The sequence below is a fragment of the Streptomyces sp. NPDC003691 genome (genome assembly GCF_053981115.1).
Genome location: NZ_JBSFNQ010000013.1, coordinates 57,246 through 114,916, shown reverse-complemented (window position 1 = coordinate 114,916; position 57,671 = coordinate 57,246). Strand labels below are relative to the sequence as shown.

Annotated in this window: 44 protein-coding genes and 1 tRNA gene (2 of these 45 cut by a window edge); 26 read left to right on the top strand and 19 right to left on the bottom strand. The window is 72.8% G+C overall.

What is annotated here, in order from left to right:
- A protein-coding gene (locus ACWDR0_RS09390; protein WP_456351039.1) for a helix-turn-helix domain-containing protein crosses the window boundary here: on the bottom strand, positions 1 to 381 show its start. The gene continues 426 nt to the left of window position 1, outside the view; the window shows 381 of its 807 coding nt (coding positions 1–381); it begins with the start codon at positions 379 to 381; its stop codon lies off the left edge, out of view.
- Positions 382 to 476: 95 nt separating this feature from the next.
- Positions 477 to 1,079: a hypothetical protein gene (locus tag ACWDR0_RS09385; RefSeq protein WP_456351038.1), complete on the bottom strand. Its 603-nt coding sequence runs from the start codon at positions 1,077 to 1,079 to the stop codon at positions 477 to 479.
- A 495-nt stretch (positions 1,080 to 1,574) separates the two neighbouring features.
- On the opposite strand from ACWDR0_RS09385, the gene ACWDR0_RS09380 reads away from it, so the two are divergent.
- On the top strand, positions 1,575 to 3,137 hold the full coding sequence (locus tag ACWDR0_RS09380) for an ATP-dependent DNA ligase (RefSeq protein ID WP_456351037.1): 1,563 nt from the start codon (positions 1,575 to 1,577) through the stop codon (positions 3,135 to 3,137).
- A gap of 13 nt (positions 3,138 to 3,150) precedes the next feature.
- Here ACWDR0_RS09380 and ACWDR0_RS09375 read toward each other — a convergent pair whose 3' ends face one another.
- Positions 3,151 to 4,080 carry an NmrA family NAD(P)-binding protein gene (locus ACWDR0_RS09375; protein WP_456351036.1) on the bottom strand — a complete coding sequence of 310 codons (930 nt, stop codon included), beginning with the start codon at positions 4,078 to 4,080 and terminating at the stop codon, positions 3,151 to 3,153.
- Positions 4,081 to 4,171: 91 nt separating this feature from the next.
- On the opposite strand from ACWDR0_RS09375, the gene ACWDR0_RS09370 reads away from it, so the two are divergent.
- Both ACWDR0_RS09370 and ACWDR0_RS09365 read left to right on the top strand, forming a co-directional pair.
- Positions 4,172 to 5,197, top strand: a complete 1,026-nt coding sequence (locus ACWDR0_RS09370) for an AraC family transcriptional regulator (protein ID WP_456351035.1) — start codon at positions 4,172 to 4,174, stop codon at positions 5,195 to 5,197.
- A gap of 26 nt (positions 5,198 to 5,223) precedes the next feature.
- Entirely contained in the window at positions 5,224 to 6,147 is a 924-nt protein-coding gene (locus ACWDR0_RS09365) for a class I SAM-dependent methyltransferase (RefSeq protein WP_456351034.1), read from the top strand.
- Between the two features lie 165 nt (positions 6,148 to 6,312).
- Here the strand turns inward: ACWDR0_RS09365 and ACWDR0_RS09360 are convergent, their stop codons facing one another.
- The 5 genes from ACWDR0_RS09360 to fdhD all read right to left on the bottom strand — a co-directional run bounded on the left by ACWDR0_RS09360 (position 6,313) and on the right by fdhD (position 12,055).
- Positions 6,313 to 6,768 carry an RICIN domain-containing protein gene (locus tag ACWDR0_RS09360; RefSeq protein WP_456351033.1) on the bottom strand — a complete coding sequence of 152 codons (456 nt, stop codon included), beginning with the start codon at positions 6,766 to 6,768 and terminating at the stop codon, positions 6,313 to 6,315.
- 92 nt (positions 6,769 to 6,860) lie between these two features.
- Entirely contained in the window at positions 6,861 to 7,688 is an 828-nt protein-coding gene (locus ACWDR0_RS09355; protein ID WP_456351032.1) for an aldo/keto reductase, read from the bottom strand.
- A 255-nt stretch (positions 7,689 to 7,943) separates the two neighbouring features.
- The gene (locus ACWDR0_RS09350; RefSeq protein ID WP_456351031.1) at positions 7,944 to 8,993 is read right to left on the bottom strand and encodes an LLM class flavin-dependent oxidoreductase; all 1,050 of its coding nucleotides are present in this window, start codon (positions 8,991 to 8,993) and stop codon (positions 7,944 to 7,946) included.
- 84 nt (positions 8,994 to 9,077) lie between these two features.
- Positions 9,078 to 10,901, bottom strand: a complete 1,824-nt coding sequence (locus tag ACWDR0_RS09345; RefSeq protein ID WP_456351030.1) for an AMP-dependent synthetase/ligase — start codon at positions 10,899 to 10,901, stop codon at positions 9,078 to 9,080.
- Between the two features lie 317 nt (positions 10,902 to 11,218).
- Complete coding sequence (gene fdhD, locus ACWDR0_RS09340; protein ID WP_456351029.1) at positions 11,219 to 12,055, bottom strand: formate dehydrogenase accessory sulfurtransferase FdhD; 837 nt, start codon at positions 12,053 to 12,055, stop codon at positions 11,219 to 11,221.
- A gap of 262 nt (positions 12,056 to 12,317) precedes the next feature.
- Here fdhD and ACWDR0_RS09335 point away from each other — a divergent pair, with 262 nt between their 5' ends.
- Entirely contained in the window at positions 12,318 to 13,274 is a 957-nt protein-coding gene (locus ACWDR0_RS09335) for a beta-ketoacyl-ACP synthase III (RefSeq protein ID WP_456351028.1), read from the top strand.
- Positions 13,275 to 13,286: 12 nt separating this feature from the next.
- Here the strand turns inward: ACWDR0_RS09335 and ACWDR0_RS09330 are convergent, their stop codons facing one another.
- Positions 13,287 to 13,676, bottom strand: a complete 390-nt coding sequence (locus ACWDR0_RS09330; protein ID WP_456351027.1) for a hypothetical protein — start codon at positions 13,674 to 13,676, stop codon at positions 13,287 to 13,289.
- A 157-nt stretch (positions 13,677 to 13,833) separates the two neighbouring features.
- Here ACWDR0_RS09330 and ACWDR0_RS09325 point away from each other — a divergent pair, with 157 nt between their 5' ends.
- Entirely contained in the window at positions 13,834 to 14,319 is a 486-nt protein-coding gene (locus ACWDR0_RS09325) for an NUDIX domain-containing protein (RefSeq protein ID WP_456351026.1), read from the top strand.
- A gap of 83 nt (positions 14,320 to 14,402) precedes the next feature.
- Here ACWDR0_RS09325 and ACWDR0_RS09320 read toward each other — a convergent pair whose 3' ends face one another.
- On the bottom strand, positions 14,403 to 17,204 hold the full coding sequence (locus tag ACWDR0_RS09320) for a hypothetical protein (RefSeq protein WP_456351025.1): 2,802 nt from the start codon (positions 17,202 to 17,204) through the stop codon (positions 14,403 to 14,405).
- Between the two features lie 373 nt (positions 17,205 to 17,577).
- Here ACWDR0_RS09320 and ACWDR0_RS09315 point away from each other — a divergent pair, with 373 nt between their 5' ends.
- From ACWDR0_RS09315 to ACWDR0_RS09245, 15 genes are all read left to right on the top strand, one after another.
- Positions 17,578 to 18,759, top strand: coding sequence for an ROK family protein (locus tag ACWDR0_RS09315; RefSeq protein WP_456351024.1), 1,182 nt, complete (start codon positions 17,578 to 17,580; stop codon positions 18,757 to 18,759).
- 474 nt (positions 18,760 to 19,233) lie between these two features.
- Positions 19,234 to 20,757 (top strand): sugar ABC transporter ATP-binding protein, encoded by a 1,524-nt coding sequence (locus ACWDR0_RS09310; RefSeq protein WP_456351023.1) that lies wholly within the window; start codon positions 19,234 to 19,236, stop codon positions 20,755 to 20,757.
- Positions 20,754 to 21,800 carry an ABC transporter permease gene (locus ACWDR0_RS09305; RefSeq protein ID WP_456351022.1) on the top strand — a complete coding sequence of 349 codons (1,047 nt, stop codon included), beginning with the start codon at positions 20,754 to 20,756 and terminating at the stop codon, positions 21,798 to 21,800. Before ACWDR0_RS09310 ends, ACWDR0_RS09305 begins: the two co-directional genes overlap by 4 nt.
- Before the next feature lie 103 nt (positions 21,801 to 21,903).
- Complete coding sequence (locus ACWDR0_RS09300; protein WP_456351021.1) at positions 21,904 to 22,953, top strand: substrate-binding domain-containing protein; 1,050 nt, start codon at positions 21,904 to 21,906, stop codon at positions 22,951 to 22,953.
- A 46-nt stretch (positions 22,954 to 22,999) separates the two neighbouring features.
- Entirely contained in the window at positions 23,000 to 24,205 is a 1,206-nt protein-coding gene (locus ACWDR0_RS09295) for a Gfo/Idh/MocA family protein (RefSeq protein ID WP_456351020.1), read from the top strand.
- Between the two features lie 122 nt (positions 24,206 to 24,327).
- On the top strand, positions 24,328 to 25,332 hold the full coding sequence (locus ACWDR0_RS09290; RefSeq protein WP_456351019.1) for a sugar phosphate isomerase/epimerase family protein: 1,005 nt from the start codon (positions 24,328 to 24,330) through the stop codon (positions 25,330 to 25,332).
- Between the two features lie 269 nt (positions 25,333 to 25,601).
- Positions 25,602 to 29,333, top strand: a complete 3,732-nt coding sequence (locus ACWDR0_RS09285) for a ThuA domain-containing protein (protein WP_456351018.1) — start codon at positions 25,602 to 25,604, stop codon at positions 29,331 to 29,333.
- 272 nt (positions 29,334 to 29,605) lie between these two features.
- On the top strand, positions 29,606 to 30,856 hold the full coding sequence (locus ACWDR0_RS09280) for an inositol-3-phosphate synthase (protein ID WP_456351017.1): 1,251 nt from the start codon (positions 29,606 to 29,608) through the stop codon (positions 30,854 to 30,856).
- Between the two features lie 416 nt (positions 30,857 to 31,272).
- Complete coding sequence (locus ACWDR0_RS09275) at positions 31,273 to 32,127, top strand: SCO3242 family prenyltransferase (RefSeq protein ID WP_456351049.1); 855 nt, start codon at positions 31,273 to 31,275, stop codon at positions 32,125 to 32,127.
- Positions 32,128 to 32,206: 79 nt separating this feature from the next.
- Positions 32,207 to 33,082, top strand: coding sequence for a sugar phosphate isomerase/epimerase family protein (locus ACWDR0_RS09270; RefSeq protein ID WP_456351016.1), 876 nt, complete (start codon positions 32,207 to 32,209; stop codon positions 33,080 to 33,082).
- Entirely contained in the window at positions 33,076 to 33,819 is a 744-nt protein-coding gene (locus ACWDR0_RS09265; RefSeq protein ID WP_456351015.1) for an EboA domain-containing protein, read from the top strand. Before ACWDR0_RS09270 ends, ACWDR0_RS09265 begins: the two co-directional genes overlap by 7 nt.
- Before the next feature lie 4 nt (positions 33,820 to 33,823).
- Positions 33,824 to 34,672 (top strand): TatD family hydrolase, encoded by an 849-nt coding sequence (locus tag ACWDR0_RS09260; RefSeq protein WP_456351014.1) that lies wholly within the window; start codon positions 33,824 to 33,826, stop codon positions 34,670 to 34,672.
- Between the two features lie 16 nt (positions 34,673 to 34,688).
- The gene (eboE, locus tag ACWDR0_RS09255) at positions 34,689 to 35,861 is read left to right on the top strand and encodes a metabolite traffic protein EboE (protein WP_456351013.1); all 1,173 of its coding nucleotides are present in this window, start codon (positions 34,689 to 34,691) and stop codon (positions 35,859 to 35,861) included.
- The gene (locus ACWDR0_RS09250; protein WP_456351012.1) at positions 35,858 to 37,273 is read left to right on the top strand and encodes an alkaline phosphatase family protein; all 1,416 of its coding nucleotides are present in this window, start codon (positions 35,858 to 35,860) and stop codon (positions 37,271 to 37,273) included. The genes eboE and ACWDR0_RS09250 overlap by 4 nt, the downstream gene beginning before the upstream one ends.
- A 2-nt stretch (positions 37,274 to 37,275) precedes the next feature.
- Complete coding sequence (locus ACWDR0_RS09245) at positions 37,276 to 38,442, top strand: sugar phosphate isomerase/epimerase family protein (protein WP_456351011.1); 1,167 nt, start codon at positions 37,276 to 37,278, stop codon at positions 38,440 to 38,442.
- A gap of 124 nt (positions 38,443 to 38,566) precedes the next feature.
- On the opposite strand, the gene ACWDR0_RS09240 is transcribed toward ACWDR0_RS09245, so the two are convergent.
- Positions 38,567 to 39,640, bottom strand: coding sequence for a winged helix DNA-binding domain-containing protein (locus ACWDR0_RS09240; RefSeq protein WP_456351010.1), 1,074 nt, complete (start codon positions 39,638 to 39,640; stop codon positions 38,567 to 38,569).
- A gap of 26 nt (positions 39,641 to 39,666) precedes the next feature.
- On the bottom strand, positions 39,667 to 40,401 hold the full coding sequence (locus ACWDR0_RS09235) for an alpha/beta fold hydrolase (RefSeq protein WP_456351009.1): 735 nt from the start codon (positions 40,399 to 40,401) through the stop codon (positions 39,667 to 39,669).
- Positions 40,402 to 40,480: 79 nt separating this feature from the next.
- On the opposite strand from ACWDR0_RS09235, the gene ACWDR0_RS09230 reads away from it, so the two are divergent.
- Positions 40,481 to 41,455 carry a helix-turn-helix transcriptional regulator gene (locus ACWDR0_RS09230; RefSeq protein ID WP_456351008.1) on the top strand — a complete coding sequence of 325 codons (975 nt, stop codon included), beginning with the start codon at positions 40,481 to 40,483 and terminating at the stop codon, positions 41,453 to 41,455.
- 188 nt (positions 41,456 to 41,643) lie between these two features.
- Positions 41,644 to 41,731, top strand: a tRNA-Leu gene (locus tag ACWDR0_RS09225).
- A 127-nt stretch (positions 41,732 to 41,858) separates the two neighbouring features.
- Here ACWDR0_RS09225 and ACWDR0_RS09220 read toward each other — a convergent pair.
- Positions 41,859 to 43,250 carry an erythromycin esterase family protein gene (locus ACWDR0_RS09220; protein WP_456351048.1) on the bottom strand — a complete coding sequence of 464 codons (1,392 nt, stop codon included), beginning with the start codon at positions 43,248 to 43,250 and terminating at the stop codon, positions 41,859 to 41,861.
- Positions 43,247 to 43,798, bottom strand: coding sequence for a S1 family peptidase (locus ACWDR0_RS09215; RefSeq protein ID WP_456351047.1), 552 nt, complete (start codon positions 43,796 to 43,798; stop codon positions 43,247 to 43,249). The genes ACWDR0_RS09220 and ACWDR0_RS09215 overlap by 4 nt, the downstream gene beginning before the upstream one ends.
- Positions 43,799 to 44,205: 407 nt before the next feature.
- Here ACWDR0_RS09215 and ACWDR0_RS09210 point away from each other — a divergent pair, with 407 nt between their 5' ends.
- The gene (locus tag ACWDR0_RS09210; RefSeq protein WP_456351007.1) at positions 44,206 to 45,210 is read left to right on the top strand and encodes a GlxA family transcriptional regulator; all 1,005 of its coding nucleotides are present in this window, start codon (positions 44,206 to 44,208) and stop codon (positions 45,208 to 45,210) included.
- A gap of 27 nt (positions 45,211 to 45,237) precedes the next feature.
- On the opposite strand, the gene ACWDR0_RS09205 is transcribed toward ACWDR0_RS09210, so the two are convergent.
- Positions 45,238 to 49,455, bottom strand: coding sequence for an amino acid adenylation domain-containing protein (locus ACWDR0_RS09205; RefSeq protein WP_456351006.1), 4,218 nt, complete (start codon positions 49,453 to 49,455; stop codon positions 45,238 to 45,240).
- A gap of 236 nt (positions 49,456 to 49,691) precedes the next feature.
- On the opposite strand from ACWDR0_RS09205, the gene ACWDR0_RS09200 reads away from it, so the two are divergent.
- Positions 49,692 to 50,396 (top strand): hypothetical protein, encoded by a 705-nt coding sequence (locus ACWDR0_RS09200; RefSeq protein WP_456351005.1) that lies wholly within the window; start codon positions 49,692 to 49,694, stop codon positions 50,394 to 50,396.
- A gap of 78 nt (positions 50,397 to 50,474) precedes the next feature.
- On the opposite strand, the gene ACWDR0_RS09195 is transcribed toward ACWDR0_RS09200, so the two are convergent.
- The gene (locus ACWDR0_RS09195) at positions 50,475 to 51,845 is read right to left on the bottom strand and encodes a cytochrome P450 (RefSeq protein ID WP_456351004.1); all 1,371 of its coding nucleotides are present in this window, start codon (positions 51,843 to 51,845) and stop codon (positions 50,475 to 50,477) included.
- Between the two features lie 499 nt (positions 51,846 to 52,344).
- Here ACWDR0_RS09195 and ACWDR0_RS09190 point away from each other — a divergent pair, with 499 nt between their 5' ends.
- Positions 52,345 to 55,122, top strand: a complete 2,778-nt coding sequence (locus tag ACWDR0_RS09190) for a hypothetical protein (RefSeq protein WP_456351003.1) — start codon at positions 52,345 to 52,347, stop codon at positions 55,120 to 55,122.
- Between the two features lie 129 nt (positions 55,123 to 55,251).
- On the opposite strand, the gene ACWDR0_RS09185 is transcribed toward ACWDR0_RS09190, so the two are convergent.
- A complete protein-coding gene (locus tag ACWDR0_RS09185) occupies positions 55,252 to 55,743 on the bottom strand; it encodes an SRPBCC family protein (RefSeq protein ID WP_456351002.1) in 492 nt (163 codons plus the stop codon).
- Entirely contained in the window at positions 55,740 to 56,132 is a 393-nt protein-coding gene (locus tag ACWDR0_RS09180; protein WP_456351001.1) for a metalloregulator ArsR/SmtB family transcription factor, read from the bottom strand. Before ACWDR0_RS09180 ends, ACWDR0_RS09185 begins: the two co-directional genes overlap by 4 nt.
- Positions 56,133 to 56,380: 248 nt before the next feature.
- Here ACWDR0_RS09180 and ACWDR0_RS09175 point away from each other — a divergent pair, with 248 nt between their 5' ends.
- Positions 56,381 to 56,779, top strand: a complete 399-nt coding sequence (locus ACWDR0_RS09175) for an Imm32 family immunity protein (protein ID WP_456351000.1) — start codon at positions 56,381 to 56,383, stop codon at positions 56,777 to 56,779.
- A gap of 90 nt (positions 56,780 to 56,869) precedes the next feature.
- Here the strand turns inward: ACWDR0_RS09175 and ACWDR0_RS09170 are convergent, their stop codons facing one another.
- Positions 56,870 to 57,671, bottom strand: partial view of a hypothetical protein gene (locus ACWDR0_RS09170; RefSeq protein WP_456350999.1) — the 3' portion only. 47 nt of this gene lie beyond the right edge of the window; 802 of the gene's 849 nt are visible here — the last part of the coding sequence; its start codon lies beyond the right edge, outside the window; it ends in the stop codon at positions 56,870 to 56,872.

Genomic DNA, 57,671 nt, shown 5'->3' with positions numbered 1-57,671 from the left:
GGTCATCCCGAGGTTCGCCGCGACCACGTTGTACAGCCCGTCGACCACGACCGCCGGATAGGGGTCGTAGCCGTGCAGCAACTGCTGCATGCCCTCCATCAGTGCCCCCATCGAGGGGTCGTCGAGGGATGTCTCCGGGAAGCGGGGCGCATAGCCGCCCGCCAGCAGCAGCGCGTTCTGTTCGCGTACGGGGACGTCGAGCTGCTCGGCGAGCCGCAGGATCATCTCCTCGCTGGGACGGGAGCGCCCGGTCTCGATGAAACTGATGTGACGGGCCGAGGAGTCGGCGCGCAGGGCCAGGTCGAGCTGGCTCACCCCGCGGCGCTCACGCCACGCCCGCAGCAGCGGACCGACACCCGGGGCAGTCACAAGAGTTGTCATAACCAAGAAGGTAATACGCCGGACACCCCGGATGCCTTTCACGCCGGGGCGAAAGCGCGGGCACGGCGCTCCGGGAGGGGCCGAGGCCGTCCCGGTCAGCGCGGACGGTGCTGTCCCAGCGAGGTCTGGATTCGCTGGGCAAGCCCGCTCCGCGGGGCCGGACGTACTGCTCCATCCAGCCAAACGCGCAGGTGGGAGCCGAGTTCCAGTCCGAAGGTCTCGGCTTCCGCCTCCTCCCGCTGACGGAAGTCGGTCCGGGCGGCCAGGCTCTGCACCGCGGAGTCGGCGACTCCCGCGGCGGCCGGTACACCGGTTGCCGGGGAAAGGCGGGCGGGTGCGGTGATAACCCCGGCCGACGTCCCCCGCGACCTGCCCGGATCCGGATCCCGGCGCGGTCCGGACTCCGCTGCCGCCGGGATCCGGCTGCCGTGCCCGGCTACCATGTGCCACGCTTCGTGGCCGAATATCACGAGTTGATGGAGCGGGTGGGTGTTCGTCTGGACGCAGATGACGTCCTGGTCGGCCAGATCGAGATAGAGCCCGCTCGCGGTTCCGGGCGGAAAGTCCACCAGCCGCAGCACCACCGGGCGGCCCCGGCGCTCGCCGAGCCGCGCACAGAGAGCGGCGAACACCTCCTGGGTCCCGTCGGGCCGGGCCCGCTCGACGGCGCGGGCGAGATCGTCACGGAGCTCACGCATCGCACTCCGGGTGCTCTTGCTGCCCACTGGGCTCCCCCCGCTCGACGGCCGTGGCGGTCCACGGCGGTCGTCGGCGCGGTCCGCCGCGTCCGCCGGGGTTCCGGGAGCACACGGTACCCAGGGTTTCGCACACACGTATCGGATCGTGGGCGGGTTGCAGATTTTTTGGACAAGGTTCTTGCACAATCTGCCAGGTCAGCACCGTCCGCGGCCCAGCGGCAGGGTGCCCGGGCAGCCCCGGCGGACCGCCCGCCCGCGATACCCGCCCGCCGCGAGGCCCCGGCCGGACACGTCCGCTCCCGCCGGACCACCGGCTCCCCGGCATGTCCTCAGCCCCCTCCCGAGCCCCTCCCGCCGTACCGTACGACCGCCTCCCGGGCGCCCCGGTGCTCCCACCGGCGGCTCCGGCCGCCCCGCCGGACCACCGTCCCCGGCCGCCAGGGCCCCGCGACCGCCCCGGGTGCGCCCCCGGCCGCCCCGGGGCACGATGACCGCATGCTGCTCGCACGGCTCGCCGAAGCGTCCCGCGCGGTGGCGGATGCCGCCGCGCGGTCCCGGAAGACCGGCCTGCTCGCCGAGGTGTTCGCGGAGGCCGGGCCCGACGAGGTGCCCCTGGTCGTCGCCTATCTCTCCGGACGCCTTCCCCAGGGCCGGATCGGTATCGGCTGGAGCGCTCTCCGGGATCCGCCGCCGCCCGCCGCGGTGCCGTCGCTGACCGTCACGGCCACCGATACCGCACTGGGCGGTCTCGCCGCGATCGCCGGTCCGGGGTCGCGGGCCGCCAGGGCCCGGGCGCTCGACGCCCTGCTGGGCGCCGCCACCGCCGCCGAGCAGGCGTTCCTCACCGGGCTGCTGCTCGGCGAGGTGCGGCAGGGCGCGCTGGACGCGATCGCCCTGGAGGCGGTCGCCAGGACCGCCGGGGCCGAACCCGGAGCCGTCCGCCGGGCCGTGATGCTCGACGGTTCGCTGCCCCGGGTCGCCGCCGCGCTGCTGGCCGGCGGCCCCGGCGCGCTGGCCGGTTTCGGACTGCGGGTCGGCCGTCCGGTGCTGCCCATGCTGGCGCACACCGCGCCCTCCGTCTCCGCGGCCGTCGAGACGCTCGGAACCGCCTGCGCCGTCGAGGAGAAGCTCGACGGCATCAGGGTCCAGGTGCACCGCGACGGCGGCACCGTACGGGTCTTCACCCGCTCGCTGGACGACATCACGGACCGGCTGCCGGAAGTGGCCGAGGCGGCGCGGGCGGTGCCCGGTGACCGGTTCGTCCTCGACGGCGAGGTGGTCGCCCTGGACGCGGACGGGCGCCCGACCCCCTTTCAGCGGATTGCCGCCCGGGCCGGCTCCCGTACGGATGTGGCGGCCGCCCGGGCCGCCCTGCCGGTGACCCCCGTCTTCTTCGACGTCCTCGCCGCGGACGGCGAGGGGACCCTCGACCTGCCCGGATCCGAGCGCCACTCCGTTCTCGCCGCTCTGGTGCCGGAAGCGCTGCGGGTCCGCCGTACCGTCGTCGCCGACCCGGCCGACCCCGCCGGGCGGGCCGCCGCCGAACGGTTCCTCGCCGACACCCTGGCCCGCGGCCACGAAGGAGTGCTGGTGAAGGCGCTCGACGCGCCGTACGCCGCCGGGCGGCGCGGCCGCTCCTGGCTCAAGGTGAAACCCGTCCACACCCTGGACCTGGTGGTCCTGGCGGCCGAGCGGGGGCACGGCCGCCGCACCGGACTGCTCTCCAACCTCCACCTCGGCGCCCGCGCCGACGACGGCTCCTTCGTGATGCTCGGCAAGACCTTCAAGGGCCTCACCGACGAGATGCTCCGCCGGCAGACCCGGAGCCTCGGCGAACTGGCCGTGTCCGACGACGGTTTCACCGTACGGGTCCGGCCCGAGCTGGTCGTGGAGATCGCGTACGACGGCGTCCAGCGCTCGCCCCGCTATCCGGCGGGGGTGACGCTGCGGTTCGCCCGCGTCCTCCGCTACCGGCCCGACAAGTCCGCGGCCGAGGCGGACACCGTCGCCCGGGTACTGGACGAACTCCGCGCCCGGGACCCAGGCGGCACCCCCTGACCGCCCGCCCCGTTCAGCTGCCGCCACCCCACACCTGCCGGGCGAACTCGGCGAAGTCGCGCGGCTCCCGGCCCAGAACCTCCCGGACGTCGTCCGTCGTACTCGCGTTGTGCCCGTCCAGCAGCATCTGGAACAGCTCCGTCAGCCAGGCCGCCTCCGCGGGCGGGAAGCCCGACTCCTCCAGCGCCGCCCGGTACTCCTCGCCGGTCACCGGCACATAGCGGACCTCCCGGCCGGCCGCCCGCGAGATCTCCGCGGCCGCCTCCGCGAAGGTGATCGTCCGCGGCCCGGTGACGTTGTACGTACGGCCCGCGTGCCGCTCGTCGGTGAGCGCCGCGACCAGCACGTCCGCCAGGTCCTCCACATCGATGAACGGCTCCGCCGTGTCCCCGGCCGGGAAGGCGATCTCGCCCTGCTCCAGCCCTTCCCCGAGCCAGCCCTCGCTGAAGTTCTGCGCGAAGAAGGCCCCGCGGACCACCGTCACCGGTACGCCGCCCTCCAGCAGCGCCCCCTCCGAGTAGACCGCCTCCTGCTCGCCCCGGCCGGAGAGGAGGACCAGCCTGCGGACCCCGGCCGCGGCGGCCTCCTTGCCGAAGACCCGCATCGCCTCGATGGCGCCGGGCGCCGCCAGGTCCGGGTAGTAGTTCACATAGACCAGGTCGGCGCCCTTCAGCGCGGGCGCCCAGGTGTCGGGGGCCGCCCAGTCGAAGACGGTCTCCCCGGTGCGGGAGCCCGCCCGGACCGTCAGGCCCGCCGCGGTCAGCCGCTCCGCGACCCGCCGTCCCGTCTTCCCGGTCGCCGCCGTCACCAGCACGGTCACCGGGCCGCTCCCCGCCTCCCCGGCCGGGCCGCCGGTGCCCGCCGTACCCGTGCCGTCCGCCGTACCCGGGGTGCTCGTCGTGTCCGCCGCCGTGGGCGCGTCCGTCGTGTTCTGCTCCGTCATACGTCCCAGGTTCCCGGCCCGGCGCCGGCCGCTCCATGCTCCACAGACTCAACCCCATACGCGATCGTCCAGATCGTCTACGCTGCACGGCATGGACGTACTCGGCGGTCTGCTCGACGGCCCCCGCGCCCGGGGTGCTTTCCTGCTGCGCATGGTGATGGAACCGCCGTGGTCGATCCGGGTCGAGGACCGGGCGCCCCTGTCGCTGATGTGCATGACCGAGGGCGAGGCGTGGTTCGTGCCCGACACGGGGGAGCCGGTGCTGCTGCTCCCCGGCGATATCGCCATCGCCACCGGGACCGCCCCGTACACCATCGCCGACAGTCCCGGGACCCCGCCGCAGACCCTGGTGGTCCAGGGCGGGGAATGCCGCACCCTGCACGGCGAACCGCTCGGGAACGCGCTGCTCCACGGCGTGCGGACCTGGGGCAACGACCCCCACGGCTCCGCCGTGATGCAGGTCGGCACCTATCTCATGGAGGGCGAGGTCAGCGGACGCCTGCTGGACGCCCTGCCGCCGCTGGTGCACCTCCGGGCCGGTGAGTGGGCCTGCCCCCTGCTGCCGGTGCTGGAGGAGGAGATCGCCCGCGACGAGCCCGGCCAGAGCGTGATGCTCGACCGCATCCTGGACCTGGTGCTGGTGGTGGCGCTCCGCACCTGGTTCTCCCGCCCGGAGTCCAGCGCCCCGGCCTGGTACCGGGCCATGGGCGACCCGGTCACCGGCCCCGTGCTCCGGCTGATGCAGGACGAACCCGCCCGCCCCTGGACCGTGGCGTCCCTCGCCGCCGAGTCCGGGGTCTCCCGGGCCGCGCTGGCCCGGCGCTTCCACGAACTGGTGGGGGAGCCCCCGATGGCGTATCTGACCCGCTGGCGCCTGGACCTCGCGGCCGATCTGCTGCGGGAGACGGACGCGACGGTCGAGTCGATCGCCCACCGGGTCGGCTACAGCGGCGGATTCGCGCTGAGCGCCGCCTTCAAACGGGTCCGGGGCATCAGCCCGCAGGAGCACCGCACCCGGCGCGGCACCGACACCGCGGAGCTCTACCGCCGCGGCGCGCCCGTCCGGGCGGCCGTCGGGAGACCGGTCTTGCCGGAGCCGCAAGAAATCTCGCGCTGAGGGCCCCGGCGGGTCACCCTGTCGCCATGACCCGTCACCATGATCACACCGACTCCCCGGCCCACTCCCGTACTCACGGCCATGCCCATGCCCATTCCCACGGCGGTCCGGACATGGACTGGGAGCAGATGGCGCCGATGCTGGAACGCGGCGCCGAACTCAACCGCTCGCTCTACGAGGACGCGGCCCGCTGGCTCGCCGGGCAGATCCCGGCCGCCGGGGTCCGCCGGATCCTGGACGTCGGCAGCGGACCGGGCGTGCTCACCGTGCTGCTGGCGGAGGTCTTCCCGTACGCCGAGGTGGTCGCCGTCGACGGTTCCCCCGAACTGCTCGACCGGGCCGCGGAGCGGGCCGCGCGGGCCAGTCTCGGCGACCGCTTCCGGGCCGTGCGCGCCGAGCTCCCCGACGACCTCGCCGCCCTGGGCACCGCCGATCTGATCTGGGCGGGCGACTCCGTCCACCACATCGGCGACCAGCGCGCGATGCTGGCCGGACTGGCCGGACTGCTGCGGCCCGGCGGGCTGCTGGCGCTCGTCGAGGGCGGGCTCCCGGTCCGCCATCTGCCCCGGGACATCGGGATCGGGCGCGCCGGGCTCGAAGCCCGGATCGACGCCCTCCAGGGCGAATGGTTCACCGAGATGCGGGCCGGACTGCCCGGCGCCAAGGAGGAGACCGAGGACTGGCGGGCGCTGCTCACGGCCGCCGGTCTGACGGACAGCCGGGCCCGGTCCTTCCTGCTGGACCTGCCCGCGCCCCTGCCGGAGGCCGCCCGCGAGCATGTGGCGGCGGTCTTCGCCCGCCGCCGGGAGTTCCTCGAAGAGCGGCTCCCGGCCGACGACGCCGCGGCCCTCGGCGTACTGCTGGACCCGGACGACCCGCGGTCGCTGGCCCGCCGTCCGGACGTCCATCTGCTGACCGCGCGGACCGTCCACACCGGGCGCCGCGCCTGAACCGTCCGTACCCTTTGGGCCGGGCGCCGCGCCCGGGCCGTCCCGGCCGGTCACCCGCGCCTGAACCGTCCGGACCCCCGGGACCGGCCGCGGGCGCCCGAGTCATGACGGCCGCCGTCGGCCGGCCCGGATCCACCGGGCCGGCCGCGGCAGCCCGTCGGTCCGTCAGCCGCAGGGCTCCAGCCGCCACTGCTGATGGGCGCCGTCCGTGTCCTCCCACTGCTGGACCCGGGCCCCCGGCTCCCCGCTGCCGTCGGCGACCTCCAGCAGCAGCCCGCTGACAAAGCTGACCACGGCATAGGTGCCGGGCGTGTCCACCAGCGATTCGATGACCCACTCCTGCGCGCCGAAGTTGTTCGCCCGCCACTGCTGGATCCGTGCGCCGTTCTCGGTGGAGGCGTCGGCGACGTCCAGCCGTTTGCCGCTGGCGACGTTCACGAAGTGGTACAGCCCGTTGCCGTTGGGCACCGGGTCGATCCGCCACTGCTGGACGGCCTCGCCGGTCTCCCGCGCCTGCTGGACGACCGCTCCGCTGCCCTTGACCCCGCCGTACACCTCCAGGACCAGGCCGCTGGCGGCATTGCGCACCAGATAGCGGCCCGGTTCGAAAGCCCCGCTCACCGTTCCCTGTTCCCCGTTCTCCTCGTCCGCGATGTGATGAACGATCGTACGAGAAGCCGGGCCCGGCGGCCCGCCCGCGCCCCGGGACTCCTTCAGCCGAAGACCGCCGGGTCCGGGCCCAGCCGACGGCCCTCGTCCAGCGCCGCGAAGGCCGCCAGGTCGTCGGCGTCCAGCTCGAAGCCGAAGACGTCGATGTTCTCCCGGATCCGGGAGGGCGTCACCGACTTCGGGATGACGACGTTCCCGGTCTGGAGATGCCAGCGCAGCACCACCTGGGCGGGCGTCCGGTCGTGCTTGCGGGCCACCGCCGCCACCGCGGGCACCGCCAGCAGCCCCCGGCCCTGCCCCAGCGGGGACCAGGCCTCGGTGACGACACCGTGCCGCTCGTGCGCCGCCTTCGACTCGGTCTGCTGCAACTGCGGGTGGAGTTCGATCTGGTTGACCGCGGGTACGACGGAGCTCTCCGCCACCAGCCGGTCCAGATGCTCCGGCAGGAAGTTCGACACACCGATCGCGCGGGCCCGCCCGTCGGCGAGGATCTTCTCGAAGGCGCGCCAGGTGTCGGTGTACGCGTCCTTCTGCGGCACCGGCCAGTGGATCAGGTACAGGTCCACGTAGTCGGTGCCGAGCCGGTCGAGGGAGGCGTCGAAGGCCCGCAGGGTCCGGTCGTAGCCCTGGTCGCTGTTCCACAGCTTGGTGGTGAGGAACAGCTCCGGGCGGGGGATGCCCGACTCGCGGACGGCCCGGCCGGTGCCGGTCTCGTTCTCGTAGACGGCGGCGGTGTCGATGCTGCGGTATCCGGCCTCCAGCGCCGTCGACACCGCCCGCACCGCCTCGTCGTCGGACACCTGCCAGACGCCGAAGCCGAGCTGCGGCATGGTGACGCCGTTGTTCAGGGTGAGGGAGGGAACCTTGCTCACGTGGGACGTGTCCTTCGCTGTTCGATGACGGGTCGGCGGAACCGGGCCGGACGCACGGTTCCGGTTCCGGTTCCGGTTCCGGTTCTATGGAAAGGGATACGCCCCGGGCCGGCATTCCCGGGGCGCCCCACAGCCCTCCCACGACCCTCTCACGGAGCCCGGCCACCGGCCCGGCGCGGCAACGCGGCGCGCCCCGCCCCGGGCTCCGTGCCGACCCCGGCCGCCGCCCCTCACCAGCCGCGGCCGGGGCGCCGGTCAGGTGAAGGCGGGCATGATCCGGTCGTGGATCAGCCGCAGCTGCTCCCGTACCCCCGGCACCTCCGGCAGATCGCGTTCCGCGAACGCCTTCACCAGCGTCCGGTCCGCCACTCCGCAGATCAGATGGTTGACCCCGGCCGCCGCGATCTCGTCCCGGATCTTCTCGGCGCACTCCTCGGGCGTCCCCGACACCGACAGGCGCTCCGTCAGCTCCGGTGTCGTCAGTTCGATCCCCCGGGCGAGGTCCCCCGCCCGGACCGCGTCCGCGACGGGCTTCAGCTCCGCGGGGTTCACCCCGTTGCGCCGCACCTGCTCGTCGGACATCGCCGAGGCGTAGATCCCGACCATGCTGCGGGCCGCCTCACGGGCGACCGCCGAGTCCTCGGCCGTGGCGAAGACCACCCAGGCCCCGATGTCCAGCGACGCCACGTCCTTGCCCGCCCGTTCGGCCCCGGCGCGCAGCCGGTCGACCATGTAGGAGTGTGCCTCCCGGGTGTAGCTCAGGGCGTGGTGGCAGCCGTCCGAGAGTTCACCGGCCGCTTCGAAGGTGCGTGGTCCGCGCATCCCGCCGAGCTTCAGCGGTACCCGCTCCTGCACCGGCCGGGCGAAGGTGAACAGCCCGTCGTACGAGTAGAACTCGCCGTCGAAGGTGATGGTCCCCTCGTCGAGGAGGGTCCGCACCACATGGAGGGCCTCCTTGGTGCGCGACAGCGGCTTGGTGCGCGAGGCGTCGATGCCGTACTGCTCCAGCAGACCGGTGTTCCCGCTCGACAGCACCGCCTCCGCCCGTCCGCCCGACAGTTCGTCCAGCGTCGCCACCGCCTGGGCCACATGGGTGGGGTCCCGCAGCAGCATCGGCGAGACGCTCGGGCCCAGCCGGATCGTCCGGGTCCGGGTCGCGGCCGCGGCGAGCAGCACCCAGATGTCCTTGTGCCAGGTCTCGTCCGCCGGATAGCAGCCGTAGAAGCCGAGTTCGTCGGCGAGTTCGATGGTCGGGAGTAAGTCGGCGAGAGGGTAGTCCGGGAGACACCCGTAGCTGAATTTCATGCGGGCATTGTGGTGACTTGGGCCGCCTTGCGTCAGGCGCCACGGCGGACTCGGCCGAAATCCGCCGCGGCGCGGCTCCGCCGGTCAGCGGTAGAGCGCCTCGACCTCCGCCGCGTACGCGTCTTCGATCGCCCGCCGCCGCAGCTTCAGGGACGGGGTGAGCAGCCCCTGCTCCTCGGTGAAGGGGTGGGCCAGGATCCGGAACGTACGGATCGACTCCGCCTGCGGCACCTGGGCGTTCGCCGCCACCACCGCCCGCCGGATCTCGGTCTCCAGACCGGGGTCGCGGACCAGCTCCGCGGGCGGCAGGCCGGGCAGCCCGCGCATCGCCAGCCAGTGGTCCACCGCCTCCTGGTCGACGGTGATCAGGGCCGCCACGAACGGCCGGTCGTCGCCGACCACCAGGCACTGCGCCACCAGGGGGTGCTCCCGCACCCGCTCCTCCAGCGGCCCGGGGGAGACGCTCCGGCCGCCGGAGGTCACCAGCACCTCCGTCTTCCGGCCGGTGACGGTGAGATAGCCGTCCTCGTCCAGCGAACCGAGGTCGCCGGTGGCCAGCCAGCCGTCGTGGAGGACCTCGGCGGTGGCCGCCGGGTCGGAGTGGTAGCCCGCGAAGACCTGGGGGCCGTGCAGCCAGATCTCGCCGTCCTCGGCGATATGGACGGTGGTGCCCGGTACGGGCGGGCCGACCGTACCGTACTTGACCCGGCCGGGCGGATTGCCGGTCGCGGCGCCCGCGGTCTCGGTGAGCCCGTAGCCCTCCATCACGGTGATGCCCGCGCCCTCGAAGAACAGCCCGAGCCGCCGGGACATCCCCGAGCCGCCGGTCATGGCCTGCCGCAGCCTGCCGCCGAGGGCTTCCCGCACCCGGGCGTAGACCGACCGGTCGAGCAGTTGGTGCTGGACCCGCATGGCGGCCGTGGGGCCCGGTCCGCGGCCGAACGCCCGCTGCTCCAGGGCTTCCGCGTACCGTACGGCCGCCTCCGCGGCCCGGTCGAAGGCCGCGCCCCGGCCCTCGCGCTCGGCGGTCTGCCGGGCCTCCGCGTAGATCTTCTCGAAGACGGCCGGCACGGCCGACACGAACGTGGGGCGGAAGTCCGCCAGGTCCGCCATCAGCGGTTCGCCGGAGACGGCCGGCTGATGGGCCAGCCGTATCCCGCCGCGGACCGCCGCGACCTGCACCATCCGCCCGTAGACATGGGCCAGCGGCAGAAAGAGCAGGGTGGACGCGTCCTCACCGGCCCGGCCGCGCAGCGCCGCCTCCCAGTGCTCGTTCAGCGTGTCGCACTCGAACATCAGCTGGGCATGGGTGAGGACGCAGCCCCGGGGGCGGTCCGAGGTGCCGGAGGTGTAGACGACGGTGGCCGTGGAGTCGGGGGTCACCGCCCGCCGGTGCCGGTGCACCACCTGGTCGTCGATCCGCTCACCGGCCGCGACCAGATCGGCGACGGCGCCCGCGTCGAGCTGCCACAGCCGCTTGAGCAGCGGCAGCCCGCCGATCACGGAGCCCACGGTCATGGCGTGGTCCTCGTGCTCCACCAGGGCGGCGGACACCTCGGCGTCCTGGAGGATCCAGAACACCTGCTCCCGCGAGGAGGTGGGGTAGAGCGGGACGGACTGGGCGCCGACGGTCCAGAGCGCGAAGTCGAAGAGGGTCCACTCGTAGCGGGTCCGGCACATCAGCGCGACCCGGTCGCCGAACCGGACGCCGTCGGCTATCAGCCCTTTGGCGAGGGCGAGGACCTCGTCGCGGAAGCGCGCCGAGGTCACCTCCGCCCAGGTGCCGTCCTGGCTCCTGCGGCTGAGGGCGACCCGTTCCGGGAACCGGTCGGCGCGGTGGAAGACCGCGTCGGCCAGTCCGCCGACAAGAGGGGGCGCGTCCAGCGGGGGGACAGTGAACTCGCGCAATGGCCTGCTCCTTGTGGCGCTCCGCACAGCGCGCGCGACGCTACCCCACCGCGGAGCCCCGCGGGACTCCGTTGCAGAACTCTTGGACGATTGGCATTGCCACAGGTCAGAGCCGCCGACCGGGGCGGATACGGAGGGTGGGGCCGGGATCCCGGGCCGGGCCCGGGTCCGGCGAGGTCCGACCGGCACGGAATCCGACCCGTCAGGACACTCCGGCTTTGCCGAGTTTTACCTCCCGTTGGGGCGCACAACGGCATATAAGACGGCGCGCAAGCCCGCGCGTACCCCCTGCCGCCGCCCGCGCGCACCACCGTCCGTCAGCCGCCGTCGACGGCGATGCGCTCCGTTCCCGTGTACACGTTCATGTTCGGGCCGCGCAGAAAACCCACCAGCGTCACTCCCGATTCGGCCGCCAGGTCCACCGCGAGCGACGAGGGCGCCGAGACCGCCGCCAGCACCGGGATCCCGGCCATCACCGCCTTCTGGACCAGCTCGAAGGAGGCCCGGCCGGAGACCAGCAGCACGACCCGGGAGAGCGGCAGACCGCCGTTCTGCACCGCCCGCCCGATCAGCTTGTCGACCGCGTTGTGCCGTCCCACGTCCTCCCGTACGTCCAGCAGCTCACCGGCCTCGGAGAAGAGGGCCGCCGCGTGCAGCCCGCCCGTGCGGTCGAAGACCCGCTGCGCGGCCCGCAGCTTCTCCGGCAGCGCCGAGAGCAGCTCCGGGGTGAGCCGCGGGGCCGCCGGGTCGGTGACCGGATGCCGGGTCCTGGTGCGTACGGAGTCGAGACTGGCCTTGCCGCACAGCCCGCACGAGGACGTCGTGTACACCTTGCGGCGCAGATCGGTATCGGGTTCGGGGACCCCGGGCGCGAGCCGGACGTCGACCACGTTGTAGGTGTTCACCCCCTCCGCGGTCGTCCCGGCGCAGTACAGGATCTGCCGGACGTCCCCGGCCGCCCCGATCACCCCTTCGCTGACCAGGAAGCCCGTGGCCAGGGCGAAGTCGTCGCCGGGGGTGCGCATGGTGATCGCCAGCGGTTCCCCGTTGAGCCGGATCTCCAGCGGCTCCTCGACGACCAGCGTGTCGGGGCGGTCGGACACCGCGCCGTCCCTGATCCGGAGGGTACGGCGGCGCTCGGTCACCCGTCCCATGGGCGATCACATCCCGTTCTTCTCGCTGCTCCGCCCGAGGAGGGTCCGGCCCGGTGGGCCGGGGGCGGCCCGCCCATTCTCCGGTACCGGAGAAGAGTGCCCGGGCGGCCCCGGCGGGGGTGCACGAGCGCCGGGCCGTGCCGGATCCTCGGGAAAGCTACAGAAAACTGGGGGCGAATCCTGTCGGGTCACCCGACGTCGTACCAGGTGGTAGCCGCGAACACTGGGGTGTTCGTACGTCCGCGGAAAGGGAATCCCAGCAATGATCGGAACGCGTATCGCGTCACTGGGGCACTACCAGCCCGCGTCCGTGCTGACCAATGCGGACCTCGAAGCCCTGGTGGACACCAGTGACGAGTGGATCCGCTCCCGCGTCGGCATCCTCACCCGGCACCGGGCGGCCGAGGACGAGCCGGTGGACGAGCTGGCGGCACACGCCGCGGCCAAGGCACTGGCCGGGGCCGGGCTGACGCCGGGCGATGTGGACCTGGTGCTGGTCGCGACCTCCACGGCGATCGACCGGTCCCCGAACACCGCGGCCCGGGTCGCGGCCCGGCTGGGCATGGGCTCCCCGGCGGTCATGGACCTCAATGTGGTCTGTGCCGGCTTCACCCACGCCCTGGCCACCGCCGACCACGCGGTACGGGCCGGTTCGGCCCGCCGGGCCCTGGTCATCGGGGCCGATAGCATGACCGCGGTCACGGACTGGACCGACCGCACCACCTGTGTGCTGACCGGTGACGGGGCGGGCGCGGCGGTCGTCGAGGCGGCCGAGTACGAGGACGGGGACCCGGCGCCCGGTATCGGGCCGGTGGTGTGGGGCTCGGTGCCCGAGATGGGCCATGCCGTACGGATCGAGGGCACCCCGCCGCGTTTCGCGCAGGAGGGCCAGACGGTCTATCGCTGGGCCACCACCCAGCTGCCGCCCATCGCCCGCTCGGTCTGCGAGCGCGGCGGGGTGGACCCGGCCGAGCTGGCCGCCGTCGTCCTGCACCAGGCCAATCTGCGGATCATCGAGCCCATCGCCCGGAAGATCGGCGCGGTGAACGCGGTGATCGCGCGGGACGTCGTCGAGTCGGGCAACACCTCGGCCGCGTCGATCCCGATGGCGTTCTCCAAGCTCGTGGAGCGGGGCGAGATCCCCAAGGGCGCCCCGGTACTGCTGTTCGGCTTCGGCGGCAACCTGTCCTACGCGGGGCAGATCGTCCGCTGCCCCTGAGAACGGGGGCGCTCAGCGGGCGGCGGCGGCGAGCGGGGCCGCGGGTGCCGGTGCGAAGCGCGACGCGCCTGCCGCCGCCGGGGTGCAGCGATTGAGTTCGGGATTGCAGGTCCACCCGGCGGGGCAGCGCACCGGCACGCACCCCTTGAAGGGGACGCAGTGCCGGCAGGCGGGGCAGCGGAGGAGTGCGCACGTCGGTGCGGCCGTCCCCGCCCGGGCGCCGGACGTTCCGCAGTCCGCCGCCGCTGCCGGTGCCGGGAGAGCGGACGGGTGAGCCGCCGCGGCCGGTGCGGCGGCGGCCCGGACCGTCTGCGCACCGGCGGCCGGACCGGCCAGCGCCAGCGCCAGCGCGGCGACGACCAGGGCGATACGGCTCGGCTGCGGCCGGCGTTCCGTTCTCATGGCGTGCGCTCCTCGTCCGGTGGTGCGGCCCGCTCCAGCGCAGCACGGCTCCGGGGACCCCGCAACACACCGGGTGAGCGCGCGGTTGCCCCGGGTCGTCGCCCGGGCCGCCGGTGAACCGGGTGCCGGGCGGACCGCGGCCCGGCAGACTGGGCGCATGGCGGTGACGATACGGAGCGCGGGGCTGGTACTGCACCGCGAGCGCGACGGCGGGACCGAGGTCCTGATCGGGCATATGGGCGGGCCGCTCTGGGCGCGCAAGGACGAGCAGGCGTGGTCGTTCCCGAAGGGGCAGTACGGGGACGACGAGACGCCCGAGGCGGCGGCCCGGCGCGAATTCGAGGAGGAGCTGGGCATCGCCCCGCCCGACGGCCCGTGGCAGCCGCTCGGCGAGGAGCGCCAGCCCAGCGGGAAGCTGGTCACCCTCTGGGCGCTGGCGGCCGATCTGGACCCGGCGCTGGTGGTGCCGGGCACGTTCCGGATGGAGTGGCCGCCGCGCTCCGGCCGGATCCGGGAGTTCCCCGAGATCGACCGGGTGGCCTGGGTGGATCCGGCGACCGCCCGGAGGCTGCTGGTCAAGGGGCAGGTCGTCTTTCTCGACCGGCTGGCCGCGCTGACGGCGGGCGGGGCGGGGCGACCGTAGCGGGCACGGGGCGGGGCGCCCGTGGCGTATGCCGCGTACGGGGCGGTGGCACGGGAGCGCGGTGGGTCAGTGCCTGGAACCCGTCATACTTCAAGGGCGCGGCCGAAGCGTTCACGCAGCGCCCGGGTGGCACGGTCGCCGAGCTGGTTCCAGCGGAGTCCGAGGCCTTCGAGTCCGGCCAGGTACGGGGACTCGGCCAGGGCCAGCGCACCCGCGTCGCCGATCCCGTTCTCATCGAGAGTGAGCCGTCGCAGCGTGGCCAGTGCCGGGGTGCGGGCCAGGACCCGTGCTCCTTCGTCGCCGATGCCGCAGTGACGGAGGCCGAGGACGCGCAGCCGCCGGAACGGTGCCGCTGTCAGTCCGGCCGCGCCTTCGGGGCCGAGACGGCCCCCCGACAGTTGCAGCTCTTCCAGTGTTCCGGTGAACACCGACTCGGCGAGGGCACGGCCGATCCCGGGCGGCAGCTTCCCTTCGTCGTGGAAGCCGCCCGACAGGCGGAGTGCTCGCAGGGCGCCGAGCTGCCGTCCCCGCACCAGCGTGAGCATCGCCGCCGGAGCGTCGCCGCTGTCGATGCGCATGCCGAGCCGTTGGAGACCGGCTGTCACGGGGGAGTTGACCAGTACGCCGACGCCTTCCGGGGTGAAGGCGCCGCTGGTGAGGTCGAGCGCGGTGAAGCGGTTGGGCAGCTCGCTCAGCCGGGCCGGCACCTCGTCGCCGAGCAGATGGCTGTCGAGTCTGAGGTCGGCGAGTCGCGGAAGTGCCGTCAGGGCCGTCACCAGGGCGCTGTCGAGGTCGTCGTAGCTGCGGCGCCCGAGGTCGAGGCGCTCCAGATGCGGTGCGAACACGGCTTCCGTCAGTCGTACGAGCCCTGCGGAGGTCCAGTCCTGCTCGTCGTAACGTGAGGCGGACACATCCAGTGCACGCAGGAGGGGGTAGCTGTGACTGGTGAGGAGCGCGGTCAGGTCCTCGTCGCCCAGGCCGGAATCCGGCAGCGCAAGGTCCTCCAACTGTCGCAGATACGGTGACCGGGCCAGCCGGGCCACGGCGTCACCGCCCAGGCAGCCGCTGTCGTAGGTGCGCAGCGTGCGGTACCGGCCGAGGGCGGGAAGCAGCGAGATCTCGGCGAGATGGTCGCCCGCGAACTGGAGTTCGAGCCGGTCGTCTTCGGGCGCGGTACGGAAGAGGGCGTCGTGGTGGCGCAGGAAGATTTCCGCTTCCACGTCGGTGAGAGTGCGCACGAATCCGTGCTCCGGGCTGCCGGTGAGCGCTTCGCGTACCTCCTCGGGCAGGGTGGCCAGGTAGTCCGCCACGGCGGCGTCCTCGCCGTCCGCGTCGCCGCACTGGACGGTGATCAACCGGGCGTGCTCGGGATGGGAGACGGCCGCGAGCTCCGCGTAGGCCAGCCGGGGGCCGTTGTCGGCCGGGCGTTCGCGGATGGCGAGCAGCAGACGCTCGGCGGTCCGGTCGACGTGGTCCGGGCCCGGGGCGACGGAGTCCGCTTCGGTGTCGTGCCCGAGGGCCCTCCGCACGATCCCCCGTGTCCGGTGCAGGTCGGGATCGCCGCCGAGGAGGAGCGCCGCGTCGATGACGTCCAGGGCGGCCTGCGGATGTCCGCCGCGGAAGAGGTCCCGGGCGAGCCGGGCCAGCGTCGGGCCCGCGGGTTCCCCCCACCGCACGGCGTGGATCACCTCGGCGAGTGACGACTGCGATGTCAGGGGCGAGGCCGGGACGCCGTCGTACCCGTGGGGATCGTCGACCGTGACGGCGGGCCAGGGCAGTTCGTCGCCGACGACCGGGGTGAGCGCCGTGGCGCCTTCCCGGGCGGCGAGCCGCAGCCGGGCCAGCTGCGCGGCGGCGCCGCCGGGGTCGTCGGCTTCGGCTTCGGACAGCACGGCGCGCAGTTCCGCCGTGCTGTAGGGCCGGTCGGCGGCAGCCGGGGAGGACCGCAGGCCGGCGTCGCTCCACCGGCGGCCCAACCGCACCTCCCGCACCACCGCGCCGGTGGCGTCGCGGACCTGCCAGAGGCCCACCTCGACCTGGTCCTCGACCGGGCCGGAGCGGGTGACTCCGCGGCCGTCCGCCTCCTCGGCCGTGCGGTGCCAGGTCCGGTGCCGCTCGGCCCCGTGGCCGGCCCCCGGGTCGTGGACGGACTCGCGGCGCAGCAGCCCGTGCGCGTCGTAATGGCGCCAGGTGCCGTGCTGGGGGCGGACCTTGTCACGGGCCACGCGGCGTCCCTCGGAGCGCAGCACGCCCGTCGTGTAGTACGTGTACTCGGTGCCGTCGGGTGTCCGCTCGCTTTGGAGGGTGCCGTCGGCCCACCAGCCCCGGGTCTCCAGTGTCCCGTCGCCGTTCTCGCCACGCCGTCGCATGAACAGCCACGGAGGATCCGCGTTCGGCAGATGGCTCGCCGTGGGTGCCACGCCGTCGGGGCGCGGCGGCACGGGCTCGCCGGAGCTGCGATGGACCTCGACCCCGGCTCCGTCGAGAAAGCGCGTGCCGATCAGATCGCCGTCCTCGTACACGCACTCGTAGACGCGTATGGACTTCGCCGTGCCCTCCCACGGCCCGCCCGAGCCGTACCCGGACCACGGCCGCCCGGCCACCGGGACAGGCGGACGGTGGATGCGCCGTACGCCGTCGATACGGCCGTCGGCGTACCGGCCCTCCTGCGACAGCTCGCCGCCGGGGTGGTCGTAGCGCCGGTAGACGCCGTGCGGGCGGCCCGCGACATGCTCGGACTCGCAGATGAACCGGCCGTCCGCGTCCCAGTAGCGGACCGGGCCCGTGAGCCGCCCGTCCTCGTCCCTGTCACCGAGCACCCACTCCTGGTCCTCCTCCGACCACCATGCCCCGGGCGGCCGTGGATCGGTGCGACGCTCGGTCATGCTCTGCCTTCCTCGTCCAGCAGCTTCGCGGTGTACGCGCCCGGCAGGCCGTCCTCGTGCGGCGCGGCGCGCGCGGAGTGATTGTGGCAGCCGAAGCGGAAGGTGCCGGGGCACCGGGTCGGCAGGCAGCAGGAACCGGCCGTGGCTGTACGGGAACAGGGCCGGATCCCGCGGAGCCGTCACCCCGCGGAGTGTGATCGTCCTTGCGCCGCTACTGCTTTGTCCAGACTGTGGAAGAAGTTGTCATGGAACTCTGCGCAAGTTCTTCCCCCTTGGTGAAAGCGCTGCTACGTTCCCCTCGAAAGCCTGATCAGTCAGGACCGGCAGGGGTCCCCACGCCGATGGCCGGGGGAGGGGAGGGGAAATGAGACGCATGACCGCTCGACCCGCGAACGCGCACCAGGCGAGGCTGCTCAAGCTGCTGCGCGACGGGGGGCCCAACTCCCGGGCCCAGCTCGGCGATCTCGTGGACCTCTCCCGCTCCAAACTGGCCGTCGAGGTCGACAAGCTGCTGGAGACCGGACTGGTCGTCGCGGACGGGCTCGCCGCCTCGCGCGGCGGGCGGCGCTCCCACAACATCCGGCTCGCCCCCGGACTCCGCTTCCTCGGCGTCGACATCGGCGCCACCTCGGTCGATGTCGCGGTCACCAACGCCGAACTGGAGGTGCTCGGACACCTCAACCACCCGATGGACGTACGCGAAGGACCCGTCGCGGTCTTCGAGCAGGTCCTCGCGATGGCCGCCAAGCTGAAGGCCACCGGCCTCGCCGAGGGCTTCGACGGCGCCGGTATCGGGGTCCCCGGGCCGGTCCGCTATCCGGAGGGCGTCCCGGTGGCCCCGCCGATCATGCCGGGCTGGGACGGCTTCCCCGTCCGAGAGGCGCTCAGCCAGGACCTTGGCTGCCCGGTCATGGTCGACAACGACGTGAACCTGATGGCCATGGGCGAGCAGCACGCCGGGGTGGCCCGCTCCGTCGGCGACTTCCTCTGCGTCAAGATCGGCACCGGTATCGGCTGCGGGATCGTCGTCGGCGGCCAGGTGTACCGCGGTACGACCGGCAGCGCCGGGGACATCGGCCATATCCAGGTCGACCCCTACGGCCGGGCCTGCGCCTGCGGCAACAAGGGCTGTCTCGAAGCACACTTCAGCGGCGCGGCGCTCGCCCGCGACGCCGAGGAGGCGGCCCGCTCCGGCCGCTCGCCCGAGCTGGCCGAACGGCTCGCTGCGGCGGGCCGGCTGACCGCGGCGGACGTGTCCGCGGCGGCGGCCGCCGGGGACACCGCGGCGCTGGAGCTGATCCGCGAGGGCGGCAACCGCGTCGGCCAGGTCGTCGCCGGACTCGTCAGCTTCTTCAACCCCGGTCTGGTGGTGATCGGCGGCGGGGTGACCGGACTCGGTCATACGCTGCTGGCCGCCGTGCGGACCCAGGTCTACCGCCGGTCGCTCCCGCTGGCCACCGGAAACCTCCCCATCGTCCTGGGCGAACTGGGCGCCGCCGCCGGAGTCATCGGCGCCGCCCGGCTCATCAGCGACCACCTGTTCTCACCGGCCTGACGGGCCGGCGACCCGTACCGACGGAAGTACCCGCGCCACCCGTACGTCCGGCACCACGAGCACCACCCGTACGACCCGTCCGACCCGCCCGAACCCGTAAGCACTCACCGCCGCCCACCTCCGCCCACCGTCCCGCCCCCACCCTCACCCGCAGCCCCACCGGTCACCTTCACGCACCGGCCCGCCCCCGCCCCCGCGCACCACCGGAACGCTCCGGCCGTGCCGTAGGTAACACGTGCCACCAGAGCGGCGCGGGCCCGTCGCGCACCCCGCTCCCGGCGGTGCGCCCCTCCGTACGCCACCGGCGCCCACCCGGGCGCCCCACCTCCGTACGCCGCCGGCACCCACCATCAGCTCCCCCCACCCGTCCCAGACGCCTGCCGTACCGCACCGCGCGTCCGCGCGCCCGCGGCCGAGTCCGCGGGCCCCGTCCGGCGTGCCGCCGGACGGCCGCACCCGCCGAGGGGAACAGCCATGGCACCAGAACCTCCCTTGCTCACCATGTCCGGCATCACCAAATCGTTCCCCGGTGTCCGCGCCCTCGACGGCGTCGACCTGGAGGTGGCGGCCGGTGAGGTCCACTGCCTTCTCGGCCAGAACGGCGCGGGCAAGTCCACCCTGATCAAAGTGCTCGCCGGGGCCCACCAGCCCGACGACGGCACCATCACCTGGCGCGGCGAACCCGTCGCGCTGCGCTCCCCGATCGCCGCCATGCGTCTCGGTATCGCCACCATCTACCAGGAACTCGACCTGGTGGAGGGCCTGTCGGTGGCCGAGAACGTACACCTCGGCCATGAGCCCACCGCCGCCGGATTCGTCGTCCGGGCCGGCGCGGCCCGGACGGCCACCGCCGCGCTGCTCCGGCGGCTCGGCCATCCGGAGATCGACCCGGCCCGCCCGGTCGGCGCGCTCTCCGCCGCCCAGCAGCAGATCGTCTCGATGGCCCGGGCGCTCTCCCACGACGTCCGGCTGATCGTCATGGACGAACCGTCCGCCGCCCTCGACCCGGACGAGGTCGACAACCTCTTCCGGATCGTCGCCGGTCTGACCGCCGCGGGAGTCGCCGTCGTCTACATCTCCCACCGGCTGGAGGAGATCCGCCGGATCGGCGACCGGGTCACCGTCCTCAAGGACGGCCGGGCGGTCGCCCGCGGGCTGCCCGCCGAGTCGACCCCGACGAACGAGGTCGTCGCCCTGATGACCGGACGGAAGGTCGAGTACGTCTTCCCCGAACGGCCCGCGGCACCCGCCCCGGCCGGCACCGAACCGGTGCTGCGGGTCGAAGGGCTGACCCGCGCGGGCGAGTTCGCCCCGGTCGACCTCGAAGTCCGCCCCGGGGAGATCGTCGGCCTCGCCGGACTGGTCGGCTCCGGCCGCTCCGAGATCCTGGAGACGGTGTACGGTGCCCGCCGCCCCGATGCCGGCCGGGTCCTGGTCGAAGGCCGCCCGCTGCGCCCCGGCAGCGTACGGTCCGCCGTCGCCGCCGGTATCGGGCTCGCCCCCGAGGAACGCAAGGCCCAGGGACTGCTGCTGACCGAGTCCGTCACCCGCAATGTCTCGGTCGCCACGCTCGCCCGCTTCGCCCGCCTGGGCTGGCTCGACCGGTCCGCCGAACGCGCGGCGGCCCGCGCGGCGACCCGTGAACTCTCCCTGCGCCCCGACAACCCCGACGCCGCAGTCCGCACCCTCTCCGGCGGCAACCAGCAGAAGGCGGTTCTCGCCCGCTGGCTGCTGCGGGGCTGCAAGGTGCTGCTGCTGGACGAGCCCACCCGGGGCGTGGACGTCGGGGCCCGGGCCGAGCTGTACGCCGTGATCCGGCGGCTCGCCGACGAGGGCCTGGCCGTACTCCTCGTCTCCAGTGAGGTGCCCGAGGTGCTGGGCCTCGCCGACCGGGTGCTGGTGCTGCGCGAGGGCAGCGTCGTCCACACGGCCGACGCCCGCGACCTCGACGAGCACCGCGTCCTCGATCTCGTGATGGAAGGGAACCCGACGGCATGACGCAGCCCGCATCGGCGGCGCGCCAGGACGCGCCGAGCCTCCTGAAGAACACCCCCGCGAAGAAGCCGGGGGAGCGGGGCCCCGGCCCCGCCGCCGGCCTCCGCCTCGACGTCCGCAATCTGTCGCTGCTCGGCGTGCTCGCCGCCCTGATCGTGGTCGGCGGCTTCACCAAGCCCGACGAGTTCCTCGCCGTCAGCAACCTCCAGCTGGTACTGGTCCAGGCGTCGATCATCGGGGTCGTCACCGTCGGCATGACCTTCGTCATCACCAGCGGCGGCATCGATCTCTCGGTCGGCGCGATGGTGGCCCTGGCATCCGTCTGGGCGACGACCCTCGCCACCCAGGAGTACGGCTTCGCGGGCATCCTGTTCACCGCGGTCGCCGTCGGGGTGGGCTGCGGACTGGTCAACGGGGTCCTGATCGCCTACGGCGGCCTCGTCCCGTTCATCGCGACCATCGCGATGCTCGCCTCGGCCCGCGGTCTCGCCCTCCAGATCACCGACGGCAAGACCCAGATCGTCACCGTCGACTCCGTGCTCGACCTCGGGGTCAAGGACGCCTACGTCCTGGGCATCCCGCCCCTGGTACTGATCTTCGCCGCGGTCGTCGTCATCGGCTGGCTGGTACTGAACCGCACCACCTTCGGCCGGCGCACCTTCGCCGTCGGCGGCAATCCCGAAGCGGCCCGGCTGGCCGGGATCGACGTCCGCCGCCAGCGCCTCTATCTGTACGTCCTGTCCGGGCTCTGCTGCGGGATCGCCGCCTTCATGCTCGTCGTGCTCTCCGGCTCCGGCCAGAACACCAACGGCAACCTCTACGAGCTGGACGCCATCGCCGCCGCCATCATCGGCGGCACCCTGCTCAGCGGCGGCCGGGGCACCGTCGTCGGCTCCGTACTCGGCGTGCTGATCTTCACCACGATCACCAACATCTTCGCCCTGAACAACCTGGAGACCGCCGTCCAGCAGATCGCCAAGGGCGCGATCATCATCGTCGCGGTCCTGGTGCAGCACCACACGCTGCGCCGCCGCGGGGAGACCTGACCGGTCCGGACCCGCGCCGCCCGTACCCACCGCACCCCACCGCACCTCCACCCAGCAGAACCCTCACCCTCACCATCCGCCGAGCCGAAGGGTCCGATCCGTCATGCCCGACATCTCATCGCCCTCCCGCAGAGGAATCCTCCTCGGAACCGCCGCCGTCTCCGCCGGTGCCCTGATCACCGGCTGCACCAGCAACGAGCCCGCCAAGAAGGACTCCGCCGCCCCGGCGAACGCGCCGGTCGCCGACGGCGCCCCGGGCAAGGCCGTCACCATCGGCTTCGCCGGCCCCCAGGCCGACCACGGCTGGCTCAACGCCATCAACGACAACGCCCGGCAGCGGGCGAAGAAGTACTCCGACGTCACCCTGGAGATCACCGAGGGGTCCAACGACACCGCCGCCCAGATCGGCCAGGTGCAGACCCTGATCAACAAGAAGGTCGACGTTCTGGTCATCCTGCCCGCCGACGGCAAGGCGCTGACCCAGATCGGACTCCAGGCCATGAAGGCCGGTATCCCGGTGATCAACCTGGACCGGATCTTCGCCTCGCCGCAGGCGTACCGCTGCTGGATCGGCGGCGACAACTACGGCATGGGTCTGAACGCCGGGAACTACATCGGCGAACAGCTCAAGGACAAGCCGGACGCCAAGGTGGTCGAGCTGGCCGGGGTGGACAACCTCGAACTGACCAAACAGCGCACCCAGGGCTTCGACGACGCCCTGAAGAACTACCCCAACATCCGGAAGGTCGCCCGCCAGGCCGCCGAGTTCACCGTGGAGTCCGGCCAGGCCAAGATGGCCCAGCTGCTCCAGGCCCAGTCCGACTTCGACGCCCTCTGGAACCACGACGACGACCAGGGCGTGGGCGCCCTGCGCGCCATCGCCCAGGCGGGCCGGAAGGACTTCGTCATGGTCGGCGGCGCCGGGGCCAAATCGGCCATGGACGCCATCAAGGCCGACAACAGCGTGCTGAAGGCGACCGTGCTCTACCCGCCGACGATGTCCGCCTCCGCCATCGACATCGCCCGCGCCGTCGCCCAGGGCAAGGGGGTGGGCGGCATGGCCGAGATGGAGATCCCGGCCTCGATCACCCTCTACTCGGCCGTCGTCACCAAGGACAACGTCGACCAGTACCTGCCCACCGGCTTCATCTGACCGGCGCGCCCGCCCCCACCGAGCAGACCGACGAGGAGGATTCCGCATGGCACAGCAGGACAGTGAGGCCGCAGCGCCGACGCTCGGCGTCGGCATGGTCGGATACGCGTTCATGGGCGCCGCCCACTCCCAGGGGTGGCGCAATGTGAGCCGCGTCTTCGATCTGCCGGTCCGGCCGGTGCTCGCCGCGATCGCCGGACGCGACCCGTCGGCGGTACGGGCCGCGGCCACGCGGCACGGCTGGGCCGCCGCGGAGACCGACTGGCGCGACCTCATCGCCCGGGACGACGTACAGCTCGTCGACATCTGCACCCCGGGCGACTCCCATGCGGAGATCGCGATCGCCGCGCTGGCGGCGGGCAAACATGTGCTCTGCGAGAAGCCGCTGGCCAATTCGGTGGCGGAGGCGGAAGCCATGGCGGCGGCCGCGGAGGCGGCCGCCGCCCGCGGGCAGCTGGCGATGGTGGGCTTCAACTACCGCCGGGTCCCCGCCGTCGCCCATGCCCGCGCGCTGATCGCCGCCGGGCGGCTCGGCACCCTGCGGCATCTGCGCTTCACCTATCTCCAGGACTGGCTGGTGGACCCGGAGTTCCCGCTGACCTGGCGGCTGCGGAAGGAACACGCGGGCTCCGGCGCCCTCGGCGATCTGGGCGCCCATATCGTCGACCTCGCCCAGTATCTGGCGGGGGAGCGGCTGCTCGGGGTCTCCGCGCTCGCGCAGACCTTCGTCACGGAACGCCCCCTGCTCACGGGCGCCGCCGCCGGACTCCCGGGCGGTGGGCCCGGCGGCACGGAGCCTTTGGCCACGGGCCGGGTGACGGTCGACGACGCGGCCCTCTTCAACGGCAGGCTGCCCTCGGGGGCGCTGGCGTCCTTCGAGGCGACCCGGATGGCAGCGGGCCGCAAGAACGCCCTGCGGTTCGAGATCAACGGCGAACTCGGCTCCCTCGCCTTCGATCTGGAACGGCTCAACGAACTCTCCTTCCACGACCACACCGAGCCCGCCTCGGCCTCCGGTTTCAAACGGATCCTGATCACCGAGGCCGACCACCCCTATCTGTCGGCCTGGTGGCCGCCGGGCCATGCCCTCGGCTACGAGCACACCTTCACCCACCAGGCCCGGGACCTGGTCGAGGCGCTCGTCAGCGGCGCCCCCGCCGCGCCGTCGTTCGCCGACGGCCTCCAGGTGCAGCGGGTGCTCGCGGCCGTGGAGCGGAGCGCGGCGGACAACGCGGTCTACACCCCCGTCTGAACGGGGCCTCCGTAGCGGCCGTCACCAGGCTCCCGTGCCCCGTATCCCCTACCCCGGTTCCCGTTCCCCCGGAACCCCCGCTCGCGGACCAGGACAGGACAGGAAAGGTCAGGAGACACCCCATGCCACGTCCGTTCACGCTCTTCACCGGCCAGTGGGCCGATCTGCCGCTGGAGGAGGTGTGCCGGCACGCCCGCGACTTCGGCTACGACGGCCTGGAGCTGGCCTGCTGGGGCGACCACTTCGAGGTGGACAAGGCGCTCGCCGACCCCGGCTATGTCGCGGGGCGGCACGCCCTGCTCGACAAGTACGGCCTGAAGTGCTGGGCGATCTCGAACCATCTGGTCGGCCAGGCCGTCTGCGACCATCCCATCGACGAACGCCACCGCGCCATCGTCCCCGCCCGGATCTGGGGCGACGGCGACCCCGAGGGGGTCCGGCGGCGGGCCGCGGCCGAGCTGAAGGACACCGCGCGGGCCGCGGCCGCCTTCGGCGTCGGCACCGTCGTCGGCTTCACCGGCTCGTCGATCTGGTACCTCAACGCGATGTTCCCGCCCGCCCCGCCGGCGATGATCGACCGGGGGTACGAGGACTTCGCCGAACGCTGGAACCCGATCCTCGACGTCTTCGACGCGGAGGGCGTCCGCTTCGCCCACGAGGTCCACCCCAGTGAGATCGCCTACGACTACTGGACGACCCGGCGGGCCCTCGACGCGGTGGACAACCGCCCCGCCTTCGGGCTCAACTTCGACCCCAGCCACTTCGTCTGGCAGGACCTGGACCCGGCCGGCTTCCTCTACGACTACCGGGACCGGATCTACCACGTCGACTGCAAGGACGCCCGCAGGCGGCTCGACGGCCGCAACGGCCGGCTCGGCTCGCATCTGCCCTGGGGCGACCCCCGGCGCGGCTGGGACTTCGTCTCCGCCGGACACGGCGACGTGCCGTGGGAGGACGTCTTCCGGATGCTCCGGTCCATCGGCTACGACGGCCCGGTCTCGGTCGAGTGGGAGGACGCCGGGATGGACCGGATGGCCGGTGCGCCACAAGCGCTTTCCCTGTTGAAGCAGTACGACTTCGAGCCACCGGCCGCCTCCTTCGACGCGGCCTTCGGCAGCGCCGACTGACCCGTCGCGGGCAGCGGAGCCGCAGCTGAGAGCAGGTCCACCGGCCCGGTGGCGAACGATGCCACCGGGACGGTCCGCCCTGCCCTCGCCCGGCTTTGTCCTGCCTCCGGGAAAAGTCCAAGTTCCTCTCTGCACAAGGGCTTTCCGTTCGGGACGAACGCGTCTACCGTCCCTGATGTGCTCAGCCTCTAGGTGGTTCCCGGTGTGACGGCGCACTCCGGTTCCACGGTTTCCCGCCCCGTTCGACCGGTCCCTACCGGAGGAGTTCCGTGCACCCCAACCGAAGCAGACCACGCGTCCGCCGCGCCCTCGCGCTGCTGACCGGCGCCCTGCTCGCCGCCACCTCGTTCACCGTCGGCGCACCGCAGCTCGCCGCCGCCGCCCCGCCGGGACAGGCCGCGCAGGCGGCGGCCGAGCCGGCCGCCGAATCCTTCCAGCAGGTCACCCTCGCCAAGGGGGCCGCCGAGACCGGCGAGCCGATGTCCATGGCGGTCCTCCCGGACCGCAGCGTGCTGCACACCTCCCGCAACGGCGAACTCCGGATGACCGACTTCACGGGCGCCACCCGGATCGTCGGGAAGATCCCGGTCTACTCGCACGACGAGGAGGGCCTCCAGGGCATCGGCCTGGACCCGAAGTTCGCCCAGAACCGTTTCGTCTATCTCTACTACGCGCCCCCGATGAACACGCCCCCGGGTGACGCCCCCAACGAGGGCACCCCGGAGGAGTTCGCCAAGTGGGACGGGGTCAACCGGCTCTCCCGGTTCGTCCTGAAGACCGACGGCACCCTCGACACGGCCAGTGAGAAGAAGATCCTCGACGTCCCCGCCACCCGCGGCATCTGCTGCCATGTCGGCGGCGACATCGACTTCGACGCGCAGGGCAACCTCTATCTGTCGACCGGCGACGACACCAACCCCTTCGCCTCCGACGGCTACACCCCGGTCGACGACCGGCCGGGCCGCAACCCCGCCTACGACGCCCGCCGCACCTCGGGCAACACCAACGACCTCCGCGGCAAGCTCCTCCGCATCAAGGTCAACGACGACGGCTCGTACTCCGTCCCCGAGGGCAACCTCTTCGCCCCCGGCACCCCGAAGACCCGCCCCGAGATCTACGCTATGGGCTTCCGGAACCCCTTCCGGTTCAGCGTCGACCCCAAGACCGGCACGGCGTACGTCGGTGACTACGGGCCCGACGCGGCAGCCGCCGACCCCAAGCGGGGACCCGCCGGAGCCGTCGGCTTCGTCAAGGTCGACAAGCCCGGCAACTTCGGCTGGCCGTACTGCAACACCTTCAAGCAGCCCTACGTGGACTGGGACTTCGCCACCAAGCAGCCCGGCGCGGCCTTCGACTGCGACGCCCCGAAGAACGAGTCCCCGTACAACACCGGACTCACCGACCTGCCGCCCGCGCAGAAGGCATGGATACCGTACGACGGCGGCTCGGTCCCCGAGTTCGGCACCGGCGGCGAATCCCCGATGGGCGGCCCCGTCTACCGCTACGACCCGGCCAACCCGTCCCCGGTGAAGTTCCCCGAGGCCTACGACGGCGACTACTTCGCCGGTGAGTTCGGCCGCCGCTGGATCAAGCGGATCGAGCAGAACCCCGATGGCTCAGGCGGCTCCGTCGCGAAGATCAACCCCTTCCCCTGGACCGGCACCCAGGTGATGGACATGCAGTTCGGACCGGACGGCGCGCTGTACGTCCTCGACTACGGCACCGCCTGGTTCGGCGGCAACGAGCACTCCGCGCTCTACCGCATCGAGAACGCCACCGGCGGCCGGTCGCCCTCGGCCGAGGCCAAGGCCAACCGCACCTCCGGCAAGGCGCCGCTGAAGGTCGCGTTCTCCTCGGACGGCACCACCGACCCCGACGGCGACGCCCTCACCTACGCCTGGGCCTTCGGCGACGGCGGCACCTCCACCGACCCGAACCCCACCCACACGTACCGGAAGAACGGCACCTACACCGCCACCCTCACCGTCAAGGACCCGACCGGCCGCATCGGCGGCGCCAGTGTCCGTGTCGTCGTCGGCAACACCGCCCCCAAGGTCGTCCTGGAGGCCCCCGCCGACGGAACCCTGTTCTCCTTCGGCGACGAACTCCCCTTCAAGGTGAAGGTCACCGACCCCGAGGACCAGGCCGCGGGCGGCGTCGACTGCGCCAAGGTCACCGTCAGCTACTTCCTCGGCCACGACAGCCACGCCCACAAGCTGACCAGCGTCAACGGCTGCTCCGGCACCATCAAGACCCCCGGTGACGGCGGCCACGACCCCAACGCCAACATCTACGGCGTACTCGTCGCCGAATACACCGACCAGGGCGGCGGCGGCCAGGAGGCGCTGAGCGCCAAGGACGAACTCCAGCTCCAGCCCCGCCACCGGCAGGCCGAGCACTTCAGCGCCCAGTCCGGCATCCGCACCTACGACAAGCCCACCGCCAACGGCGGCAAGACCGTCGGCGATATCGACAACGACGACTGGATCTCCTTCAAGCCCTACAACCTGACCGGGGCCACCAAGCTCACCACCCGGATCTCCTCCGGCGGCGCGGGCGGCTTCCTGGAGGTCCGCACCGGCTCCCCGACCGGGAAGATCCTCGGCTCCGGGCCGATCCCGGTGACCGGCGGCTGGGAAGTCTTCCAGGACGTGGACATCCCGCTGCGGGGCGTCCCGAAGAAGTCCACCGAACTCTTCCTGGTCTTCAAGGGCGGTACCGGAGCCCTCTACGACATCGACGACTTCACCCTCTCCAACTCCCCGCCCGACCGCACGGCCAAGCGGGTCCTGGTCTTCTCCAAGACCGCCGGCTTCCGGCACGACTCCGTCGCCGCCGGCACCGCCGCCCTCAAGGAACTCGGCAAGGGCAGCAACATCACCGTCGACTCCACCGAGTCCGCGGCCCAGTTCACCACCAGCAACCTGGCCCGCTACGACGCCGTCGTCTTCCTCTCCACCACCGGTGACGTCCTCAACGCCGAACAGCAGCAGGCGTTCGAGAACTTCATCCACACCGGCGGCGGCTATCTGGGCGTCCACGCGGCCGCCGACACCGAATACGACTGGCCGTTCTACGGCAACCTGGTCGGCGCCTACTTCTCCGGCCACCCGCAGATCCAGTCCGCCACCGTCCGCGTCGAGGACCGCGGCCACCCCGCGACCAAGCACCTCGGCCCGGAGTGGACCCGGACCGACGAGTGGTACAACTACCGCACCAACCCGCGCGACAAGGTCCGGGTCCTCGCCACCCTCGACGAGACCACCTTCCAGGGCGGCACCATGAAGGGCGACCACCCGATCGCCTGGTGCCAGACCTACGAGGGCGGCCGCTCCTTCTACACCGGCGGCGGCCACACCAAGGAGTCGTACGCCGAGCCCGCCTTCCGCGACCACCTCCTCGGCGGACTGCGCTACGCCGCCGGACAGGTCAAGGCCGACTGCAAGCCGCAGCAGGGCGAGCGGGCGATCTTCAACGGCAAGACCCTCGACGGCTGGAAGCAGGCCGGACCCGGCCGGTTCACCGTCGCCGACGGCGAACTGCGCTCCGAAGGCGGGATGGGCCTGCTCTGGTACCAGGCCAAGGAGCTGAACGCGTACTCCCTGAAGCTGGACTGGAAGCTCAACGGCGACGACAACTCCGGGATCTTCGTGGGCTTCCCCGCCTCCGACGACCCCTGGTCGGCCGTGACCAAGGGCTACGAGATCCAGATCGACGCCACCGATGTCCCGGCACGCACCACCGGCTCCGTCTACGGCGCCAAGTCCGCCGACCTCAAGGCCCGCGACCGGGTGCTCCGGCCGCCCGGCCAGTGGAACAGCTACGAGATCAGGGTCCAGGGCGAGCGGATCCAGGTCTTCCTCAACGGCGCCAAGATCAACGACTTCACCAACAAGGACCCCAACCGCAGCCTGAAGGACGGCTATATCGGGCTCCAGAACCACGGACCGCAGGACAAGGTCTCCTTCCGGAACATCACCCTGAAGGGGCTGTCCGGCTAGAAATGCCGTCGCGATGCCTCCGGTGACTCCCTTCGGGAGCCGTCCCGGGAACCTCCGGGACGGCCCATGACCGGCGGCGGGCGGGGTGGCGCCGTACCCCCCGCCCGCCGCCCCACCGGGGCGGCGCCCACCGGCCCCGTACGGCAAGCACCCACCACCCACCACTCCACCTGTTCCGTCCCACCTCACCGGCTCCGGCCCGGCACCGGTACCAGGTGCGACCCCGGCCCACCCCGCGCCCCGGCACCAGGAACGACGCAAGGAGGCAGCCCGTGCCGCAGGAACCCGCCCCGCACGCAACCCCCTCGACCCACCCCCTCGCGACCGGTTCCCCCAGGCACGCCGAGCGACCCGGTGAGCGGTACGGCCCCGCCGGGACCGGTCCGGAGCCGTACCCCCACGGCCGTACGGGCGCCGGGGCCCGCACCGGTGTCTGGTTCGCCGGCGCGCGCGGCTCCGTCGCCACCACGGCCGTCGCGGGCTGCGCCGCCGTCACCGCCGGACTGCACCCGCCGACCGGGATGGTCGCCGAGACCCCGCCGTTCGCCGCCGCCGGACTGCCCGGCCTGGCGTCCCTGGTCTTCGGCGGCCACGACATCGCCTGTGTCCCCCTCCCCAAACGGGCCGAGGAGCTGACCGCGGCGGGCGTGCTGCCGCCGGGCCTGGCCCGCGCCGTCCACGCCGAACTGGCCGCCGCCGACGCGGAGATCCGGCCCGGCGGCCCGCAGCCCGGCGACACCCGCGACGACGAGGAGCTCGTCGCCGCCTTCGCCGCCGACATCGTTGCCTTCCGCGAGCGGCACCGGCTGGCCCGGGTCGTCGTCGTCAACGTCTCCACCACCGAGCCGCTGCCCGCACCCGGCGACCCCCGGCTCACCACCGGCTCCCGCTACGCGGCCGCCGCGATCCGGGCGGACTGCCCCTTTGTGAACTTCACCCCCTCCACCGGGCTGCGCACCCCCGGACTCCTGGCCGCCGCCGCGGCCCGCGGGCTTCCCCACGCGGGCCGCGACGGCAAAACCGGCCAGACACTGCTCCGGGCCGCGCTCGCCCCGATGTTCGTCCAGCGGGCCCTGACCGTACGGGCCTGGTCCGGGACGAATCTGCTGGGCGGCGGCGACGGGGCGGCGCTGGCCGACCCGGCGGCCGCGGCCGCGAAGAACGCGGGCAAGGAACGCGTCCTGTCCGACATCCTCGGAGCGGCGCCCGAGGGCGAGGTGCACATCGACGACGTGCCCGCGCTCGGGGACTGGAAGACCGCCTGGGACCACATCGCCTTCGACGGCTTCCTCGGCTCCCGCATGATCCTCCAGACGATCTGGCAGGGCTGCGACTCGGCACTCGCCGCCCCCCTCGTCCTGGACCTCGCCCGGCTGACGGCCCGCGCCCACGAACGCGGCCTCGCGGGCCCCCTGCCCGCGCTCGGCTTCTACTTCAAGGACCCGGACGGCGGCCCGTCCGCGCTCGCCGACCAGTTCACGGAGCTGCTCTCCTTCGCGGACACCCTGCGGGACCCCCGGTGAGCCCGGCCACCCTGCTGGGCCGCGCCGCCGAACCGGCCTCGGGACCGGTCCCGGTGCGCCTGCTCCGCCGCGGCGCGGCAGCCGCACTGCGCCTCCTGACCGGTGCGGGCCGGATCCCTCCGGGCGCGCGGGGGGTATGTACCCCGGCCGGCGGCTCCGGCGCCCCGGGGACGCCCGGTTCCGGCCGCACCGGGACCGGCTCCGGGACGCCGGGCGACGCCGTCCCCTCCCGTCCGTCCGTTCCGCCCCGGTTTTCCGGCCCGGCTCCGTACTCCGGCCCGGCCCCACGCTCCGGCCCGGGCGCCGCCCGGCTCCGGAGCGGCCCCGAGCCCGGCTGCCCCGCGGCGGCCGGTGGTCCCGTTCCGGGGGCGCGGTCGGCGCGCTCCCGGAACGGGCGGACTCCCACCGCGTCGCGACTGCGCGCCTGGGCCGAGCTGCTCCGGGTCTCCGCCGCCCTCTCGGTGCCCGGCGACGCCCTCGCCGGGGCCGCCGCCCGCGGACGGCGCCCCGGCCGCGGCACGCTTCTCGCCGCCGGTGCGTCCGTCTGCCTCTACGAGGCCGGTATGGCGCTCAACGACTGGGCCGACCGCGACGAGGACGCCGCCGAACGCCCGCACCGGCCGATCCCCTCCGGCCGGATCGCGCCCGCCGCCGCGCTGACGGCCGCCGGTGCCCTCACCGTGGCGGGGCTGGCCCTCGCCGCCCGCGCCGGGAGCCCGGCACTGACCCTCGCCGTACCCCTCGCGGCCACGGTCTGGGCGTACGACCTGCGGCTGAAGCACACCCGCCACGGCCCCGCCGCGATGGCGGCGGCCCGTGCGCTGGACCTGCTGATGGGTGCGGCGGCGACGGCTCCGGGACCCGTGGGCGCCCGCGCGCTGCGGGCCGCGGCCGTACTCGGCACCCACACGTACGCGGTCACGGCCGTCTCCCGGCACGAGGTGCACGGCGGCTCCACCCGGGCACCGCTCGGCGCGCTCGCCGTTGTCGCGGCGGTCGCCGGTGCGGCCGTACGGGACGGCCGGGCCGTGCCCACCGCGCTGGGCGCCGCGTACGCCCGGACCGCCGCCGTCCCCTTCGCGCACGCGGCGCTCAACCCGTCCCCGCCGCTCACCGAACGCGCCGTCGGCGGCGGCATCCGGGCCGTCATCCCGCTCCAGGCGCTGCTCGCGGCCCGTGCCGGACACCCCGCCGGGACGGCGACCGCGGTGGCGCTCATGGCGCTCGCGCCCCCGGCCCGGTCCCTGGCCCGGAAGGTGAGCCCCACATGACGTCCGCCGTACCGAACCTGCCGGCCCCCGCCACCGCCCCGACCTCCGCCCCCGCTCCCCTACGGAAGGCGACCCCCGTATGACCCGGCTCAACCTCGGATACGGCACCAACGGGCTGACCGACCTCCGGCTCGGGGACGCCCTCGCGCTCCTCGCCGACCTCGGCTACGACGGTGTCGGGCTGACGCTCGACCATATGCACCTCGACCCGCTCGCCCCCGGCCTCGCCGCCCGCACCGCGGAGACCGCCGCACTGCTCGGGCGGCACGGGCTCGCCGTCGCCGTGGAAACCGGCGGGCGGTACGTCCTGGACCCGCGGCGCAAGCACGGGCCGTCGCTGCTGGACCCGGAGCCCGAAGGCCGGGCGGCCCGCGCGGACCTGCTCGTCACGGCCGTCCGGGTGGCCGCCGACCTGGGGGCGACGGCCGTGCACTGCTTCAGCGGCGTCACCCCGCCCGGCACGGACCCGGCGACCGCGTGGCGGCGCCTCGCCGACTCCCTCGCCCCGGTCGCCGAAGCCGCCGGAGCGGCGGGCATCCCGCTCGCCGTCGAACCCGAGCCGGGCCATCTGCTGGCCACCCTGGCCGACTTCCACACCCTCAGGACCCTCCTCGGCGATCCGGAGCCGCTCGGGCTCACTCTCGACATCGGGCACTGCCAGTGCCTGGAGGAGCGGAGCCCGGCCGACTGCGTACGGGACGCGGGCCCCTGGCTCCGCCATGTACAGATCGAAGACATGCGCCGCGGTGTCCACGAGCATCTGCCGTTCGGGGAGGGCGAGATCGACTTCCCGCCCGTGCTGGAAGCGCTCGCCGCCACGGGCTACCAGGGCCTGACCGTCGTCGAACTGCCCCGCCACTCGCACGCGGGCCCCGAACTGGCCCGCTCGTCCATGGAGTTCCTCCGGCAGGCGACCCCGGCGGAGGCGAAGGCAGCGGCGGTGACGGCATGCTGAACCCCCGCGACGCTCTGGCAGCCGGCCTGACCGCGGCGCTGACGGAAGCCCTGACCCGAGCCGGGGACGAACCGGCCCGCGCCTGGCTCACCACAGCCCTGGCCCGGGCCCGGCCCGCAGCCGCCGGAACCGGACCCTCCGCCGCCTCGCACCCCGCTGCCACCACCCCCACGCCGCCGGGCCTCCCGCACCCCGCTCCCACCCCGCCCCCCGGCGGAGCCGCCCGCCCCGCCCCCTGGGAGCCGGACTTCGCCGCCGCCGGGCGCCGGCTCGGCCCCGTACACGCCGACTCCGGCCGGGTGCTGCTCCTCCTCACCGCGGCCCCCGGCGCCGCCGCCCTCACCCGGCTCTACCACCACGGCACCGCCGACGAACGGCGTGCCGTGCTGCTCGCCCTGCCCCACCTCGACACCCCGCAACCCGCGGCCTTCCTCCCCATCGTCGAGGACGCCCTGCGCACCAACGACACCCGGCTGGTCGCCGCCGCCCTCGGACCGTACGCCGCGGCCCACCTCGGCCCGCACGCCTGGCGGCACGCCGTACTCAAATGCCTGTTCACCGGGGTGTCACTGGCCGCCGTCGACGGGCTGGACCGCCGGGCCCGCGGCGACGCCGAACTCGCCCGGATGCTCACCGACTACGCCGCCGAGCGAACCGCCGCGGGCCGCCCCGTACCCCCCGACCTGACGCACGCGCTCGCCCTCACCGGGGTCGCCGTGCCGTCGAAGGAGGTCTGACCGCATGCGCATCTTCGACCCCCATATCCATATGACCTCCCGCACCACCGACGACTACGAGGCGATGTACGCCGCCGGGGTCCGGGCCCTGGTGGAGCCCGCGTTCTGGCTGGGGCAGCCGCGTACCTCGCCCGAGAGCTTCCACGACTACTTCGACGCCCTCCTCGGCTGGGAGCCGTACCGCGCCGCCCAGTACGGCATCGCCCACCACTGCACCATCGCCCTCAACCCCAAAGAGGCCAACGACCCCCGCTGCACCCCCGTCCTCGCCGAACTGCCCCGCTATCTCGCCAAGGACGGCGTGGTCGCCGTCGGCGAGATCGGCTACGACGCGATGACCCCCGCCGAGGACACCGCCCTCGCCGTACAGCTCGGCCTGGCCGCCGAGCACGGACTGCCCGCGCTGGTCCACACCCCGCACCGCGACAAGCTCACCGGGCTGCGCCGCACCCTCGACGTCGTCCGCGAATCGGCTCTGCCTCCCGAACGGGTCCTGCTCGACCATCTCAACGAGACGACCGTGGAGACCGCGCTGGACAGCGGCTGCTGGCTGGGGTTCTCGGTCTACCCGGACACCAAGATGGACGAGGACCGGATGGTCGCGATCCTCACCACCTACGGAACGGACCGGATGCTGGTCAACTCCGCCGCCGACTGGGGGAGGAGCGACCCCCTGAAGACCCGCCGGGTGGGGGAGGCGATGCTCGCCGCCGGCTTCTCCGCCGCCGACGTCGACCAGGTCCTCTGGCGCAACCCCGTCGCCTTCTACGGGCTCAGCGGCCGGCTCCGCCTCGACGTCCGGCCGCCGGACGCCCTGCACGAGGGCAACTCCGTCCTCCGCGGCGGGGAATAGGGAAGGGGCCGACGGCATGCGCTTCCGCCACCCCGACGGCTCGACCGTCCACCTCGCCTACTGCACCAACGTCCACCCCGCCGAAACCCTCGACGGAGTCCTCGCCCAGCTCCGCGACCACTGCGAACCCGTACGGCGCCGCCTCGGCCGGGACCGGCTCGGCATCGGCCTCTGGCTCGCCAGGGACGCCGCGGGAGCCCTGGTCGGCGACCCCGCCGCGCTCCGCGCCCTCCGCGCCGAACTGGACCGGCGCGGACTGGAGGTCGTCACCCTCAATGGCTTCCCGTACGAGGGCTTCGGCGCCGAAGAGGTCAAGTACCGGGTCTACCGGCCCGACTGGACGGACCCCGAACGCCTCGCCCACACCACCGACCTCGCCCGGCTCCTCGCCGCGCTGCTGCCCGACGATGTCACCGAGGGCACCATCTCCACCCTGCCGCTCGCCTGGCGGACCGGCTTCGGCGCCGAAGCCGCCGACACCGCCCACCGGGCCCTCACCGCGCTCGCCGGGCGGCTCGACGGGCTGGAGGAACTGACCGGCAAGTCGGTCCGGATCGCCCTCGAACCGGAACCGGGCTGCACGGTGGAGACCACCGCCGACGCGATCGCCCCACTCGCCGCGATCGGCTCGCCCCGGATCGGCGTCTGCGTGGACACCTGCCACCTCGCGACGTCCTTCGAGGACCCGGCGACCGCGTTCGCCGCCCTCGCCGCCGCCGGGATCACCGTCCCCAAGGCCCAGCTCTCCGCCGCCCTGCACGCCGGGTCCCCGCACCTCCCGGAAGTACGGGAGGCACTGGCCGCCTTCGCCGAGCCGCGCTTCCTCCACCAGACCCGTACCCGCACCCCCGACGGGCGGCTGCACGGCACGGACGACCTCGACGAGGCCCTGCGCCCCGGCGGCTTACTCCCCGACGGCGGCCCCTGGCGCTCCCACTTCCACGTACCCCTGCACAGCCCGCCCGCGCCCCCGCTGACCTCCACCCTCCCCGTCCTGCGGGACGCCCTCACCCATCTGTTGGGGACACCTCCGCTCACCCGCCATCTGGAGGTGGAGACGTACACCTGGCAGGCGCTCCCTGCCGAACTGCGGCCCCGCACCCGTGCCCGGCTCACCGAGGGCATCGCCGCCGAACTGGTCCTCGCCCGCGACCTCCTCACCGACCTCGGCCTGAAGGAACTGCCGTGACCACCGAGCACCCGGCCCCGCTTCTCGTCCTGGACGTCGTCGGCCTCACCCCGCGCCTCCTCGACCATATGCCGCGGCTGCGCGCGCTGGGCGAGAGCGGCTCCCGGGCGGCCCTGTCGACCGTGCTGCCCGCCGTCACCTGCACCGCCCAGTCCACCTTCCTCACCGGCACGCTCCCCGCCGAGCACGGCATCGTCGGCAACGGCTGGTACTTCCGGGAACTGGGCGACGTCCTCCTCTGGCGCCAGCACAACGGGCTGGTGGCGGGGGACAAGCTCTGGGACGCGGCCCGCCGCGCCCACCCCGGCTACACCGTCGCCAATATCTGCTGGTGGTACGCGATGGGCGCCGACACCGACTACACGGTGACCCCGCGCCCGGTCTACTACGCCGACGGCCGCAAGGAGCCCGACTGCTACACCCGGCCCCCCGAACTCCACGCCGAGCTGACCGCCGAGCTGGGCACCTTCCCCCTGTTCCACTTCTGGGGCCCCGGCGCGGACCTCGTCTCCAGCCAATGGATCATCGACGCGACCCGGCACATCATCGCCACCCGCCGCCCCGACCTCGCCCTCGCTTATCTCCCGCACCTCGACTACGACCTCCAGCGCTACGGCCCCGAGGACCCCCGCTCCCACCGCGCCGCCGCCGAACTCGACACGGCGATCGGCCCGCTGCTGGCCGATGCCCGGCGCGAGGGCCGGACGGTGGTGGTGCTCTCCGAATACGGCATCACCCCGGTCTCCCGCCCCGTCGACATCAACCGCGCCCTGCGCCGGGCCGGACTCCTCGACGTCCACACCCAGGACGGTATGGAGTACCTGGACCCGATGGCCTCCCGGGCGTTCGCCGTCGCGGACCACCAGATCGCCCATGTGTATGTGAAGCGGACCGAAGACCTCCCCGCGGTACGCGAGGCCCTGACCGGCCTCCCCGGGCTGGAACGGCTCCTCGACGACGAGGGCAAGAAGGAACACGGCCTGGACCACCCCCGCTCCGGGGAACTGGTCGCGCTCGCCGAGCCGGACGCCTGGTTCACCTACTACTACTGGCTGGACGACGCCCGCGCCCCCGACTTCGCGCGGCTCGTCGAGATCCACCGCAAACCCGGCTACGACCCCGCCGAACTCTTCATGGACCCGCACGACCCGTATGTCCGCCTCCGGGCGGCCGGTGCGCTGGCCCGGAAGAAGCTCGGCATGCGCTACCGGATGGCGGTCGTCCCCCTCGACCCGTCCCCGGTCCGCGGCAGCCACGGCCGCCTGCCCGCGAGCGACGACGAAGGTCCGCTCCTGCTGTGCTCCACCCCCCGCGCCGTCGGGGGCCGTATCGCGGCCACCGATGTGAAGTCCCTGCTGCTGCGGCTCGCCGGCCTGCCCGCCGGCGACCGCACCCCGGCCGAAAGCGAGTAACCGTGTCCTTCTTCAGATCATCAGGCTCCGACGAGTCCGTACGCCGCGCGCTGGGCGTGGAGCGCCGCCGCTTCCTCTCCACCTGTACGGCGGTGGGCGCCGCCGCGATCGCCGCGCCGGTCTTCGGCGCGTCCCCCGCCCTGGCCCACGGCCGGGACCACGATCACGACGACCACGGCCACGGCCACGACCGGAAGTCGCTCGTCCCGTCCCACAAGCGGGGTCTGATCCTCTACACCGTCCGCGACGCGATCGGCCGCGACCCCGGCGCGACCGACCTGCCGTCCGGCTTCCGCGAGGTCTTCCGTACGCTCTCCCGCTACGGCTACCGCCAGGTCGAGTTCGCGGGCTTCGGCCAGCACGCGAACGCCCCGGGCGGCGCGAACCTCGACGCGGTGGCCGGAGCGCGGCTGCTCCGCTCCTGGCTGGACGAGTACGGACTGCGGGCACAGGGCAGCCACGGCTTCATCCCCGCCTCCTGGCCGCTGAGCACCCCCGACCTGGACCGCTTCAAACACGCCCTGGAGATCGCGAACATCCTCGGCATGGACCATATGGGCACCGGCGGGGACCCGACCTGGGGCTCCACCAAGGCCGAGTGGGACACCGCCGCCGACAAGTGGAACGCCCTGGGCGCGATCGCCCGCCGCGCGGGCATCAAGCTCTACACCCACAACCACGACACGGCCTACGACTTCCTCCTGGACGGCGGCCCCCCGGACGCCCAGGGCCGCCCGACCCGCAGCTCCGGCATCCGCAAGCTGGAGTACTTCCTGAAGCGCACCGACCCCAGGAGCGTCTGGCTGGAGATGGACGTGTTCTGGGCACATGTGGCCCGCTACAAGTTCCACACGTACTCCGCCCACGACGGCACCCCGGTCCGCAGCGTCTTCGACCCGGCCCGGCTGGTTGCCAGGAACGGGAAGCGTTACCCGCTGTTCCACGCCAAGGACGGAGTGGTGAACACCGCCAGCGGGCTCGGCTACGACATGGTGCCCTTCGGTACGGGTGATATCGACTACCGCGCCTTCTTCACCCGGGTGGGCAACCGGAACTACCACAACCCGATGGTCGAACAGGACAACGCCCCGAGCGGCACCTCGCCCGCCCAGTCCCTGGAGTACGCCGCCACGGGCTACCGCAACCTCGCGGCCCTCCGCCGCCGCTGATGCCCACTCCGTTACCCACCGCCCCGAACCCCGGGTGCCCCGCCTCCTGGCCGGGCACCCGGGCCCGACGGCGGGCCGCGACCGGGCTCAGGCGCCTGATCACCGCGCACGAGCCGCATCTGTTCTATGCGGGCTGCAGAAACCCGACGACGGCCTCCTTCTCCCTGTCGATACCCTGCTCGATTCGAGGCGGGACCGGTTCGAACACATCCACCTGGACGGAGCGCGAGCCGGGGCCACGGGCCCAGGTGGCGACGGCCAGGCCGTCGGCGACGACGGTGGGCCGGATGAGGCCGCCGCCCGGCCGGACGCGGGCCTCGTGGAGAGCGGGGACGGACACCTCGCGGGTGCGGTAGCCGATCAGGTAGTTGTCGTAGGCGGGCAGTATGCGGACATCCGGGGTGCCGGACGAGTCCGGGAGCTCCGTCACCCGCCCGGCGAGCACGGTCAACGCCCCGTACTCGGCGATCGCGCCCGATTCCGCCAGCAGTTTCCAAGCCCTGCGGGCCCGGGTGACCGGCAGCCCGGACCAGGCGGCGAAGTCCCCCGAGGCGGCGGGGGAGTACGCGGCCAGGTAGCGGCGGGCCAGCTCGGCGAGAGCGGCATCACCCTCCCACCGGACCCGCCCGGTGGTGGGCAGCCAGTCGTCCACCAGTACAAACGTGGCCTCACCGGCGCGCTGTGGGCCGTGGCAGAGGGTGCCCGTCAGTGCCGCGTGGCGGATCAGATGGAAAGGCGCCTGCCCGTCCGGCGGGATACCGAGGGTGGTGAGGTGCCCGGTCAGCTCGGCCCGGGTGAGTGGTCCGTGCGTGGCAAGAACCCGCCGGATCAGACGGTCGGCGCGCCCGCGCAGATCATCGCCCAGGCCCAGTTGGCGGTAGCGGCTGCTGGTTGCGGCCAGGACCCGGGGGGCGAGCAGTTGCCGTACCCAGTGGGCGTCTTCGCCGGGGATGGTGTGCAGCGTGCCGCGCATGTACCAGTTGCGGACGATGCTCCGTTCGTCCTCGTACGCCGCGCGGATGGCCCGGGCGGTGATGTTCCGCCCGCGTACCCGGATGCCCAGATCGGCGGCCGTGGCCTCCTGGGCCTGGATGGCGAAGACTCGTCGGACGACCGCCTCGGCAGAGGCCTCCCGTACCCCGTCGGCCAGGGCCTGCGCACCGGCCCGCAGCCGGCGGACGTCTTCGTGGTCCGGCATCGGGCCGTGCCTCCCGGCCGGCGCGGTCAGGAGACGGCCTTGTCGAGGACACGGGCGAGTTCGACGGGCGCGGACAGCATCGGCCAGTGTCCGGTGGGCAGGTCGAAGCGTCGCCACGGCGGCTGGTTCAGGTAGGACAGCATCGGCACCCCGGCATCCAGCAGGCCCGTGAAGTCGTGGCAGGCGACCAGGACACGGTCCACACCGGGACCGGGCTCGGCCGGGCCGGCGAGACGCTGGGTGAAGGTGCCGAAGGGCTGGGGGGTGGCACCCGCGCGCAGAACGTCCCGCCTGCCCTCGTCGAGCCCGTCGAGGCTGCCGGACAGGCCCAGGACTTCGAACGGCGGCATCGGCAGCCGCCACCCGTCGCCGGAAGCGTCGACCTGCCGGCGCAGCTGGTCCGCTGCCTCCGGCGGCATCAGGTCGAGCATGCACATGCCCTCGGCGAACGGGGCGCTGTCCACGTACACCACGCGCTCCAGCCGGTCGCCGAGACGTCCGGCCGCCCCGGTCACCGGAGCGGCCGCATAGCTGTGGGCGACCAGCGTCACTTCGCGCAGATCCTCCCGCTCGACGAAGCCGGTGATGTCCGCGATATGCGCGTCCAGGTCCGTCTCGGGTCCGCCCCGGTCCGCGTGCCCGGCCAGGCCGGTCAGCGTCAGCGGCAGCGCCGTGTGGCCGCGCTCCCGCAGAGCGCGGGCGGTGTCCTCCCAGGCCCATGCCCCGAGCCAGGCGCCGGGAACGAGTACGAAGGTGGCCATGTGATCTCCCAGAAGTAGGTGCTGCGGGGAGCGTAAAGTCGATACAGGACAGAATCCGCCCTGAAATGCCGAGTGATCGATGACGCATCCCCTGACCCGTGTGCTGACCCTGCTGGAGCTCCTCCAGTCCAACGCCCGGCTCACCGGGACGGAGCTGGCCGACCGCCTGGGCACCGACGTCCGCACGGTGCGCCGGTACACCGCCCACCTGCGGGAACTGGGCATCCCCGTGGAAGCCGAACGCGGCCGCTACGGTGGCTACCGACTGGCCCGCGGCTACCGCATGCCACCCCTGGTCCTCACCAACGACGAGGCCCTCGCCGTCGTCCTGGGCCTCCTCGCGGCGGAACGCCTGGGCATGGGCACCGCGGCACCGGCCGGCGCCGGCGCCCTGGCCAAGATCGAACGGGTGCTTCCGCAGGCCCTGCGCGAACCGCTCGCCGCCATGCGGGAGACCCTGTCGTTCACCGCCGACGCCGTGACCGGGCAGGCCCCCGGAACCGGCGTCCTGCTGGCACTGGCCCAGGCCTCCCGCGCCCGCACGGCCATCGGCATCAGCCACCGGTCCTGGCGCCGGGAACACACCGAACGCGATATCGACCCCTACGGCGTGGTCTTCCACACCGGCCGCTGGTACGTCGTCGGCCACGACCACCTCCGCGACAGCCTGCGCACCTTCCGCATCGACCGCATCGACTCCGCCACCCCCCGAGCCGCCGCCTTCACCGCACCCGCCGGCTTCGACCCCGTGGCCCACCTGACTTCGACCCTCGCCCAGGGGCTCTACCGCTGGAGTGTCGAGGTGACGATCCACGGCCCCCTCGACGAGATCGCCCGCCGACTGCCTCGCTCAGCGGTGACCCTCACCGCCCGGCCCACCGGCGTGCTCATGCGCGCACAGGCGGAATCACTGGACGGCATGGCCCACCTGCTCGCCTCCCTGGAATGGCCCTTCACCATCCACCAGCCCGACGAACTGCGTCAGGCACTCAAGAGCCTGGCCGACCGGCTCACCGTGGCTGCCCGGCGGGGATCGGAAGAACTACCGCGGTAGACGCCGCGCATCCCGGCCGCACTCCCCCCTGATCACACAGGGTAGTCACCCGCTCGCAAGTGGTCCCGCCCTCGGCTTTTCCGCCCGTCCACCCCACTGACCACGGGAAACGTGGTCGATGAGCAGGCCGAACCCCTGGTATTGTTGTCCATGTCGCCGCGGGGAACACCCCCGAGGCGGTCACCTGAGTCCGGGTGGCGGAATGGCAGACGCGCTAGCTTGAGGTGCTAGTGCCCTTTATCGGGCGTGGGGGTTCAAGTCCCCCCTCGGACACCAGCGGAGACCCCAGTTCATCTGGGGTCTTTCTGTTTTTCCGCAATAACCCGCATTGCTTTGACGGAACCCCCGGTCCGGATCCGTCCGGGCCGGGGGTTCTCTCTCTGTTCCCGTCCCTGACGAGGCGCTACCGGTCCATGGGTACGGACGCGTGGACATGGTTCAGGTGCACGATCACGTCGAAGGTGCGTCCCAGTGCTACGGACCGCCGTTCGCTGGGGTACGACCCCGGTATCACGAAGGTGGGACGGGAGCCGTTCAGCCAGTTGCCGACGGCCGGGGTGCGGCCTGCCGTGCGCAGGTCCACGTAGTAGTCGTGGTGGCGGACCTTGTCGAGGGTGTGTTCGTTGCTGCCGGGGGCGGCTGGGCCGGTGGAGAACACCTCGTACCGGCCGGTCTCCGTGTTCATCGCCCGGTACTCGCCGCTGTGGATGGTGGTGCCGATCGCCAGGTACTCGTCTCCGACCAGTTCCCGGAGGAAGGCGCCCTGCACCTTGGGGTGCGTCGTCGCATCGGGTGTCTCGTAGCCGAGGTGGGCATTGTGGGCGGATACGAGGATCCGGTCCCCGGTCTGCCGCTGCCACCATGCCGTGTTCTCGGCCATCGCCCGGTCGCGGTGCCGGTTCGCCTCGGCCTGTTCGGCCGGGCTGCCCTCGTAGGTGAACACGGCCGTGTGCTGTTGGATGACGCGGGCTTCCTGGAGTACCCAGGGGTCCTTCGTGTCCGCCTGCTCCAGCAGCCGGTAGGCGGCTCGCGCGTCGGCATCGATGGACCTGAGTTCGGCGGCGGGCTTCGCAATCAGGGCCTGCATCCGCTCTCCCATACTGTGCGGCAGGGCCAGCAGCGCTGCGTAGCGCCGGCGCAGCTCGGGCAGCAGGGCCTGCTGGTGCCGGGCGGCCCAGGTGAGGATGCGCTCGTACTGTTCCCGGCCCACGTCGCCGATGTCGTTGCCCATGACACGGACCTGCCGGTCGGGGGCGGCGGTCCGGTTGTGTTCGCGCATCCAGGTGAAGAGGGCGCGGAACTCCTCGTTGCGCCAGTCCTCGAAGGTGAACTGGAACTCGTCGCGCATGATCTGCCGCAGGTCGCCCCGGCCGGTGCGCACGTACGCGTCGAGGCGGGCGCCCGCCGACCAGTGCACTTCCAGCGAGAAGGTCCGGAAGCCGTTCTTCTCGACCAGGTGCTGGAAGAGGCGGTGCTTCAGCTGGAACAGTTCCTTGGAGCCGTGGGTGGCCTCGCCGACGCCGACGATGGTCGCACCTTTGACCATGCGGGAGAGGGCTGTCAGATCTCCGCTCGGACCGCCCGGCGCGGCGCTGCTCAGCGGGTGGGCGCGGCGCTCGATCCCGGAGACGACGGCCCGCTCTGCGCGGTCGGTGTGCTCGGTGGGCCCGGGGCGGGCGGCCGTGGTCGCGGCGGGTGCGGTGGACGGCAGGCCGACGGCGGGCGCCGCGGCGCTCAGGGCCGCGACCACGGCGACGGACGCCATCAGTCCTGCTCGTACTCGCTCCGTCGTCATCGCCGGTCTCCCTCGGTGTTCCGGACACCGTCGCCGGTGGGCGTCCTGTCCAGGAACTTGTCGATCCAGTTCCGGTGGGCGGTGACGTCGGTCCAGATCCCGGGCGCGTTGGTGCAGATCCCGTCGCGGTTGCCGTCGCGAGAAGTGGCGCCGATGAGCTCCCAGCGCTTGCCGGTGTGCTTGAGGAGCGGGCCGCCGGAGTCGCCGCCGCAGGCCATCGTGCCGGGCACCCGTCCGAGCTGGCACAGCTCGGACGCGGGGTCGATGAGTGTGCAGTCGCCGGGCGGCACGGTGCGGAGTCCGAGCTGCTGGAGCCGTTCGGGGTAGATGTCCTCGGTTTCGGAGACGGTGCCCCAGCCGATGGCCCGGGTGAGGGTGCCGACCGGACCGGGGCGGTGGGCGATCCTGACCGGCTGGTGGGTGACGGGCCGGTCCAGGCGGACGAGCGCGATGTCGTTGCTGCCGGGGTCCGCGGAGTAGCCGGGGTGGGTCACCACGTGGCTGATCGTGCGGACGGTCCCGCCGGAGGTGCGGTTCTCGCTGCCGATCCGGACGGTGCCGGTGGGGTCGGCGCCGAGGGAGCGGTCGAAGCAGTGCGCGGGCGGTGACGACCCACTGCGGGGAGATCAGCGAGCCGCCGCAGTGGCCGACGTCGTTCTTCATGGGGATGGAGACCATGAAGGAGTAGCGCTGGGTGGAGTCCTTGCCGCCGATGATCGCGCCGGCGGTGCCGGTCATCGCGGTGGTACAGACGGCGGTGGCCAGAGCGACGGCCGCGTACCGGGCTGTTCGGGTGGCGGTCATGCGGTGGAACACAGAGCTGTCCCCTCGGTCGTGTGTACGGGATTCGAGCCGCCGGGCGTCCCCTCGCTTCCTGCGACTGCCTGTTCATCCTGTCTTCCGTACGCACCGTCGAAAAAGCGGCACCCTGATCACCTTGCACTAAATTCTGCTCATGTCAGTGATCGCCGTGCTGGTCGCGAACGGGGTGCCGGGCCATCAACTCACCATTCCGGGCATGGTGTTCACGGCCGTCACGCCGGTTCTGCCCCGGGTCCCGTACGAGGTGCGGATCTGTTCGTCCACCGGGTCCGTCACCACCGGCGAACCACCCCTGGGGCTCACCACCCCGTGGGGTCTCCAGGCTCTGGACGATGCGGACACGGTCCTGGTGACCGGCCACGACGCCTTCCGTGAACCGCCCCCGCCCGAGGTCGCCGACGCGCTGCGCGCCTGTGCGGAACGGGGCTGCCGGATGGCCGCGGTCGGCACCGGGACCTTCACCCTCGCGGCCACGGGCATGCTCGACGGCCGCCGGGCCACCACGGCCTGGCCGAACCTCCCGGAGCTCGCCGAGCTCCATCCGCGGGTCGAGGTCGTGCCGGTGGGCACACCGTCGGTGGAGGACGGCCCCTTCTTCACCGCGGCCGGGTTCTTCGGCGGACTCGACCTCTGCGTCGACCTCGTCGAGCGGGACCACGGAGTGCAGACCGCCGCCACGACCGTCCGGCAGCTCATCATGCCGCTGCACGACTCGGCCGTCACCGACCGGGAGGAACTGGAACGCGAGATCAGCGACCGGACCGATATCAGCCCGACCCGCGCCTGGGCCGAGGCCAACCTCCACCGCCCGCTCACCCTCGCCGACATGGCCGCACACGCCCGTGTCAGCGTCAGCAGCCTGACCCGCCGCTTCCGCGCCCAGACGGGCCTGCCCCCGCTCCAGTTCCTGCTCCGGGCCCGCCTCCACAAGGCCCAGTTGCTGCTGGAGAACACGCACATCCCGATCGACCGGATAGCGGTCGAGTCGGGTTTCGGCTCACCGGCCAACCTGCGCCACCACTTCCACCGTCTGACGGGCATGACGCCCAGCGCCTATCGCGGCACGTTCCACGGCTTCGCGGCGATGGTCTCCATGACGGCACAGGAGGACGGAGAGCAGGACGGCGAGGAGCGCTGAGAGGGGATTTCCGGGTGCGGATCCTGTTCAGTCCGCCTCGGTGAGGGCCGCGGCCAGCAGTGGGCCGATATGGGCCAGAGGGCCGGGGTGCAGGAGGTGGAAGTGGTGCGCGGGTACGCCGTGTGCGTGCACCGTTCCGGTCACATGGCGCTGCCACTGCCGGGGGGTGTGGGCCGGGTCGGCGGGGTATCCGGGAACGGCCTGTTCCGCGGTGAAAAGCAGCAGGTCGCCGTCGAAGACCTGGGGAGTGAACCGGCTGCTCAGGGTGAGGTTGTTGCGGACGACGCCCAGCAGCGGGGAGGCGAGCGGGTCCCGTAGCAGAGGTTCGGGCAGGCCGGTGCGGCGCAGGGCGGCGATCAGGGTGTCCGTGTCCGCCGCGGGACGGACCGGTTCCTGATGGCCGCTGTTCGGCGCGGGGGTGCGCTGAGGCTCGGGACCGGGGTCGCCGGGGAAGCCGGCGGCGAAGTCCAGGGCCAGCCGCAGCCACTGTTCCTCGCTCGGTTCGGTCCGGCCGGAGAGGATGCGGCGGTTGTCGGGGTAGGCGTCGAGGACGGCGAGGACTCCGACCTGTTCCCCCCGGCTCTGCAACCGGGTTGCCATGGCGTGGGCGACCAGGCCGCCGAAGGACCAGCCCAGCAGGTGGTACGGGCCGGACGGCCGGACCGTCTTGATGCGCCGGACGTAGTCGGCGGCCATCTCCTCCACCGCGGCGGGCATCGCCCGCTCGGGTGCGGTGAGGCCGACCGCCTGGAGGGCGTGGAGGGGCCGGGCCCGGCCGAGGTGGCGCAGCAGACCGGCGTAGGCACCGCCGAGGCCGCTGCCGGGGTGGATACAGAACAGCGGGGGAGCGCCGCCATCGCCGCGGAGTGACAGCAGAGGGTCGAGGCGGTCCCACGGAGTGAGGGAACCGGACGTCTCCCGGTGCGCCGGAACCCGGTCCCGGTCCCTTGTATCCCGGTGCGGCGGAACCCTGTCTGCCGGATTCCGGTCCCCGTGCGCCGGATCGCGGTCCGCCGTACACCGGTCCGGGTCCGGCGCCGGTTCGGCCTGGTCGAGCTGCTTGGCGAGCTGGGCCACCGTGGGTGCCTCGAACAGCGTGCGGATCGGCAGTTCGGTGCCGAAGACCTCGTGGACGCGGGCCAGCAGCCGGGCGGCGAGCAGGGAGTGCCCGCCGAGCTGGAAGAAGTCGGCGTCGGCGCCGAGGCCCTCCAGGTCGAGGACCTCGCCGAAGAGTGCGGCCAGCCGCGCCTCGCGGGTGTCGGGCCCGGGCCGGGGGCCCGCCGCGCCGGTGCGGTGCCCGGGGTCGGGCAGTGCGTTGCGGTCCAGCTTGCCGCTGGGGTGCAGCGGCAGCGAGTCGAGGACGACGAGGTCGGCGGGCACCATGGGCTCGGGGAGGGTGAGTGCCAGCCGGCGGCGTGCTTCGGCGGGGTCGGTGCCGTGGTGCGGAGAGCCGGCCGCCGGACGTTCGGTCACATAGCCGACGAGCCGTTCGCCGATCACCCTGGCGGCGGCCTGGGCGATCCCGGGCAGCGCCCGCAGCGCGCTCTCGACCTCGCCCAGTTCGATCCGGACTCCGCGCAGTTTGACCTGGTCGTCGGTGCGGCCGAGATACTCGACGCTGCCGTCCGGCAGCCAGCCGGCCAGGTCGCCGGTACGGTACATCCGGCTCCCCGGGGCGCCGAAGAGTTCCGCGAACGGGTCCGCGGGGAAGCGCTCGGCGGTCAGCTCCGGGCGGGCGTGGTAGCCGGTGGCCAGTTGGGCGCCCGCGAGGTACAGCTCGCCGGGCATTCCCGGCGCGCAGGGCTGGAGCGCGGCGTCGAGGACGTACAGCCGGGTGTTCCATACGGGTCTGCCGATGGGCACCGGTCCCGTGGCGCCGGGCACGCACCGGTGGTGGGTGACGTCGACGGCGGCTTCGGTGGGCCCGTACAGATTGTGGAGCGCGGTCCGCGGCAGCAGGGTGTGGAAGCGTTCGGCCGTCGAGCGGGGCAGCGCTTCCCCGCTGCTGAAGACCTGCCGCAGCCGGTCGCATCCGGCGGCGGCGGGTTCGGCGAGGAACGCGTCGAGCACCGACGGCACGAAGTGCGCGGTGGTGATGCCCTGTTCCCGGATCACGCGGGCCACGTAGCGCTGGTCCCGGTGGCCGCCGGGCCGGGCCAGGACGAGGACGGCACCGCTGATCAGCGGCCAGAACAGCTCCCATACGGACACGTCGAAGCCGGTGGAGGTCTTCTGCAGGACCCGGTCCCGGCCGGTGAGGCGGTAGGTGTCCTGCATCCACAGCAGCCGGTTGACGATCGCCCGGTGCGGGACGAGGACGCCTTTGGGCCGACCGGTGGAGCCCGAGGTGTAGATCAGATATGCCGGATCCTCCGGCCGGGCCGCGGCCGGGCCGGGAGGCGGTACGAGGGCGCTGCCCCGGCCGGCAACCGCGGCTCCGCGGCCGTCGATCAGCAGCCGGGGTACCCGGTCCGGCTCGGTGAGAGCCGAGGCCGCCGTGGCGTCCGGCTCGGTGACGACCAGGACCGGTGCCGCGTCGGTGAGCATCCGGCCCAGCCGTTCGGCCGGTTGCTCGGGGTCCAGCGGCAGATAGGCGGCCCCGGTGTTCAGCACGGCCAGCAGGGCGACCAGCAGTCCGGGGCGGCGCGGCAGGGCGACGGCGACACGCGCTCCGGGCCGGGCGCCGTGCTCCCGGAGCAGGCCCGCCAGCCGGTCGGCGGCGGTGTGGAGTTCGGCGTACGTCAGTTGCTGCCCGTCCTCGTCCGCGAGTACCGCGAGGCGGTCGGGGGTGCGCCCGGCCTGAGCCGTGAGCAGCTCCGTGAGGGTGACCGCGGGTACCGCGCGGGCCGTGGCGTTCCACTCGACGAGCACGCGGCGGCGTTCCGGTTCGGACAGCAGGTCGGCACCGCCGACGGTGCGGTCGGGGGAGGAGAGGTCGCAGAAGGCGTTCAGGAGCCGCTGATAGCGGTCGCGGTGTCCGGCCAGACCGGAGCGGGTGTAGGGCCCGGCGGGGGCGTTGAAGTCGATCCGGAGACCCGTCCCGTCGGCCCTGTCGTATGCCACCACGTTCAGTTCGCCGGTGACCCCGGTGGACAGGTTGCGGGCGGTGACCGGGTGCCCGGCGAAGGTGAAGTCGTATGCGAAGGACATGACGTTGATCTGGGCGGTCATGAAGTCACGTCCCGCGTCGGGCAGCCGCAGGTCCCGGGCGAGGTCGACACAGCGGTAGCGCTGGTGCCGCAGGGCCCGCCGGGCCTCGCGGGATGCCTGCCGCAGCAGATCGCGCAGGCGGGTGTCCGCCGATACGCACAGGCGCAGGGGTACGACGTTGGCGAGCATCCCGGGAAGCGCGCGCAGTTCGGCGTCGGTGCGGGCGGTGACCGGCAGGCCGATGACGATGTCGGACGCGCCGGTATGCCGGTGGACGTACGCCGCCGTCGTCGCCAGCAGCACGACCGACCAGTGCACCCCGGCGGCCCTGGCCGCCGTGCGCAGCCGGTCCGCCTGCCGGTCGTCGAGGTGCACGGTCTCCCGCAGTGAAGCGGGCGCGGACACGGCGCCGCTGTCGGTGTCGGTACCGGTGGTGAGGGGGGCCGGCGCGGGGCGTCGCGCGAAGTGCGCGGCCCAGTGGGCGCGGTCGGCGGCACGTTCCGGCGAGGACTGGTAGGCCGTGTCGCGTTCGATCAGCCGTCGCAGCGATCCGAAGGGGGATTCCGGCGGAGTGCCGCCTTCGGCCAGTGCCGTGTAGACCTCGGCGATCCGTCGCATCACCAGTGCGCCGCCCGCGGCGTCGACGACGATGTGGTGGAAGCTGTGGTAGAGCGCGTATCGGTCCGCTGCCAGGGTGAACAGCGCATAGGAGAAAAGGGGTTCCCGTTCGAGGTCCCTCGGGCGGTTCAGATCGCCGCGCATCCATTCTTCCGCGGCTTCCCGCGGGTCGGGCCGGGAACTGACGTCGAATACGGGGAATTCCCACTCCCGCGCCGTATCGATCGTCTGCCACGGCACTCCGGCCTGCGACCCGAAGCGTACGCCGAGCGGCTCGGCCTCGGTCACGACCCTGCGGATCGCGGCTTCCAGCAGCGGGGGCCGCACCGGCCCGCCGATCTCCAGGTATTCGGCGATGCGGAAGGCGGGTTGACGGCCCGACCTGGCCTGGCTGAACCAGATCTCCCGCTGGCCCGATGCCAGGGGCAGCCGTACGCCGCCATCGCCGGACGGCAGGGGAAGTGGATCGGACAGCAAACTTCCCCCTGGGGAATGGTGATATGAAAAGTAATATGAACAGAGTTTTTTGGGAGGCCGGTTTGGACCGAAGACGCCTTTTCAGCATAACGGAACCACCAGTACTATTAATTCGATCCGAAATGCGGTGCGGCCATGACGGCGAGCTTTCTGCCGCCCCCGCCGGCGATCCTCCGGACTCCCGCCCGAACCCGTTCTCCGGCACGGTGTCGGTGCCGTGTGCCAGGGTTCCGCCCATGACGGCCAGCGTGCGCAGCTACCAGCAGGACCAGATCTCCCTCGCCGAGGTGCTTCCGGCGATCCGGCGGTTCCACGACGGGTACAAGACCGAACGGGTCACCGAGATGCTCGACGAGATCGAGCACTACACCACCGACATCCGGTTCGCCGACGGCGACGTGTACATACCCGGCGACCTCGACCTGGCCCAGGAGGGCATCTGTCTGCTGGTGGTGCTCGGTGATCTGGTCGTCGGCGGTGCCTACCGGGACAGTGACCATCCCGAGTCCTTCGCCCTGGTGACCGGCAGTATGCGGGCGCGTGACGTGGTGACCGGCGGCTGGCTGGAGGTCCACGGCGAACTGCGCACCGACCGGCTGATCGGCGACTACAACGACTGCTCCGCCCGGATCGGGGGCGATGTCCACGCCGGGCTGTTCTACGGCGAGAACCATCTGTTCACCATCGGCGGCGCGCTCCGCGCGGAGGTCGTGATCGGGCGGCCGGTTCTGGAGACCGCGGCTCCGCCGGCCGGGATCGCGCTGGACGACCCCCGGCTGCTGGAGCACTTCGACCCCGAACTGCTGCGGGTGTCCGAGGACCACGACGAGCACGGCAACGCGGTCACCTGGATGGACGGCTTCCGCGACTTCAGGGAGCTGAAGCGGCGGGCCTGCGCGGGGCTGCCGTTCCGGACCGCGGCGGCCGCGTCGGACGGCTGAGGCGGTGCTTCCGGCCCGGATTCCGTCCGGGCCGGAAGCGGTTGTCGGACCCGGCCTACGGGTGCGGCCGGGGGCCGGTCAGGCGGTCGCGGTGTTCGCGGTGTTCCGGGCGGCGGCCCGCAGCCGCAGCCCCGAGGGGCCCAGAATGGCGCCCGAAGTGGGCCGGACCGCGGCGGGGTTCACGGCGAGCAGTCGCCAGCGGGCCGCGATGTTCGTCAGGGCCAGGGTGATTTCGTTGATGGCGAAGGTCTCGCCCATACAGCCGCGGGCGCCCGCGCCGAACGGGAGGATGGTGGGTACCACGCTGCGGCGGACGGGCTCCAGGCCCTGGGTCTCCCAGCGGGACGGGTCGAAGTTCTCCGGGTCCGGGTGGAGTGCGCCGGAGCGGTGGACGAGATAGGGGCTGATCACCACATTGGTACCGGCCGGGACGCGGTGGCCGCCCAGTTCGGTATCGGTGCTGACCACGCGGGTGAACAGCCAGATCGGCGGATAGAGCCGGAGGGTCTCGGTGATGATGCGTCTGGTGAGCACCAGCCGGTCCAGGTCGTCGTAGCCCGCCGCGGGGCGGCCGTCGAGGACGGTGTCGACTTCCTTGTGGAAGGCGTCCTCGATGCCCCGGTCCAGGGAGAGCAGGTGCAGGGCCCACGCGATGGTGATGGCGATGGTGTCGGTGGCGCCGAAGAAGAAGGTGATCGCGGCGTCGTTGAGCTCGGTGTCGGTGAGTTTGTCGCCGGTGGTGGCCAGCAGCATCGACAGCAGATCGCCGTGGTCCTCCCCGGTGCGGCGGTAGTCGGCTATCACCCCGTCGATGGTGCTGCGCAGCCGGGCTCTGCTGCGGTCGTAGCGCCGCTTGCCCGGGGTGGGTATCCGGTCGAGCGGCGCGGGTAAGAGCATCCGCTGGTAGACCCCGCGGGCGACGGTCGCCAGGTCCTTCGGGGTCTTCGCCAGCGACGGCGAGGTCAGATGCCCGGCGAAGAAGGTCGCCACGCCGGTACGGGCGGCGACCGTCGTCATATCGGCCAGGATGTCGATCTCCTGACCGTCCGACCAGGCATCGGTCACCAGGGCGGTCTGTTCGCACATGATCCGGGCGTACGCCGTGTGGCGGGCCGGGCTGAAGGCGGGCTGGGCGAGTCTGCGGAGGCGGCGGTGGTCCTTGTGCGGACAGGTCACCACCCCGTCGCCGAGGACCTCCTTGGTCCGCTCGTAGACGGGGCCACCCTTGTCGAAGGTCCGGTCGTCCATCAGCACCTGGTGGATCAGCTCGGGCGAGGTGACCACGAGGGCCTTGAACGGGCCCATCCTGATGTCGACCAGGTCACCGTGGGCGGGCAGCGCGGCGAAGAAGCCGAGCGGGTCCCTGAGCATGCTCGCCGCGTGCCCCAGCACGGGGAGCGCGCCGGGGGCCGGATTCCGTCCGGGGGTACGGGGGATTGCCGTGGGCATGGTGTCTCCTGGAGGGTCGTCGGCCCCCCGGGCCCGGCGTGCCGGGGAGGTCCCCGGGCGCGACGGGCCCGGCCGGGCCGGGAGCGGTGGAGATGAGCCGGGTCGGGTGCCGGGCCGCCGCGGTGCGGCGGCGGGCGGGCCGGTAGCGGTACGGGCGGTAGCCATGCCACCCCCAACGGATTCGGGGTTCAGCGGGACCGTGCACACGGTTCGGGACGCGCCCCGCCCCGGACTCCTGCCCGCGCTGCGGGCAGCCCTTGCATATGGCGCGGGCAACACCATAAGGACGCGTATCCCCGCGTGGTATGGCGTGAACCTCACGTCTTTCACGGTGTATTCGGTGCGAACTGCCGCATCGGCGGGCCGGTTCGCCCTGCCGCCCGGTTCACCGTAATGGGGCTGATGAGGCAACCGTTGACGGTGTGTCATACCTCTTCCTCGTCGGAGCCCTGGGACTCCGGGGTTCCGATGTTCCGACGGACGACGAGGAGACACCATCGTGAGACTGGTCTCACGCGCGCTGACGGCCGCCGTCACGGCCGCCGCGCTGACCGCGGGCGCGGCACCGGGCTGGGCCCAGCCGCAGCAGCCCGGGGAATCCATACCCGGGGCGCCGCCGGGCGCCGCCGAGGGGAAGCGGCTGCCGGACGGCTGGCGGCTCGGCGGCGGGGAGCTGACCTGGAGCTCACCCGTGCCCGTGGGCCTGGGCGGGGCCCTGGTCGAGTTCCGTTCGGGGGACCGGACCCTCGGCATACCGCAGCCCTCCCCCGACCACCGTACGTTCAGGCTCCGCGTCGACCCGTCGGCGATCGGACCGGTGGACGAACTCCAGGTCGTCGCCGGGGCGCGACGGCTGGACGCCGCCGGAGCGAAACGATCCTCCGCCCGCCGGAGCGCACCCGCCGACGTCAAGGTCCCGGCCGCGCTGCCCGCCAACGCGGTTGACCCGGGTGTCCCCGGCAAGTACCGCACCACCAGTGGCGAGTACTCCCTGAAGTCGGTGCAGCTGCCGGGCTACAAAACGCCCGTGGAGATGCGCGCCACGGTCGTCGGCCCGGTCGACGCGCCCGGCAAGCGCCCGCTGGCGCTCTTCCTGCACGGCCGGCACGGCACCTGCTACGTACCGGGCTCGGACTGGGCAAGCGGCAATTGGCCGTGCAAGCCGGACGAGAAGGCGATACCGAGCTACCGCGGCTATCTGCACGACCAGAAGCGCCTGGCCTCCCAGGGCTATGTGACGGTCTCCATCTCCGCGAACGGCATCAACGCGCAGGACGGCCCCAAGCCCGACGCCGGGGCCCAGGCCCGCTCCTCCCTGGTGCGGCAGCATCTGGCCCGCTGGGCGGAGTGGAGCGCGAACCCCGCGAAGGCACCGGCGGCCGTCCGCGCGACAAAGGCCGCCGACCTCAACAAGGTGCTTCTCGTCGGCCACTCGCGGGGCGGTGAGGGCGTCAACCGGGCGGCCTACGACAGCGTCTCCCCGGTGCCCCGCGCCGACGACGGCTACCGCGGGCCGGTGCGCTGGCGGATCCGCGGCACCGTACTGATCGGTCCCACGATCTTCGGCCACAACCCGGCGCCCGATGTGCCGTCCCTGACGATGCTGCCGGGCTGCGACGGCGATGTGTCCGACCTCCAGGGGCAGATGTTCCTGGACGCCGCCCGGGGCATCGGCCGCGGTACGGCGCTGCACAGCGCGGTGTACATGGTCGGCGCCAACCACAACTACTTCAACACCGAGTGGACGCCCGGCCAGACCGAGGCACCGGCCCACGACGACTGGTTCGAGGAAGGGGACCCGGTCTGCGGAACGGCGGCGAAGACCCGGCTGACCGCGGCGCAGCAGCAGGCGGCGGGCACCACCTATATCGCCGCCGCCGCACGGCTGTTCCTCGCGGGCGACGACCGGGTCCGCCCGCTCCTCGACGGCTCCGGCCGCAGCGCGCCCTCCGCGGGCCCGGCCCGGGTGCTGAGCCACGCCGTCGGCGCCAACCGGACCCCGGCGATCCTGCCCGACGCCCCGCTGTCGGTGACCGGCGGCCGGGTCTGCGCCCAGGTTTCGTCCAACGACAACGCGGCCTGTCTGAAGGAGGCCGAGGCCGGCAAGTCGCCGCACTCCGCGGAGTGGGGGGCCGCCGGTGACGAACCGGGCCGCAACGCGGTCAGGGCCGACTGGACGAAGGCCGGCGGCCCGGTGAAGCTGACACCGGGCCGGGCATTCTCGCTGGCCGGCTCCGAGGCGCTCGCGCTGCGCGTCGCCGTACCGCCGAACAGCTCCGGCACCCTCCTCGACATCGCCGTGACCGATGCCTCCGGCAAGCGGGCGGTGCTCGGCCGGGCGACGGTCGACGGCCTGCCCGGTACCGACATGACCACCTCGCGCTGGGCGCGTGAGGTACGGGTCCCGCTGAAGGCGGCCGCCGCTGCCGGTCTCGACCAGAAGCGGATCCGGTCGGTCGAGATCACCCCGCGCAGCACCTCCGGCAGCCTCTGGCTGGTGGACGCCTGGGGCTGGCGCCCCGGCACCCCGGAGGTACGCCCCGTACCGCTTCCGCGGGTTGATGTCTCCCTGCAGCGGGTGAAGGAAGGCGACTCCGGCAGCCGCACCTACCAGGTGACCGCCCGAGCCACCGGCAAGGGCACCGGCACGGTCAAGATCGGCGTCCTCGACCCGAAGACGTACACGACAGCCGTCCGTACCGTGAAGGTGACGGCCGGTGCCCCCGTGACCGTGCCGGTCACGGTCAGCGGCAACACCCGCTACAGCGACGACATCAACCACGAGATCACGGCCAAGGCCGTGCGCGGAGCGGCGGTCGGTGCCGCCATCGGGGGTCTGCTCGTCGAGAACGACGACCCCAGGCCCGAGATCAGTCTGGTCCCCGTGGCCGACTCGGTCACCGAGGGCTCCAAGCTGATCTGGAAGATCCAGCTTTCCGCCCCGTCCGACACGGACTCCTGGGCGCGGCTCACCTTCCGGCCGTCCGGCAGCGGTCCGGAGCTGTCCACCAAGGACGTCGACCCCCAGTGGCTGGAGGAGCAGGGCGTACCCGCCGAACCCGAACGGCCCCTGTCGGAGGCCAATTCCCAGATGTGGCTCAACGTACCCGCGGGCGCGGCGAGCGTCGAAGTGTCCGTACCGACGATCGCCGACACGCTGACCGAGCCGGAGGAGTCGATAGGCGTGCAGCTGGGCGTCATGTACGACTGGGACAACGGCTGGGTCGACGGCCCGCTCTTCACGGGCAAGGTGAAGGACCCGCAGCAGCGGCGCTGACCCGCCGCGGGCCCGTCCCGTAGCGCACGACAGTTCCGACCGGTGGCACCGGTCCCCGCTCCGGGGGCCGGTGCCACCGGCACGACGGGCCGTGCCGGTGCCACCGCCTGCCGCACCGAGCCCGGGGGGTCAGGCCAGGGACTCGAAGTACGCCTTCTGCGCCGGGTAGTAGTCCTCGAAGACGGGCCGCGGGCCACCGGTGCGTGCGGCCGTGAGCAGGTCCAGGTAGTACTCCCAGCCGGGTCCGGTCTCGCCGAGATGCTCCGGCGAGGCGAGGTGGTGGACCAGCCGGAGTTCGGTGGTGCCGTCGGTCTCGGTCAGCAGCAGCTCCAGCGACCAGGATCCGGCCTCGTCCTCCATCGAGACGGCGAGCCGCCGCGGCGCCTCGCAGGCCTCGATCCGGAGCGGGCACCAGGGCGCCGACTCCTCGAACACCAACTGCACCTCCACGGTGGCGCCCGGCGCGGCCCGTCCGCGCCACGGGCCGAACCAGCGGGCGGTGCGCTCCGGCTCGGTGACACTCGCCCAGACGTCCTCGGCGGGGGCGCGGTAGCTGCGGGTCAGGACCAGATCGTGGCCGGTGGGAGTGGGGACGAGTCGTCCGCTGGGCTCAGGGGTCATGCCGTGTCCTCCTCGGGGTGGTGCACGGTGCTGTGATCGCTTACGGGCCCGGCCCGGCGGCGGTCCCGCCCGGTGCGGTGGACCTCGGTCGCCAGGGCGTCCAGCCGCTGCGACCAGTCGGCGTGCCGGGTGTCGAACCGGGCGAGCCAGGCGGCGAGGCCGTCCAGCCGGGACGGGACGAGGGAGTACTGCCGGTGCCGTCCGATCTGCTCGTCCCGGACCAGGCCGCTCTCCCGCAGGACCCGCAGATGGCGGCTGACCGCGGGCCGGCTGATGGCGAACCGGGCTGCGATGTCGCCCGCCGTCAGCGGGGCGCGGTGCAGCAGCATCAGGATCTCCCGGCGCACGGGGTCGGCGACGGCCTGCGCCACCTCGCTCACTTCGTCCACACCAGAAGCGTAACCTATGGGTTACGCGTTGAGGGGGGCTCGGTGTCCCGAAGGCCCTCGAAGCGCGGTGGATTGAGCCTGGTTCTGTTGTCGAATGTCACGCCCGCACCAAAGTGATGCAAGGATGACGGCCGTTTCGCCGGACTCGCCGGACTCGACGGCCTTGTGAGCCGCGAGAGCCCGGTTGACCAGGGGCAACGGCTGTGATGGTGGAGTCCGGCGTGGTGGAACCGAAGGGGTGGTGGCGAATGAGGATCTTGTTCTTTTCCCACGAGGAGGGGGTGGATGTTTCGGGCGGCGCGGCGGACCTCCTTGCCCTGGCTCTCGCTCTCGCCGCGGGGAAGGGCGGCATGGAAACCACCGCCTCGGCCGAACCGGGCTTCGGTGGCACGGAACTGGCTTCGGTCGAAGTGGTGAGGACCGGCGGCCCGGGTGTCCGTATCGGAGTCGACCCGGAGCAGAGTGTTCTGCGCGTCGAGGGTGATCAGCGGGGCTTGACCGCTCTCGGTGAAGAAATCCGGTCGATCGGGGAGATGCACGACGGCGGGCACCGGCACATTGAGTACTTCCCGGATCACTACTACCTGGCCGCTGGGTCTCTGGCCATGGTCGTGAACAGTCCTCATGGGGGCATGCCGGTGCGATGAACGCCCGATGGGCGCCCAGGCGGCGACCGCGATGACAAACGCGTCCTCCGCGTCCGTCGTCGCTTCACCCCGGGTAGAGGTCCGCGCCGCTCAGTCGCTCCCGCACCCGCAGCCTCCGCACGAGTCGGCGGCCTCGTCGGCCCACCCGCCACCACCGTCCGGGGAGGTCCTGTTGCCCGAACGCGGGGCTGGCCGCCGCGCGGGACGGGGCGGGACGGGCCTGGTCGCACTCTTGCCGACCGCCCTGCGCGCCTCGCCGGGCAGCCCCTCCAGTTCGGCGGCCGCCCTTCTCCGGCAGTACGCGTTGAAGCGCCGCCAGCGCCTGGAGTGGTCCTTCGGCCAGACCAGGGAGGTCAGCGCGAGCAGGCCCCAGAGGGGCCACCACAGCACCATCCACAGGCCGGGGTCGCCGTCGAACGGAGGGAACGGCACATCGGTCGCCATACCGTGCGAGATCATTCCGAAGCTCGCAGCCGCGGCGGCGAACTGGGCCGCCGCCCGGCTCGGTTCGGCATGCTGCCGCACATCCGGCGCCCGCCGCGTCAGCAGGCTCCAGAAGTCCTCGAAGCCGGTCTTCTCCCGGATCCTGTAGAGGGGTGTTCCCCCGGCGCCGCGCCGCCGGATCCCGCCCAGCAGTGCGGACAGCACAGGATCGGCCGGCTCGGCAGCGCGGGGCACGACGCTGAGCACGCCCGTGTCCGATACCTCCACCGCCCCTGCCTTGATGAGCAGGAGGACCCCGGTCCGCGCGGCCTCCGCGTCACCGTCCGCCTGCCGGGACGCCTCCACCGGGCCGATGGCCCCGAACCGGACCCGGAGGATGACCACCCGGTCGCGCAGGCCCCTGAGGAGGCACCAGATCCCGATGAGTACGTGGAAGGCCGCGAAGCCC

Bases quoted from the DNA above. Each gene is read 5' to 3' on its own strand.
- ACWDR0_RS09300 (WP_456351021.1), top strand. From the start codon at position 21,904: ATGCCCGACATCTCATCGCCCTCCCGCAGAGGAATCCTCCTCGGAACC.
- ACWDR0_RS09380 (WP_456351037.1), top strand. From the start codon at position 1,575: ATGCTGCTCGCACGGCTCGCCGAAGCGTCCCGCGCGGTGGCGGATGCC.
- ACWDR0_RS09220 (WP_456351048.1), bottom strand. From the start codon at position 43,250: ATGACGACGGAGCGAGTACGAGCAGGACTGATGGCGTCCGTCGCCGTG.
- ACWDR0_RS09270 (WP_456351016.1), top strand. From the start codon at position 32,207: ATGACCCGGCTCAACCTCGGATACGGCACCAACGGGCTGACCGACCTC.
- ACWDR0_RS09200 (WP_456351005.1), top strand. From the start codon at position 49,692: ATGACGGCCAGCGTGCGCAGCTACCAGCAGGACCAGATCTCCCTCGCC.
- ACWDR0_RS09295 (WP_456351020.1), top strand. From the start codon at position 23,000: ATGGCACAGCAGGACAGTGAGGCCGCAGCGCCGACGCTCGGCGTCGGC.
- ACWDR0_RS09310 (WP_456351023.1), top strand. From the start codon at position 19,234: ATGGCACCAGAACCTCCCTTGCTCACCATGTCCGGCATCACCAAATCG.
- ACWDR0_RS09325 (WP_456351026.1), top strand. From the start codon at position 13,834: ATGGCGGTGACGATACGGAGCGCGGGGCTGGTACTGCACCGCGAGCGC.
- ACWDR0_RS09315 (WP_456351024.1), top strand. From the start codon at position 17,578: ATGACCGCTCGACCCGCGAACGCGCACCAGGCGAGGCTGCTCAAGCTG.
- ACWDR0_RS09305 (WP_456351022.1), top strand. From the start codon at position 20,754: ATGACGCAGCCCGCATCGGCGGCGCGCCAGGACGCGCCGAGCCTCCTG.
- fdhD (WP_456351029.1), bottom strand. From the start codon at position 12,055: ATGGGACGGGTGACCGAGCGCCGCCGTACCCTCCGGATCAGGGACGGC.
- ACWDR0_RS09290 (WP_456351019.1), top strand. From the start codon at position 24,328: ATGCCACGTCCGTTCACGCTCTTCACCGGCCAGTGGGCCGATCTGCCG.
- ACWDR0_RS09375 (WP_456351036.1), bottom strand. From the start codon at position 4,080: ATGACGGAGCAGAACACGACGGACGCGCCCACGGCGGCGGACACGACG.
- ACWDR0_RS09230 (WP_456351008.1), top strand. From the start codon at position 40,481: ATGACGCATCCCCTGACCCGTGTGCTGACCCTGCTGGAGCTCCTCCAG.
- ACWDR0_RS09385 (WP_456351038.1), bottom strand. From the start codon at position 1,079: ATGCGTGAGCTCCGTGACGATCTCGCCCGCGCCGTCGAGCGGGCCCGG.
- ACWDR0_RS09335 (WP_456351028.1), top strand. From the start codon at position 12,318: ATGATCGGAACGCGTATCGCGTCACTGGGGCACTACCAGCCCGCGTCC.
- ACWDR0_RS09320 (WP_456351025.1), bottom strand. From the start codon at position 17,204: ATGACCGAGCGTCGCACCGATCCACGGCCGCCCGGGGCATGGTGGTCG.
- ACWDR0_RS09210 (WP_456351007.1), top strand. From the start codon at position 44,206: ATGTCAGTGATCGCCGTGCTGGTCGCGAACGGGGTGCCGGGCCATCAA.
- ACWDR0_RS09350 (WP_456351031.1), bottom strand. From the start codon at position 8,993: ATGAAATTCAGCTACGGGTGTCTCCCGGACTACCCTCTCGCCGACTTA.
- ACWDR0_RS09365 (WP_456351034.1), top strand. From the start codon at position 5,224: ATGACCCGTCACCATGATCACACCGACTCCCCGGCCCACTCCCGTACT.
- ACWDR0_RS09265 (WP_456351015.1), top strand. From the start codon at position 33,076: ATGCTGAACCCCCGCGACGCTCTGGCAGCCGGCCTGACCGCGGCGCTG.
- ACWDR0_RS09235 (WP_456351009.1), bottom strand. From the start codon at position 40,401: ATGGCCACCTTCGTACTCGTTCCCGGCGCCTGGCTCGGGGCATGGGCC.
- ACWDR0_RS09370 (WP_456351035.1), top strand. From the start codon at position 4,172: ATGGACGTACTCGGCGGTCTGCTCGACGGCCCCCGCGCCCGGGGTGCT.
- ACWDR0_RS09330 (WP_456351027.1), bottom strand. From the start codon at position 13,676: ATGAGAACGGAACGCCGGCCGCAGCCGAGCCGTATCGCCCTGGTCGTC.
- eboE (WP_456351013.1), top strand. From the start codon at position 34,689: ATGCGCTTCCGCCACCCCGACGGCTCGACCGTCCACCTCGCCTACTGC.
- ACWDR0_RS09240 (WP_456351010.1), bottom strand. From the start codon at position 39,640: ATGCCGGACCACGAAGACGTCCGCCGGCTGCGGGCCGGTGCGCAGGCC.
- ACWDR0_RS09185 (WP_456351002.1), bottom strand. From the start codon at position 55,743: ATGACCCCTGAGCCCAGCGGACGACTCGTCCCCACTCCCACCGGCCAC.
- ACWDR0_RS09260 (WP_456351014.1), top strand. From the start codon at position 33,824: ATGCGCATCTTCGACCCCCATATCCATATGACCTCCCGCACCACCGAC.
- ACWDR0_RS09175 (WP_456351000.1), top strand. From the start codon at position 56,381: ATGAGGATCTTGTTCTTTTCCCACGAGGAGGGGGTGGATGTTTCGGGC.
- ACWDR0_RS09195 (WP_456351004.1), bottom strand. From the start codon at position 51,845: ATGCCCACGGCAATCCCCCGTACCCCCGGACGGAATCCGGCCCCCGGC.